The organism is Pseudomonas sp. PDM13, assembly GCF_025685765.1.
Classification (GTDB): domain Bacteria; phylum Pseudomonadota; class Gammaproteobacteria; order Pseudomonadales; family Pseudomonadaceae; genus Metapseudomonas; species Metapseudomonas solani.
In genome coordinates, this window is record NZ_JAOTQU010000031.1 from 1 (window position 1) to 55,727 (window position 55,727).

The 55,727-nt window shown below is 67.2% G+C and carries 50 protein-coding genes and 2 pseudogenes (1 of these 52 running past the window's edge); 22 read left to right on the plus strand and 30 right to left on the minus strand.

What is annotated here, in order from left to right; translation table 11 throughout:
* Positions 1-272, plus strand: a pseudogene (locus OEJ36_RS25990) (hypothetical protein); the annotation flags it as partial.
* 136 nt (positions 273-408) lie between these two features.
* Here the strand turns inward: OEJ36_RS25990 and OEJ36_RS25995 are convergent.
* Entirely contained in the window at positions 409-867 is a 459-nt protein-coding gene (locus tag OEJ36_RS25995; protein ID WP_043244780.1) for an Lrp/AsnC family transcriptional regulator, read from the minus strand.
* Positions 868-998: 131 nt separating this feature from the next.
* Between OEJ36_RS25995 and OEJ36_RS26000 the strand changes: the two genes are divergently transcribed.
* Positions 999-1,637, plus strand: a complete 639-nt coding sequence (locus tag OEJ36_RS26000; RefSeq protein WP_263403976.1) for a LysE family translocator — start codon at positions 999-1,001, stop codon at positions 1,635-1,637.
* Between the two features lie 49 nt (positions 1,638-1,686).
* Here the strand turns inward: OEJ36_RS26000 and OEJ36_RS26005 are convergent, their stop codons facing one another.
* The 3 genes from OEJ36_RS26005 to OEJ36_RS26015 are packed head-to-tail and all read right to left on the minus strand — an operon-like array spanning position 1,687 to position 6,608.
* Positions 1,687-2,811 (minus strand): ABC transporter permease, encoded by a 1,125-nt coding sequence (locus OEJ36_RS26005; protein ID WP_263403977.1) that lies wholly within the window; start codon positions 2,809-2,811, stop codon positions 1,687-1,689.
* A 3-nt stretch (positions 2,812-2,814) separates the two neighbouring features.
* Positions 2,815-5,538, minus strand: a complete 2,724-nt coding sequence (gene rbbA / locus OEJ36_RS26010) for a ribosome-associated ATPase/putative transporter RbbA (RefSeq protein WP_263403978.1) — start codon at positions 5,536-5,538, stop codon at positions 2,815-2,817.
* Positions 5,538-6,608 carry an HlyD family secretion protein gene (locus OEJ36_RS26015; RefSeq protein ID WP_263403979.1) on the minus strand — a complete coding sequence of 357 codons (1,071 nt, stop codon included), beginning with the start codon at positions 6,606-6,608 and terminating at the stop codon, positions 5,538-5,540. Before OEJ36_RS26015 ends, rbbA begins: the two co-directional genes overlap by 1 nt.
* A 233-nt stretch (positions 6,609-6,841) precedes the next feature.
* On the opposite strand from OEJ36_RS26015, the gene OEJ36_RS26020 reads away from it, so the two are divergent.
* A complete protein-coding gene (locus OEJ36_RS26020) occupies positions 6,842-7,030 on the plus strand; it encodes a hypothetical protein (protein ID WP_263403980.1) in 189 nt (62 codons plus the stop codon).
* 62 nt (positions 7,031-7,092) lie between these two features.
* Here OEJ36_RS26020 and OEJ36_RS26025 read toward each other — a convergent pair whose 3' ends face one another.
* Complete coding sequence (locus tag OEJ36_RS26025; protein ID WP_184489109.1) at positions 7,093-7,389, minus strand: hypothetical protein; 297 nt, start codon at positions 7,387-7,389, stop codon at positions 7,093-7,095.
* A 189-nt stretch (positions 7,390-7,578) separates the two neighbouring features.
* Positions 7,579-8,022: a bleomycin resistance protein gene (locus OEJ36_RS26030; protein WP_263403981.1), complete on the minus strand. Its 444-nt coding sequence runs from the start codon at positions 8,020-8,022 to the stop codon at positions 7,579-7,581.
* Between the two features lie 131 nt (positions 8,023-8,153).
* On the opposite strand from OEJ36_RS26030, the gene OEJ36_RS26035 reads away from it, so the two are divergent.
* Complete coding sequence (locus OEJ36_RS26035; protein ID WP_263403982.1) at positions 8,154-8,384, plus strand: DUF2789 domain-containing protein; 231 nt, start codon at positions 8,154-8,156, stop codon at positions 8,382-8,384.
* Between the two features lie 259 nt (positions 8,385-8,643).
* On the opposite strand, the gene OEJ36_RS26040 is transcribed toward OEJ36_RS26035, so the two are convergent.
* On the minus strand, positions 8,644-9,387 hold the full coding sequence (locus OEJ36_RS26040) for an SDR family oxidoreductase (RefSeq protein WP_021217302.1): 744 nt from the start codon (positions 9,385-9,387) through the stop codon (positions 8,644-8,646).
* 139 nt (positions 9,388-9,526) lie between these two features.
* Here OEJ36_RS26040 and OEJ36_RS26045 point away from each other — a divergent pair, with 139 nt between their 5' ends.
* Positions 9,527-10,441: a LysR family transcriptional regulator gene (locus OEJ36_RS26045; RefSeq protein ID WP_263403983.1), complete on the plus strand. Its 915-nt coding sequence runs from the start codon at positions 9,527-9,529 to the stop codon at positions 10,439-10,441.
* Positions 10,442-10,560: 119 nt separating this feature from the next.
* Here the strand turns inward: OEJ36_RS26045 and OEJ36_RS26050 are convergent, their stop codons facing one another.
* A complete protein-coding gene (locus tag OEJ36_RS26050) occupies positions 10,561-11,565 on the minus strand; it encodes a zinc-dependent alcohol dehydrogenase family protein (protein ID WP_263403984.1) in 1,005 nt (334 codons plus the stop codon).
* A 232-nt stretch (positions 11,566-11,797) separates the two neighbouring features.
* Between OEJ36_RS26050 and ptrC the strand changes: the two genes are divergently transcribed.
* Positions 11,798-11,989 carry a type III secretion system co-regulatory protein PtrC gene (ptrC, locus tag OEJ36_RS26055; protein ID WP_021217305.1) on the plus strand — a complete coding sequence of 64 codons (192 nt, stop codon included), beginning with the start codon at positions 11,798-11,800 and terminating at the stop codon, positions 11,987-11,989.
* 24 nt (positions 11,990-12,013) lie between these two features.
* On the opposite strand, the gene OEJ36_RS26060 is transcribed toward ptrC, so the two are convergent.
* The 4 genes from OEJ36_RS26060 to OEJ36_RS26075 all read right to left on the minus strand — a co-directional run bounded on the left by OEJ36_RS26060 (position 12,014) and on the right by OEJ36_RS26075 (position 17,072).
* The gene (locus OEJ36_RS26060; protein ID WP_263403985.1) at positions 12,014-14,251 is read right to left on the minus strand and encodes a xanthine dehydrogenase family protein molybdopterin-binding subunit; all 2,238 of its coding nucleotides are present in this window, start codon (positions 14,249-14,251) and stop codon (positions 12,014-12,016) included.
* Between the two features lie 11 nt (positions 14,252-14,262).
* Complete coding sequence (locus OEJ36_RS26065; protein ID WP_043244769.1) at positions 14,263-14,721, minus strand: (2Fe-2S)-binding protein; 459 nt, start codon at positions 14,719-14,721, stop codon at positions 14,263-14,265.
* 139 nt (positions 14,722-14,860) lie between these two features.
* Entirely contained in the window at positions 14,861-15,787 is a 927-nt protein-coding gene (locus tag OEJ36_RS26070; RefSeq protein WP_021217308.1) for an AraC family transcriptional regulator, read from the minus strand.
* A gap of 265 nt (positions 15,788-16,052) precedes the next feature.
* The gene (locus tag OEJ36_RS26075; protein WP_263403986.1) at positions 16,053-17,072 is read right to left on the minus strand and encodes a zinc-dependent alcohol dehydrogenase family protein; all 1,020 of its coding nucleotides are present in this window, start codon (positions 17,070-17,072) and stop codon (positions 16,053-16,055) included.
* A 166-nt stretch (positions 17,073-17,238) separates the two neighbouring features.
* On the opposite strand from OEJ36_RS26075, the gene OEJ36_RS26080 reads away from it, so the two are divergent.
* The 4 genes from OEJ36_RS26080 to OEJ36_RS26095 all read left to right on the plus strand — a co-directional run bounded on the left by OEJ36_RS26080 (position 17,239) and on the right by OEJ36_RS26095 (position 24,452).
* Positions 17,239-18,156, plus strand: a complete 918-nt coding sequence (locus OEJ36_RS26080; protein WP_031286975.1) for a LysR family transcriptional regulator — start codon at positions 17,239-17,241, stop codon at positions 18,154-18,156.
* A 463-nt stretch (positions 18,157-18,619) separates the two neighbouring features.
* Positions 18,620-19,861, plus strand: coding sequence for a multidrug efflux RND transporter periplasmic adaptor subunit MexE (mexE, locus tag OEJ36_RS26085; protein ID WP_021217311.1), 1,242 nt, complete (start codon positions 18,620-18,622; stop codon positions 19,859-19,861).
* A gap of 11 nt (positions 19,862-19,872) precedes the next feature.
* A complete protein-coding gene (locus OEJ36_RS26090; protein WP_263403987.1) occupies positions 19,873-23,061 on the plus strand; it encodes an efflux RND transporter permease subunit in 3,189 nt (1,062 codons plus the stop codon).
* The gene (locus OEJ36_RS26095; protein ID WP_263403988.1) at positions 23,058-24,452 is read left to right on the plus strand and encodes an efflux transporter outer membrane subunit; all 1,395 of its coding nucleotides are present in this window, start codon (positions 23,058-23,060) and stop codon (positions 24,450-24,452) included. The genes OEJ36_RS26090 and OEJ36_RS26095 overlap by 4 nt, the downstream gene beginning before the upstream one ends.
* Before the next feature lie 761 nt (positions 24,453-25,213).
* On the opposite strand, the gene OEJ36_RS26100 is transcribed toward OEJ36_RS26095, so the two are convergent.
* The 6 genes from OEJ36_RS26100 to OEJ36_RS26125 all read right to left on the minus strand — a co-directional run bounded on the left by OEJ36_RS26100 (position 25,214) and on the right by OEJ36_RS26125 (position 30,842).
* On the minus strand, positions 25,214-25,837 hold the full coding sequence (locus tag OEJ36_RS26100; RefSeq protein WP_263403989.1) for an NIPSNAP family protein: 624 nt from the start codon (positions 25,835-25,837) through the stop codon (positions 25,214-25,216).
* Between the two features lie 84 nt (positions 25,838-25,921).
* Positions 25,922-26,911 (minus strand): 3-hydroxybutyryl-CoA dehydrogenase, encoded by a 990-nt coding sequence (locus tag OEJ36_RS26105; RefSeq protein ID WP_411861055.1) that lies wholly within the window; start codon positions 26,909-26,911, stop codon positions 25,922-25,924.
* Entirely contained in the window at positions 26,911-28,017 is a 1,107-nt protein-coding gene (locus tag OEJ36_RS26110) for an NAD/NADP-dependent octopine/nopaline dehydrogenase family protein (RefSeq protein ID WP_263403990.1), read from the minus strand. The genes OEJ36_RS26105 and OEJ36_RS26110 overlap by 1 nt, the downstream gene beginning before the upstream one ends.
* Before the next feature lie 399 nt (positions 28,018-28,416).
* On the minus strand, positions 28,417-29,346 hold the full coding sequence (gene catA / locus OEJ36_RS26115; RefSeq protein ID WP_263403991.1) for a catechol 1,2-dioxygenase: 930 nt from the start codon (positions 29,344-29,346) through the stop codon (positions 28,417-28,419).
* A 55-nt stretch (positions 29,347-29,401) separates the two neighbouring features.
* Positions 29,402-29,692 (minus strand): muconolactone Delta-isomerase, encoded by a 291-nt coding sequence (gene catC / locus OEJ36_RS26120; RefSeq protein WP_021217318.1) that lies wholly within the window; start codon positions 29,690-29,692, stop codon positions 29,402-29,404.
* 28 nt (positions 29,693-29,720) lie between these two features.
* A complete protein-coding gene (locus OEJ36_RS26125) occupies positions 29,721-30,842 on the minus strand; it encodes a muconate cycloisomerase family protein (RefSeq protein ID WP_263403992.1) in 1,122 nt (373 codons plus the stop codon).
* A 125-nt stretch (positions 30,843-30,967) separates the two neighbouring features.
* Between OEJ36_RS26125 and OEJ36_RS26130 the strand changes: the two genes are divergently transcribed.
* A complete protein-coding gene (locus OEJ36_RS26130) occupies positions 30,968-31,849 on the plus strand; it encodes a LysR family transcriptional regulator (protein WP_184489121.1) in 882 nt (293 codons plus the stop codon).
* Positions 31,850-32,132: 283 nt separating this feature from the next.
* Here OEJ36_RS26130 and OEJ36_RS26135 read toward each other — a convergent pair whose 3' ends face one another.
* The 10 genes from OEJ36_RS26135 to OEJ36_RS26180 all read right to left on the minus strand — a co-directional run bounded on the left by OEJ36_RS26135 (position 32,133) and on the right by OEJ36_RS26180 (position 41,368).
* Positions 32,133-33,410 (minus strand): OprD family porin, encoded by a 1,278-nt coding sequence (locus OEJ36_RS26135; protein ID WP_263403993.1) that lies wholly within the window; start codon positions 33,408-33,410, stop codon positions 32,133-32,135.
* A gap of 280 nt (positions 33,411-33,690) precedes the next feature.
* The gene (locus OEJ36_RS26140) at positions 33,691-34,191 is read right to left on the minus strand and encodes a flavin reductase (RefSeq protein ID WP_031286976.1); all 501 of its coding nucleotides are present in this window, start codon (positions 34,189-34,191) and stop codon (positions 33,691-33,693) included.
* An 18-nt stretch (positions 34,192-34,209) separates the two neighbouring features.
* On the minus strand, positions 34,210-35,166 hold the full coding sequence (locus OEJ36_RS26145; protein ID WP_263403994.1) for a PDR/VanB family oxidoreductase: 957 nt from the start codon (positions 35,164-35,166) through the stop codon (positions 34,210-34,212).
* A 76-nt stretch (positions 35,167-35,242) separates the two neighbouring features.
* Positions 35,243-35,983, minus strand: a complete 741-nt coding sequence (locus tag OEJ36_RS26150) for an SDR family NAD(P)-dependent oxidoreductase (RefSeq protein ID WP_263403995.1) — start codon at positions 35,981-35,983, stop codon at positions 35,243-35,245.
* 153 nt (positions 35,984-36,136) lie between these two features.
* Positions 36,137-36,613, minus strand: a complete 477-nt coding sequence (locus OEJ36_RS26155; protein ID WP_043244749.1) for an aromatic-ring-hydroxylating dioxygenase subunit beta — start codon at positions 36,611-36,613, stop codon at positions 36,137-36,139.
* Positions 36,614-36,728: 115 nt separating this feature from the next.
* Complete coding sequence (locus OEJ36_RS26160; protein ID WP_263403996.1) at positions 36,729-38,003, minus strand: aromatic ring-hydroxylating oxygenase subunit alpha; 1,275 nt, start codon at positions 38,001-38,003, stop codon at positions 36,729-36,731.
* Between the two features lie 137 nt (positions 38,004-38,140).
* Positions 38,141-38,662 carry a nuclear transport factor 2 family protein gene (locus OEJ36_RS26165; RefSeq protein ID WP_184489126.1) on the minus strand — a complete coding sequence of 174 codons (522 nt, stop codon included), beginning with the start codon at positions 38,660-38,662 and terminating at the stop codon, positions 38,141-38,143.
* 5 nt (positions 38,663-38,667) lie between these two features.
* Positions 38,668-39,030, minus strand: coding sequence for a hypothetical protein (locus tag OEJ36_RS26170; RefSeq protein WP_021217328.1), 363 nt, complete (start codon positions 39,028-39,030; stop codon positions 38,668-38,670).
* A 27-nt stretch (positions 39,031-39,057) separates the two neighbouring features.
* A complete protein-coding gene (locus OEJ36_RS26175) occupies positions 39,058-40,230 on the minus strand; it encodes an acyl-CoA dehydrogenase family protein (protein ID WP_263403997.1) in 1,173 nt (390 codons plus the stop codon).
* Positions 40,231-40,255: 25 nt separating this feature from the next.
* Complete coding sequence (locus OEJ36_RS26180) at positions 40,256-41,368, minus strand: amidase (protein WP_263403998.1); 1,113 nt, start codon at positions 41,366-41,368, stop codon at positions 40,256-40,258.
* Positions 41,369-42,153: 785 nt separating this feature from the next.
* Here OEJ36_RS26180 and OEJ36_RS26185 point away from each other — a divergent pair.
* From OEJ36_RS26185 to OEJ36_RS26215, 8 genes and pseudogenes are all read left to right on the plus strand, one after another.
* Positions 42,154-43,305, plus strand: coding sequence for an ABC transporter substrate-binding protein (locus OEJ36_RS26185; protein WP_263403999.1), 1,152 nt, complete (start codon positions 42,154-42,156; stop codon positions 43,303-43,305).
* A gap of 116 nt (positions 43,306-43,421) precedes the next feature.
* Entirely contained in the window at positions 43,422-44,459 is a 1,038-nt protein-coding gene (locus tag OEJ36_RS26190; protein ID WP_263404000.1) for a branched-chain amino acid ABC transporter permease, read from the plus strand.
* Positions 44,456-46,258: an ABC transporter permease subunit gene (locus OEJ36_RS26195; RefSeq protein ID WP_263404001.1), complete on the plus strand. Its 1,803-nt coding sequence runs from the start codon at positions 44,456-44,458 to the stop codon at positions 46,256-46,258. Before OEJ36_RS26190 ends, OEJ36_RS26195 begins: the two co-directional genes overlap by 4 nt.
* A gap of 5 nt (positions 46,259-46,263) precedes the next feature.
* Complete coding sequence (locus tag OEJ36_RS26200) at positions 46,264-47,049, plus strand: ABC transporter ATP-binding protein (RefSeq protein WP_411861056.1); 786 nt, start codon at positions 46,264-46,266, stop codon at positions 47,047-47,049.
* 48 nt (positions 47,050-47,097) lie between these two features.
* Entirely contained in the window at positions 47,098-48,084 is a 987-nt protein-coding gene (locus OEJ36_RS26205; RefSeq protein ID WP_263404003.1) for a ketopantoate reductase family protein, read from the plus strand.
* Positions 48,085-48,100: 16 nt separating this feature from the next.
* Positions 48,101-48,865 carry a class II aldolase/adducin family protein gene (locus tag OEJ36_RS26210; protein ID WP_263404004.1) on the plus strand — a complete coding sequence of 255 codons (765 nt, stop codon included), beginning with the start codon at positions 48,101-48,103 and terminating at the stop codon, positions 48,863-48,865.
* 2 nt (positions 48,866-48,867) lie between these two features.
* Positions 48,868-49,194 (plus strand): annotated as a pseudogene (locus OEJ36_RS30740) (PAS domain-containing protein); the annotation flags it as partial.
* On the plus strand, positions 49,177-50,421 hold the full coding sequence (locus OEJ36_RS26215; RefSeq protein WP_411861057.1) for a methyl-accepting chemotaxis protein: 1,245 nt from the start codon (positions 49,177-49,179) through the stop codon (positions 50,419-50,421). The pseudogene OEJ36_RS30740 and the gene OEJ36_RS26215, both read left to right, overlap by 18 nt.
* Before the next feature lie 256 nt (positions 50,422-50,677).
* On the opposite strand, the gene OEJ36_RS26220 is transcribed toward OEJ36_RS26215, so the two are convergent.
* On the minus strand, positions 50,678-51,661 hold the full coding sequence (locus OEJ36_RS26220; RefSeq protein WP_021217338.1) for a helix-turn-helix domain-containing protein: 984 nt from the start codon (positions 51,659-51,661) through the stop codon (positions 50,678-50,680).
* A gap of 324 nt (positions 51,662-51,985) precedes the next feature.
* Here OEJ36_RS26220 and OEJ36_RS26225 point away from each other — a divergent pair, with 324 nt between their 5' ends.
* From OEJ36_RS26225 to OEJ36_RS26235, 3 genes are all read left to right on the plus strand, one after another.
* Positions 51,986-53,329, plus strand: coding sequence for a spinster family MFS transporter (locus tag OEJ36_RS26225; RefSeq protein WP_263404006.1), 1,344 nt, complete (start codon positions 51,986-51,988; stop codon positions 53,327-53,329).
* Between the two features lie 176 nt (positions 53,330-53,505).
* Complete coding sequence (locus OEJ36_RS26230) at positions 53,506-53,982, plus strand: MarR family winged helix-turn-helix transcriptional regulator (protein WP_021217341.1); 477 nt, start codon at positions 53,506-53,508, stop codon at positions 53,980-53,982.
* 121 nt (positions 53,983-54,103) lie between these two features.
* On the plus strand, positions 54,104-54,910 hold the full coding sequence (locus OEJ36_RS26235) for a hypothetical protein (RefSeq protein ID WP_263404007.1): 807 nt from the start codon (positions 54,104-54,106) through the stop codon (positions 54,908-54,910).
* Between the two features lie 268 nt (positions 54,911-55,178).
* Here OEJ36_RS26235 and OEJ36_RS26240 read toward each other — a convergent pair whose 3' ends face one another.
* On the minus strand, positions 55,179-55,727 hold the 3' portion of the coding sequence (locus OEJ36_RS26240) for an acylase (protein ID WP_317891604.1). Its footprint extends 1,707 nt past the window's final position; the window shows 549 of its 2,256 coding nt (coding positions 1,708-2,256); its start codon lies beyond the right edge, outside the window — the gene reads right to left on this strand; its stop codon occupies positions 55,179-55,181.

Here is a 55,727-nt window from a genome sequence, read left to right on the forward strand (position 1 = left end):
ACGGTTCCGATCGCACTCCGGGCTTCCGTGTTGCTGAAGACGGCTCCGACCGCACCCCTGGCTTCCGTGTCGCTGAAGATGGCTCCGACCGCACTCCCGGCTTCCGTGTCGCTGAAGACGGCTCCGATCGCACTCCTGGTTTCCGCGTAGCCGAAGACGGTTCCGATCGCACTCCGGGCTTCCGTGTTGCTGAAGACGGCTCCGACCGCACTCCCGGCTTCCGCGTTGCTGAAGACGGTTCCGACCGCACCCCCGGCTTCCGCGTCTCCTGATAGGCCGTTGCACAGCTTGCAACCCGACCCAGGAACCACGCGCGAGGTCTGAGCGATGTACCCAGCCCGTAAATGCTGAAGGCGCCAATAAGGCGCCTTCAGTGCATCTACCCTTCCCTCTTTCTCTATCCCGCGTTCATTCCTGCCCGACGCCTTCCGGCGATTGCAGTGGGCGCAGCGGAATCGGCTGCGACATGACGATGGATGTGCGCGTCTCGCCGAAGTGATTGATGCTGCCGACGAAGCGCTCCAGGTGGCGGATATTGCGCGTCACCACCCGCAGCACGAACGAGTCCTGCCCCGTGACATGGAGGCATTCCAGCACCTCGGGCATCTGTTGCAGCAAGGCGACCAGCCGCGCCTTGTCCGGCTGGGGCGTGGTCATGCCGATCAGCGCCATCACCTCGTAGCCCGCCTGCTCGGCGGAGACGCAGGCGCGATAGCCCTCGATCACCCCGGCCTCTTCCAGCCGCTTGAGCCGCTCCGAGGTGGCCGGCAAGGACAGCGCCACCCGGTTGGCCAGCTCGGTGAGGGAAATCCGCCCCTCGGCCTGCACGGCCTGGAGGATTTTCCAGGATTTGGCATCAAGCTCCATGATTAAGGTCCTCACGGGTAAATACGAGAGCATTTAAGGCAAAGCACGATAACTACCGTAGCTTCTGCATTCAAAGCCGCTTCAGTGGCCCGCAAAATAATGCCATCCCGCCCCCTGCCCGGTACCGCCCGATGGACTTAGCGCTGTTCTTCAAATCCGCCTTGATCGGCCTCTCCATCGCCGCGCCGGTGGGGCCTGTCGGCCTGCTCTGCATCCAGCGCAGCCTGCTTCATGGGGCACGCATCGGTTTTCTCAGCGGCCTCGGTGCCGCGTTGGCCGACGCCTGCTTCGGTGCTCTGGGCGCCTTCGGGGTGCAGGCGCTGATCCAGGGCTTCGTGGCGCTGGCCACGCCCTTGGCGTTTCTGGGCGCGGGCTACCTGGCGTGGATGGGCATCCGTCTGTTGCGTACCGCACCCGCACGGCAAGCCGCCAGCCTGGCGGAGCCCGGCAGTGGCTGGCGGGCGCTGGCCTCGGTCTTCGCGCTGACCCTGACCAACCCCATGACCATCCTCGCCTTCGTCGCGGTCTTCGCCGGCCTGGGTGCCGGCGCCGCGCCCGGTACGGCGAACGCGCTGCTGATGGTCGCCGGGGTGTTCTGCGGTTCGGCACTGTGGTGGCTGGCCCTGTCGCTGGGCGTCGCCGCCGTGCGCCACCGCCTGGACGGGCGCCTGCTGCGACGCATCGACCAGGTGGCGGGGCTGTTCCTGCTGGGGTTCGCTGCCTGGCAGCTATGGCGAGTGCTGGGCGTCTCGCTTCACAGCGTGGGCTGAAGCGGAGCGCCGCCCGGCCCACCCTACAAGGCGGGCCTCGGGGTGGCGCTTAGGCCATCTGGGTGATGGTGCGGCGGAAGCGCGTCAGGGCGGCGAGGAAGAAGGCACTGCCGATGCCGATGATGGCGAGGAACTGCGGCCAGACGATCTCCAGCCCCGCGCCGCGATAGAGGATGCCCTGGGCCAGGGCGACGAAGTGGGTGGTGGGCGCCGCCAGCATGATCTGCTGCACCAGCTCGGGCATGCTCTCCCGCGGCGTGGTACCGCCGGACAGGATCTGCAGCGGCATCAGCACGAGGATGGTCAGCAGCCCCAGTTGCGGCATGGAGCGCGCCACGGTGCCGAGGAAGATGCCCATGGAGGTGGTGGCGAACAGGTGCAGCGCCGCCGCCACCAGGAACAGCCCGAGGGAGCCCTCGATGGGCACCGCCAGCCAGCCGCGCACCACGAACACCAGGCTCAGCGCCGCGGCCACCAGCACCACCGTGCCCATGGACCAGACCTTGGCCAGCATGATTTCGAAGGCCGACAGCGGCATCACCAGCAGGTGTTCCACCGTGCCGTGCTCGCGCTCGCGGATCAGCGCCGCGCCGGTGAGGATGATCGACAGCATGGTGATCTGGTTGATCACCTCCATCACCCCGCCGAACCAGGCCTGGGTCAGATTGGGGTTGAACAGCGTGCGCACCGCCAGTTCCGCCGGCATGGCACTCGCACCCCGATAGCGGGCGACGAATTCGTTGACCTCGGTATTGACGATGTTCTGGATGTACCCCGCCCCGCTGAAGGCCTGGCCCATCTGCGTGGCGTCGACGTTGAGCTGCACCGCCGGGGTGCGCCCGGCGAGCACGTCGCGCTGGAAGTCCGGCGGGATGTCCAGGGTGAAGGTGTAGAGCCCGGTGTCCATGCCCCGGTCCATGCGCCCCTGGTCGATGAGTTCCGGGGTGCGGAAGTATGGCGGCTGGAAGGCGTTGACCAGCCGCGTGGAGAGCTGCGAGCGGTCCTCGTCGACCACGGCGATGGGCGCGTGGTGCAGGGTTTCCGGGATGCCGGTGGCGGAGCTGTACACCCCCAGGCTGAAGGCCCAGAGGATCAGCACCAGCATCGCGTAGTCGCGCTGCAGGCTGCGGAACTCCTTGAGCCCCAGGTGGAAGATATTGGCCAGGCTGCGCATGGGTCAGGCCTCCTGCTTCTTCAGCGAGAGCACGCTGAACAGGGTGAGCAAGGGAATGGTCAGCAGCAACGGGACGAAGTAGAAGGCCAGGTCGGAGAACCCCAGCGCCTTGGAGAACACGCCCCGGCTGATGATCAGGAAATGGGTGGCGGGATAGGCCTGGCCGATCGCCGCTGCCGCCCCCTCCAGGGACGACACCGGGTGCACCAGCCCGGAGAACTGGATGGCCGGCACCATGGTGGCGATGGCCACGCCGAACACCGCGGCGATCTGGCTGCGCATAAAGGTGGAGAGGAACAGGCCGAGCCCGGTGGCGGCCGTGACGTAGCACAGCGCCGCCAGCACCAGGGTGGCGAAGCTGCCCTTGAGCGGCACGCCGAACACGAACACCGCCAGGGCCACCATCAACAGGAAGCTGACCATGCCCATGGCCACGTACGGCAGTTGCTTGCCCAGCAGGAACTCCAGCCGCGTGACCGGTGTGACATAGAGGTTGGTGATCGAGCCCAGCTCCTTCTCGCGCACCACGCCGAGGGCGGTGAGCATCGCCGGGATCATGATCAGCAGCAGCGGGATCACCGCCGGCACCATGGCCTTGAGGCTCTCCACGTCCGGGTTGTAGCGGTAGCGCACCTCCACGCTGGCGGCGGCCTGTGCGCCGCCCTCCGGGGATTGCCGGGCCAGCTCGGCGAGGTAGCCCAGGTGCATGCCCTGGACGTAACCGGCCACGGTGTTGGCGCGGGTGGGCATGGAGCCGTCGATCCACACACCCACGGCGGGGCTGGCGCCACGCTTGAGGTCGCGGCCGTAGCCCGGCGGAATCTCGATGGCCAGGCTCAGCTCGCCGCTGCGCATGCGCCGGTCCAGCTCGGCGTAGTCGTGGATGGGCGCCCGCTCGATGAAGTAGCGCGAACCGGACAGGTTCAAGGTGTAGGCCTGGCTGGTGGTGGTCTGGTCGCGGTCGAGCACCGCATAGGAAAGGTCCTCCACATCCATGCTGATGCCGTAGCCGATGATGAACATCAGCAGCACGGTGCCGAGCAGCGCCAGGGTCAGGCGGATCGGGTCGCGACGCAGCTCCATGGCCTCGCGCCGCGCATAGCTGAACAGCCGCTGCGGGCTGAAGCGCTGGTCACGCGGGGCTTCGGCCTGGGCGGTGACGCTCGGTGCGCTGGCGGGTGCCGAGGCGATGCCGGCGGCCTCCTCCAGGTAGGCGATGAAGGTGGCTTCCAGGCTCGGCAGGCCGCGCTCGGCCACCAGCGCCGCCGGGGTGTCGCTGGCCAGCACGCGGCCGGCATGCATCAGCGAGATGCGGTCGCAGCGCTCGGCCTCGTTCATGAAGTGGGTGGAGATGAAGATGGTCACGCCGTCGTTGCGCGACAGGTCGATCATCAGCTCCCAGAAGCCGTCGCGGGCCACCGGGTCGACGCCCGAGGTGGGCTCGTCGAGGATGAGGATCTCCGGCTGGTGGATCACCGCCACCGCCAGGGACAGGCGCTGGCGGATGCCCAGCGGCAGCGCGTCGGGCAGCTCGTCGGCCACGCCGGCCAGGTCGAAGCGCTGGAGCATCTCCGCCACCCGCGCCTCGATGCGCTCGGCTGGCAGGTGGAACAGCTGCGCATGCAGCACCAGGTTCTGCCGCACGCTCAGCTCGCGGTACAGGGAGAACGCCTGGGACATGTAGCCCACCCGCCGCCGCGTGGCCATGTCGCCGGCATCCACCGGCTGGCCGAACAGCGCGCAACTGCCTTCGCTGGCGGGCAGCAGGCCGGTGAGCATCTTCATGGTGGTGGATTTGCCGCAACCGTTGGAGCCGAGGAAGCCGAAGATCTCCCCGCGCTCGATACGGAAGCTGACGCGGTCCACGGCGACGAAATCGCCAAAGCGGCAGGTCAACCCGTCCGCCTCGATGGCCACCGCGCGCTCGCCGGCGGGCAGTGGTGGGATGACCAGGCGACGGTGGTCGCGGCGCTTTTCTTCCGGCAACAGGGCGATGAAGGCCGCTTCCAGGCTGTCGGTGCCGGTCTGCTGGCGTATCTCGGCCGGGCTGCCGGTGGCCAGCACGCGCCCGGCGTCCATCGCCACCAGGCTGTCGAAGTGTTCGGCTTCCTCCATGTAGGCGGTGGCCACCAGCACGCTCATGCCGGGGCGGCCCTGGCGGATACGGCCGATCAGCTCCCAGAACTGGTTGCGCGACAGCGGGTCGACGCCGGTGGTGGGCTCGTCGAGGATCAGCAGGTCCGGGTCGTGGATCAGCGCGCAGCACAGGCCGAGCTTCTGCTTCATGCCGCCGGAGAGCTTGCCCGCCGGGCGCTCGCGGAAGGGATCGAGGCCGGTGCTGCGCAGCAGGTCGTCGATGCGACGCTCGCGTTCGGCGCGGTCGTGGCCGAACAGGCGGCCGAAGAAATCGACGTTCTCGAACACCGTCAGCGTCGGGTAGAGGTTCTTGCCCAGGCCCTGGGGCATGTAGGCGACGCGCTGGCAGATGGCGCGGCGATGGCGGGCAGAGCGCATGTCGCCGCCCAGCACCTCGATCTCGCCCTGCTGCATCTTCCGCGCCCCGGCCAGCAAGGCCAGCAGGCTGGATTTGCCGACGCCGTCCGGGCCGATCAGCCCGACCATGCGGTTGGCCGGGATCGCCAGGTCGACCTCGCGCAGGGCGAAGGTCTCGCCGTAGCCCAGGCTGACCCCGGCCAGGCGCGCGACGTTGCCGTTTGAGGCGTTCATCAGGGCACCTTGACCTGCAGCTGCTGCGGCCATTCCTGCTCAGCGTCCAGGCGCAGGTAGGCCATGCCGGGCACGCCGGTCTTCACTGCGGTCATGTGCTGCTTGAGCAGCGCCGGGTCGATGCGTGCCTTGACGCGGAACATCAGCTTCTCGCGCTCGCTGGCGGTTTCCACCGTCTTCGGCGTGAACTGGGCGACGCTGGCCACGTAGGAAACCTTGGCGGGGATCACGTACTGCGGCACCGCATCGATGATCAGCCGCACCTCGTCGCCCAGGTGCACGCGGCCGGCCTGGCCGGCGGGCAGGAAGAAGGTCATGTAGACGTCGCCCAGGTCCACCAGGTTGAGCAGCTTGCCGCCGGCCGGCAGCACTTCGCCCGGCTGCGCCACGCGGTATTGCACGCGGCCGGCGCGGGGCGCCTTGAGCAGGCTGTCGTCGATGTCCGCCTGCAGGCGGGCGACGCTGGCATTGGCCGCCTCGATGGCCGACTGCGCCTCGATCACCTGGGACTTGGCCGCCTCGATGCCGGCCTGGGCGGAAATCACCTGGGAGCGCGAGGCCGCCAGCGCCGCCTGGGCGCTCTGCATCACCGCGCGGTCATCGTCCAGTTGCTGCTGGGGCATGGCATTGCGCTTGACCAGGGTTTCGGTGCGGGCGAAGCGCTTCTGGGTCGCCACCAACTCCGCCTCGCGCTGGCTGACCACCGCCTTGGCCGTGGCCTGCTCGCTTTCGCGCTGGGCCACCAGGGCCTGGGCGGTCAACCGGGCGTTCTCGGCCTGGCGCACCTGGGCCTGGGCCTGGGCCAGCTGCGCCTTCAGCACCTGGGTGTCCATCTGCGCCACGACCTGGCCGGGGGTGAGGAAGTCGCCCTCGTCGACCATGATCTCGGCGACGCGGCCGGCCAGCTTGGTGGCCACATCCACTTCGGTGGCCTCGATGCGGCCGTTGCCGCTGGCGAAGCCCTCGCCGAGGCCGGCGGGCCGCAACACCCACCAGGCGCCGGCGGCGACCGCCACGGCGGCCAGCACCGCCACCGCCCAGGTCAGTTTCTGCTTGCTTGGCTGCTTCATCTTGGTGTCCCGAATGGCTGGATTTCGATGGAAGAAATCATCCGCCAATCGGCAATGAGTCACTTTGACTCATGTCAGGTCAGGACTTTTCAGGGCCCTTTTCGGCCGCCTTGGGAACCCGGAAATCCATCGGGCCGAAGCCACGGCAGGCGAAATCGAGTTGATGTATGATTGCGCGCCTCAATCACGGCCAACCACAAGCGAACCGGCGCCCAGGCGCCCCCGGACCGACCATGAACACCAACGAACCCACCAGCCCCGAGCAACAGCCCCAAGCCGAAGGCAGCACCGAGGCTGCGACCCCCGCCAAGGCCGTGAAGAAACAGAACGTGCCCTGGTACCAGACCCTCAAGGGCCACGACCGCGGCCAGCGCCCCGGCGCGGCACCGCGCGGCTCGCGCCGCTCCATGGGCAAGCGCTGATCCGGCGCCCGGGCACAAAAAAAGCCAGCTGATGCTGGCTTTTTTGTGGGCGCTCGGCGGGGTTACTGACTGTTCTTCACCAGGCTCATGCGCTTCTCGGTGAACACGCAGATCACGCCCGCGTTGTTGTACATCACCTCGTGGTTGAAGTTGCAGTAGGCCGCGGCGACGCTCAGCGGCAGTTGCTCGTTGTTCCATTGGGTGGGTTTGAACCAGGACAGCTCGCCTTCCTTGCACTGGCGCGCCTCGGCGTCGGAGCTGTAGGTGCAGAGGGACGATTGATCGATCTCGCCCTTGAAGCAACCGGCGAGGGGAAGGAAGCAGAGACCTGCCAACAGAAGTTTGGTGTGCACGCGCATGACAGCTCCGGGAATCGGCATGTGAGGGGGAATCCGTGCCGATTTGAACCAGCGCAGCGGCGCGGGTTCCGTGGCATCGGCAAAGAATTCCCGCCACGCGACGCCACACACACCCGCCGCCAACCGTAGGAGCGAGCTCTGCTCGCGAAGCCCTTGATCCTGGAGCCGCAACCCAGCTCAAGGCCCTCGTCACCCCTGCTCCGGCAGAACCCCACTGAACGCCCGCATGCCCAGGCTCTGGTGGAAACGCAACAGGTAGCCGTCCGGGTCCTGCAGCAGGAAGTTGCACTCGCCGTGCTCCTGTTCGTCCTGGCGGTACCAGCGTTCCAGCGCCCCACGCCGCAAGGGCACGCCGGCCGCCTCGATGCGTGCGATCAGGGCGAGCGCATCGGCACAGCGAATGGACAGGTTGAGCCCACGCCCGAACGGCGCCTCCAGCGGTTCGACACGCCATTCCGAGGCCTCGCCGTCATCCTCTTCCAGCATCAGCTGGGCTTCACCCAGGCGCAGGTAGGCGAAGCGATGCTCGGGCCGCTGGTAGGCGACCTCGAAGCCCAGCACGCGGCAGTAGAAATCCAGGCTATGGGCGAAGTCCCGCACCAGCAGCTCCGGCACCAGGGCATTGAAATGCATGGGTTCCCTTCTCCATCACCCGCCCTCCATGGGCGGGGCGCGCCACCTTAGCGCAGCTTCCGGTGGCACCGAAAGTGGCTGGCACGGGTCTATAGTCCTTGCACCTTTCCCACCCGTACCGGAGCCCATCCATGGATACGACCCCGCACAACCTCGCCACCCTGTTCGAGCAGCTCGGCCTGGAGTCCGACCACCGCCAGATCGAAGCCTTCATCGCCGACCACCACCTCGCCGACGGCCAGAAGATCCAGGACGCGCCCTTCTGGAACGAGGCCCAGAGCGCCTTCCTGCGCAACGCCCTGGTCCAGGACGCCGACTGGGCGGTGGAAGTGGATGAGCTGGCGGTGCGCCTGTCGAAGTGAGCCGGCGAACAGCCAGAGAAGCTCGTGGCTCAGATGTAGGGTGTGCTGCGCGCACCTGGGACTCGCTGGAAGCACCGAGCGGAGGTGCGCACGGCACACCCTACGGCACGAGTTCATTCTGCAGGACTCTCAATTCAAATTGTCACAGGCAGAGCCGATGGCGCAGGCCACACGCCAAGGACGTTATGCCTGAAGCCCGAATGAAAAAACGGCCCCGTCAGGGGCCGTTTCGTTTTGCTGCGCAGGTGCACCCGCTCGATCAGAAGTCCTGCACGGTCGGGCGCAGCACCACTTCGCTGATGTCCACCTCGGCCGGCTGCTCCACCGCGTAGGCGATGGCGCGGGCAACGGATTCGGCGGGGATCGCCAGCTTGTAGAACTCGCCCAGGGCCTGGCGGCTTTCCTCGTGGGAGCTGCCGAGCTTCAGTTCCGAATCCACCGCCCCGGGGGAGATGACGGTGACGCGGATGTCGCCGCCCACTTCATGGCGCAGGCCGTCGCTAATGGCGCGCACGGCGAACTTGGTGCCGCTGTACACGGTGCCGCCCGGGCTGAACACCTTGTGCCCGGCCACCGAGGCGACGTTGATGAACTGGCCGCTGCGCTGCTGCTGGAACACCGGCAGCGCGGCTGCGATGCCGTAGAGCACGCCCTTGATGTTGATGTCGATCATGCGGTCCCACTCCTCCACCGGGGTTTCGGCGAGCGGCGCGATGGCCATCAGGCCGGCGTTGTTGACCAGCACGTCGATGCGGCCGAAGGCGTCGATGCCGCCCTGCACCAGGGCGCGGACCTGGGCCGCATCGGTGACGTCGGTGGCGAAAGCCACGGCCTTGCCGCCGGCGGCGGTGATTTCGCTGACCAGCGCGTCGAGACGGTCGACGCGGCGGGCGCCGAGTACCACCGAGGCGCCCAGGGCGGCCAGGTGGCGGGCGGTGGCTTCGCCGAGGCCGCTGCTGGCGCCGGTGATGACGATGACTTTGCCGTTGATATTGGTGCTCATGTCGGGTTCCTCAGGTTGGCTGCTGGCAGGAGGTGTTCCTGCTGTTGGGGGCCAGTATGGGAAGCCGATGACGACCAGGGAATGGAAGTATTAGGATTGCGGAATTCCATGAATCGGAACAATCCAAAGGTCATCCGCCATGCTCAATCGAATGGAGATGCTGCGCATCTTCTGCATCGCCGCCGAGTCCGCCAGCTTCCGCGAGGCAGCCACGCGCCTGAGCGCGTCCCCGCAGACCGTGACCCGGGCCATCAAGGAGCTGGAGCAACTGGTGGGCGAGCCGCTGTTCCACCGCAGCACGCGGCAGGTGCAGATCACCGCCTACGGCGAGCAGCTGGCGACCCAGGCGCGGGAGACCCTGGGCAGCTTCGACCAGCTGTTCCAGCGCCACGCACGCCAGGGCCAGGACGGCATGGCCGGGCGCGTGGGCATCACCGCGCCCCGCTCCATCGGCCGCCGCTACGTGCTGCCGCTGCTGGCAGAGCTGCAGCGCGAACACCCGGAAATCGTCCTGGACATGCGCCTGTCGGACCAGATGACCGACTCCGTCGACGAGCAGATCGATATCGGTGTGCGCATGGGCTTCATCCGTGACCGCCGCTACATCGCCCGCGCCACGGCGCGCGTGCCGCTCTATGTGGTGGGGTCGCCGAAGCTGCTGGAGCGCGTCGGCGCGCCCGAGGACATCGAAGCGCTGAACCGTGTGCCGACCACCGCGCTGATCGATGGCAACACCGGGCGCCTGTGGCCCTGGACCTTCGCCGAGGGCCGGCAGATGCAGCCACAACGCGCCGCCTTCACCACCGACGACCAGGAATGCGAGTGCGCAGCGGTGCTGGCCGGCACCGGCTTCGGCCAGTTGCCCAGCTACCTGGTGACGCCGCATATCCGCAGCGGCCAGTTGGTGAGGGTGCTCAGCGACAACGAGTCGCCGGCCTGGGAGATGTTCGCCTACCGCCCCCAGCGCGGCCCGGTATCACCCCGGGTGCGGCTGGTGTTCGATCGGCTGGTGGAGCGGCTTTCCGATCCGGCCTGGGTTCCGCTGGAGCCCTGAATTCCCGATAAGCCGTGGGCGGGAAATCGCGGGTTGCACCCGCCCTACGGGCTAACCTCCCGGCACCCGTAGGATGGGTTTCGCTGCGCTCTACCCATCCTACGGCTGCAACTGCGGGCTCACTCGGCGATATCGATAACGACCTTGCCGAAGGCGGTGCCCTGCTCCACCGCATCGTGGGCATCATGGGCGGTCGCCAGGGTGAAATGACGCGGGTCGAGCACCGGCTTGAGCTTGCCGGCTTCCACCAGGCGCGTGGCATCGGCGAGGACTTCGCCATGGTGGGCACGGCCCTCGCCGGTGAGCATGGGCAGCAGCACGAAGATGCCGTTCAGGGTCGCCGCACGCAGGGACGACGGCGCCAGGCTGTGGTTGCCGAACGCCGCGCAGCTGACCACGTGACCACGGATGCGCACCGACTCCAGGGCGTCGTCCAGGGAGCTGCCGCCCACGGTGTCGTAGACCACATCGAAGCCCTTGCCACCGGTGAAGGCCGCCACGTAATCGGCCGCCTTGGTGGTGTGGTAATCGATGGGCGTGGCACCCAGGCCGCGCACCATTTCGTGCTTGGCCGGCGAGGCGGTGGCGAACACTTCGGCGCCGAAGGCCTTGGCGATCTGCACGGCGATATGGCCGACGCCGCCGGAGCCACCGGTCACCAGTACCGTCTGCCCGGAATGCAGGCGCGCGCTGTCCACCAGGCCTTCCCAGGCGGTGAGGAACACCAGCGGCAGCGCCGCGGCTTCACGCATGCTCAGGTTCTTCGGTTTCAGCGCCAGCAGGCGCCAGTCCGCCGCGACGAACTCCGCCAGGGTGCCCTGCAGGCCGCGCACGCCGCCGACCAGGCCATAGACCTCGTCACCGGCCTTGAAGCGCGTCACGCCCACGCCCACCGCCTCCACCACGCCGGCCAGTTCGGTGCCCAGCACCGCCGGCAGCGCCGGGTCGGCGTAGGGCGCACGGCCGGTGCGGATCTTGTAGTCGATGGGGTTCACCCCGCTGGCCTTGATGCGCACCAGCACCTGGCCTTCGCCGGCGACCGGGCGAGCGATCTCCTGCTGGGTGAAGCGGCCGCTCTGGTAATCCTCGAGTACGAGGGCGCGCATGGTGACGGGGTTCGACATGGGATTCACTCCTTGGCAATCAGCTTCGCCGGGGCCTGGCCCGGCATCCGGCGCCCACTATAGAGCCGCCGCGAGGGCGAGGAAACAGGGACGCTGCCGCACCAGGCGTCAGCGCAACGGCAAGCATCGACACCGCTGATACTGACCATCAGCCCCTTTCAATTCTCCGATTGCCAGCGGACCGGCAAGATTCGCTCATCGGCCTTGTGCCCCATGAACCGAGACGACCGCCATGACCGCTCACTCGAAATTCGTCGACAGCAGCTACCTGGTCACCCACGTGACCCTGGATGAGTTCCACCTGCACTTCGAGACCGAAGTCGCCATCTGCCAGGAAGACGGCACCTTCGAGATGCTCCAGGCCCCGACGCCCATCGCCGAACGCCGCGCCCTGCGCCAGCTGATCCGCAACCAGGCCGCCTGATAACGGCGGCCCGGTCGCGCCGCCTCAGGCCTTGACCTGGGCGGGGAACGGCAGGGTCCGCAGGCGCACACCTACAGCCGCGTGCAGGGCATTGGCCAACGCCGGTGCCAGGGGCGGCACACCGGGCTCACCCACGCCCGTGGGCTGCTCGGTGGACGGCAAGATGTGCACCTCCACCGCCGGCATTTCGTTCATCCGCAGCACCTGGAAGTCGTGGAAGTTGGATTGCTCCACGGCACCATCCTTCAGCGTCACAGCACTGTGCAGCGCCGCCGCCAGGCCGAAGCCGATGCCGCCCTCCATCTGCGCACGGATCACGTCGGGGTTGATCGGCACGCCGCAATCCACGGCGCAGACCACACGATCCACCTTGTAGCTGCCGTCGGCCTTCACCGTCACTTCCACCACCTGGGCCACGTAGCTGCCGAAGGACTCGTGTACGGCAATACCACGGCCGCGCTTCTCGCCCTCCCCGCCGGCCTTGAGCGGCTGCTTCCAGCCGGCCTTGTCGGCCACCAGCTCCAGCACGCCCCGGTGGCGCGGGTGTTTCTCCAGCAGCGCGTGGCGGTAGTCGTAGGGGTCCTTGCCGGCCGTGGTGGCGGCTTCGTCGATCAGCACTTCGGCGGCGAAGCCGGTGTGGGTGTGGCCCACCGAGCGCCACCATTGCACCGGCACCAGGATGTCATCAGGGGTGGCCAGCTCCACCTGCAGGTTGGGCACGGCGTAGGAAAGGTTCGCCAGCCCTTCTACCGAGGTGTTGTCGATGCCGTCCTTGACCAGGAAGGCTTCCATGCCGGTGCCCTTGACGATGGATTGACCGACGATGCGGTGGTGCCAGGCCAGCAGCTTGCCCTCGGCGTCCAGCGCCAGGCGCGCACGGTGCAGGTAGGCCGGGCGGTAGTAGCCGCCACGGGTGTCGTCTTCGCGGGTCCAGACCAGTTTCACCGGCGCCTTGATGCCCTGGTCCCGTGCGGCCTTGGCCACGGCCACGGCTTCCAGCGGGTAGTCCGACACCGGGTTGGCGCGGCGGCCGAAACTGCCACCGGCGTAGAGCTGGGTGATGGCGACCTTGTCCACCGGGATGCCCAGGTACTTGGCCACGGCCACCTGATCGCCGGTCTGCCACTGCTCGCCGTTCCAGATCTCGCAGGCGCCGTCGCCGAGCTTGACCAGGCAGTTCATCGGCTCCATCGCTGCGTGGGCCAGGTAGGGGAATTCGAACTCCGCCTCGATCAGCTTCGCCGGCTTGGCCAGCGCGGCGTCCACATCGCCGGTGCGCGTGGCCATCAGCCCGGGCTTGCCGGCGCTCTCGCGGTACTTGGCGAAGATCTCGGTGCTGCCCAGCTTGAAGGCCTTGCTCTCGTCCCATTCGATGACCAGCGCATCGCGGCCCTGGCGCGCGGCCCAGGTGTTCTTCGCCAACACGGCGACCCCGGCGCGGCCATGGGGCAGGTCACGGAATTCGACCACGCCCACCACGTTGGCGATGGCCTTGGCCTTGCTCGCGTCCACCTTCCCGGGCACGCCACCGAAGCGCGGCGGGTAGGCGACCACGGCCACCAGCATGTCCGGCAGCTTGAAGTCCTGGGTGAACACGGCGGTGCCGTTGGTCTTGTCGTGGCTGTCCTTGCGCTTGGCGGTCAGTTGGCCGATGAGCTTGAAGTCCTTCGGTTGCTTGAGCTTCACCTCGGTGGGCACCGCTTCCTGCGCGGCCGCCTCGGCCAGGTCGCCGAAGCCCGCCTTGTTGCCGGAGGCGGCATGGGCGACCACGCCCTCGCTGACAGTGATGGCCTCGGCCGGCACCTTCCATTGCTTCGCGGCGGCGGCCACCAGCATGGCCCGGGCGCTGGCCCCGGCCTTGCGCATCTGCTCGAAGGAGTTGGCCATGGCGCTGCTGCCACCGGTGCCCTGCAGGGTGCCGAAGGCCAGGTTGTTGTAGACGGCAGCGTTGGCCGGCGCGCCTTCGACCACCACGCGGCTCCAGTCGGCGTCCAGTTCCTCGGCCACCAGGGTGGCGAGGCCGGTGTAGGCGCCCTGGCCCATTTCCACGTGCTTGGCGACCACGGTCACGGTGCCGTCGCGGGCGATGCGCACGAAGGCGTTGGGTTCGAAGCGCGCGTCGGCGGCGAACATCTCGGCGGCGTCCAGCAGCGGCGCGAAGAGCACGCCCAGGGCCAGCCCGCCGCTGCCCTGGAGGAAGGTGCGGCGGCTGATGTTGAGGATGCCGTTGCCCGGCGCGGTCTGGGTTTCGATCTTGCCCATGTCGGTGCTCCTCAGGCCAGTTGGCCGGCTGCTTCGTGGATGGCCGCGCGGATGCGCACGTAGGTGGCGCAGCGGCAGATATTGCCGCTCATGGCCGCATCGATATCGGCATCGCTGGGTTTGCGGTTGCCCGCCAGCAGCGCGGTGGCCGCCATGATCTGCCCCGACTGGCAGTAGCCGCACTGGACCACGTCGAGCTTGCGCCAGGCCTCCTGCACCACCTTGCCCACCGCGTCATCGCCCACCGCCTCGATGGTGGTGATCTTCTTGCCCACCAGCATCGACACCGGGGTGATGCAGGCCCGCGTCGGCTGCCCGTCCACGTGCACGGTGCAGGCCCCGCACAGGGCCATGCCGCAACCGTACTTGGTGCCGGTCATTTCGGCGACGTCGCGCAATGCCCAGAGCAACGGCATATCGGGGGCGATATCGAGTTCCTTGTCTTGGCCATTCAGGTTCAGGGTGATCATCGGCTTCTCCACCTCTACGGGTATGGATTCATGGTTCACCGGCCACGGGAGGGCCGGTTCAGGGCACGGTTGTTTCAGGGTAGAAGCTCCCTGGCCGTCCCAGCGTCGTTGCGGCGGCGGGACGACCAGCGGAGCGGTATCAGGCGCTCTGGCGCAGGCGCGCGATGTCGCGCTGCGGCGGCTCGCCGAACAGGCGGCTGTATTCGCGGCTGAATTGCGAGGGGCTCTCGTAGCCCACACGGCTGCCGGCGGTGGCGGCGTCCAGCGCCTCGGCGAGCATCAAGCGGCGCGCCTCCTGCAGGCGCAGCTGCTTCTGGAACTGCAGCGGGCTCATGGCGGTGACCGACTTGAAGTGGTGGTGCAGCGCCGAGGTGCTCATGTTCACCTCGCCGGCCAGGGAGCCGATCTGCAGCGGCCGGTGGTAGTTGTTCTTCAGCCAGCTCACGGCCTTGGCGATGCGCTGGGTGTGGCTGCCGACGCAGGCGATCTGGCGCAGCTGCGCGCTGCGCTCGCCCAGCAGCAGGCGGTAGAGGATTTCGCGTTCCACCAGGGGCGCCAGCACGGCGATGTCGTCGGGGGTGTCGAGCAGGCTCACCAGGCGGATCACCGCGTCCTGCAGGGGCTCGTCCAGGCTGCACACCGAGATGCCGCGCGCGGAGCTGGTCACCGCCGGCGGCCTGTCCATTTCCAGCAGCAGCTCGCTGATGCGCGCCGGGTCCAGGTCCAGGCGCATGCTGAGGAAGGGCACTTCGGGGGTGGCGTCCAGCACCTGGCCGATCACCGGCAGGTCGAGGGACACGATCAGGTACTGGGACTGGCCGTAGATGTAGGTCTCGTCATTGAGCATCGCCTGCTTGCAGCCCTGCACGACGATGCCCAGGGCGGGCTCGTAGAGGCAGTGGATGGGCTCGGTGGCAGCGGTGGCGCGGAACAGCGACAGGCGTGGGATGGGCGTGTGGTTGACGCCCTCTTCCCGGGCGAATCGTTCAATCAGGCGCGCGAGCCTGGCTTGCGGCCCCAGGGGTGCGCTGCGCCCCTGTTCTTCGAGGGTTGCGGGTGTGGTCATGGTTTCAGCCCCTCCGGATCAGGCGACAACTCTACTTGCGCGCGCGGGGCGCGTCTTGGGCGGGAAACCACTTAGGCAGGATCAGGCAAGAATCCTGCAGAATCCTGCTACCGAAGCGGCAACCCGGCATCACACACTGGCGCCCCTTCGAGCCTGGCCGATTCCGTGCGTCGATGAACGCCGTTGCGACGATCGGCACCCGGCCGGCGAAAACGAAAACCGGCGCACATGGCGCCGGATTCGGTGAAGCCCATTGCAACGCGGGTCAATCGGCGACGTGGATCACCACGCGGCCACCGGCCGGGCAGGTTTCCATGTAGCGGCTCGCTTCGACGAAGTCGGCGAACTCGAAGACCCGGTCGATGACCGGCTTGAGCAAACGGTCGCCGGTCATCTGGTTGATATGCGCGAGGGCTCGCTGCACGGCCGCGTCATCACGCTCCAGGCCGGTTTCCGGGTCACCGGTGAAATCCATCACGCAGTGGCGGAAGAACTGCAGGTGCTTCTTGAAGGCCGCGCAGGCCGGGAAGGCTGCATCGTTGCCACCGTTGATGCCATAGAGGATCAGCTTGCCGCGCGGGGACGCGACATCGCCCAGCAGCTTCATCTGCGGGCCGGCGCATTGGTCCAGCACCACTTCCACGCCCTTGCCGGCGGTGAAGCGCTCGACTTCCAGGACCAGGTCCTGCTCCTCGGTGACGATGACCTTGTCGGCGCCCAGCTCTTTAAGGAAGGGACGGCTTTCCGGGAAGCTGGTGGAGGCGATGACGATCGCACCCAGTGCCTTGGCCAGCTGCACCGACTGCGGCGCCAGGCAATGGCCGGCCTCGGTGATCAGCACATGCTGGCCGGGCTTGACCTTGGCCAGTTCGACCAGGGCGAAGTAACCCAGCAGCAGCGGCGTGTAGTGCACGGCGGCTTCGACCGGGGTCAGCACCTCGGGATAGCGGGTCAGGGCACGGCGCGGCATCAATACGATGTCGCCCCAGGCCGGATAGGTATTCGGGGTGGCGGACGGGAAGCTGGCCACGGCCATGCCGGGCTGCAGGTCATCGACACCTTCGCCAACGGCCTCTACCACGCCGGCCAGCTCGAAGCCGAGCCCGGCAGGCAGACGGGCCTGTTCGGAAGCCAGATTCTGCCGCCAGAGCACGTCTTTCCAACTGACGCCCAGCGCCTGGGTGCGCACCAGAACTTCGCCGAACCCCGGTTTTGGGGTGGGCAGCTCTTCCAGCTTGAGCACATCGGCCTCGCCGAATTGATGAAAACGGATCATGCGGGACATCACACACCTCGCCTGTGACTCTGTCATGGCCATGGACTCTATCCGGGCTTTATCCCTAAAACCACCCGCGCGCATCAATAGTTGTCATAAACACGGATGATGTGAGCCTTGACGACCGCGCTGCAGAGCCTCATTTTTCACACACTCATTTCGGAAGTAGCCCTGCATGAACAGGAACGACCTACGTAGAGTTGACCTCAATCTACTGATCGTGTTCGAGACGCTCATGCATGAGCGCAGCGTGACACGGGCGGCGGAGAAGCTCTTCCTCGGCCAGCCCGCCATCAGTGCCGCCCTGGCGCGGCTGCGTACCCTTTTCGACGACCCGCTGTTCGTGCGCACCGGCCGCAGCATGGAGCCTTCGGCGCGGGCGGTGGAAATCTTCGCCCTGCTCTCCCCGGCGCTGGACTCCATCTCCACCGCCGTCAGCCGTGCCGCCGACTTCGACCCGGCCACCAGCAACGCGGTATTCCGCATCGGCCTGTCCGATGACGTCGAGTTCGGCCTGCTGCCCGCCCTGCTCCGCCGCCTGCGCGCCGAGGCACCCGGCGTGGTGCTGGTGGTGCGCCGCACCAACTACCTGCTGATGCCCAACCTGCTGGCGTCCGGCGAAATCTCCGTGGGCGTCAGCTACACCGACGAGCTGCCGGCCAACGCCAAGCGCAAGACCATCCGCCGCTCCAAGTCCAAGCTGCTGCGCGCCGACGCGATACCCGGCGCGCTGAGCCTGGAGGATTACTGCGAACGCCCCCACGCCTTGGTGTCCTACGCGGGCGACCTCTCCGGCTTCGTTGACGAGGAACTGGAAAAGCTCGGCCGCAAGCGCCGCGTGGTGCTGGCCGTGCCCCAGTTCAACGGCCTTGGCGCGCTGCTCGCCGGCACCGACATCGTCGCCGTGGTGCCCGACTACACCGCCGCCGCCCTCACCGCCGCCGGCGGCCTGCGCGCGGAAGACCCGCCCTACGGCGGCCGTTCCTTCGAGCTGTCCATGGCCTGGCGCGGCGCCCAGGACAACGACCCGGCAGAACGCTGGCTGCGTTCGCGCATCCAGATGTACTGCGGTGACCCGGATAGCCTCGAGTAATCCACCCACGCACCGCCCAGCAGTGTTTGCTGCACAAAAGCTTCGCGAGCAGAGCTCGCTCCTACGGGTGCCCCCGTGCCTACAGGTGCGGTCCTGTTGGGGGCACGACTGTAGGGTGGGCTTCAGCCCACCGAATATTCACGGCACGGCGCTTCGCGAGCAGAGCTCGCTCCTACGAATGAGCGCCGGCCCGAATCGATGAAAAGCAACAGCCATTCGCTTCTATCGATAGAACCGCCCCGATTCGCCGTTGCAAGCAATCCCGTGAATGCCCTGAAACCATGCGGGGAGCCGCCAAAAGCCCCATTCCAGGGCGGTTTCGCAGGGCTAGCCACCTACTATCAATGGAAAAAAGTGATTTATCACTGACGGTGATATTTATCTTCGTGGCGTTCGATTCGTCCGCGAACGAGCCAGCCAGCAGACTCCGCCCCATCTACAAATCCAAATGGCGGAGCTACACATGGAACAGTCCACTCAATCCACCTGGCGTACCGGCCTCACCCTCGCATCCCTGCTGGTGCTGGTGGCGTGCGGTAAGGCCCCGGAAGCCACGCTTGCACCCGCTGCCGCCAAGGTCAGCGTGGCCGAGGTGCTGCAACAGCCGATCAACGAATGGGACGAATTCACCGGCCGCCTCGAAGCGCCTGAATCCGTCGAGATCCGTCCGCGCGTCTCCGGTTACATCGATCACGTGTCCTTCCGCGAAGGCAGCCTGATCAAGAAAGGCGACCTGCTGTTCCAGATCGACCCGCGCCCCTTCCAGGCCGAAGTGAAACGCCTCGAAGCCCAGCTGCAACAGGCCCGTGCCAGCCAGACCCGCGCCCTCAACGAGGCCCGTCGCGGTGATCGTCTGCGCCAGAGCAACGCCATCTCCGCCGAGCTGGCCGATGCCCGCAGCAGCGCCGCCCAGGAAGCCCAGGCCGCTGTCGCCGCCACCCAGGCCGAGCTGGACAACGCCAAGCTCAACCTCAGCTTCACCCGCGTCACCTCGCCCATCGATGGCCGTGTCAGCCGTGCCGAAATCACCGAAGGCAACCTGGTCAACGCTGGCCAGTCGCTGCTCACCTCCGTGGTCTCCACCGACAAGGTCTACGCCTACTTCGATGCCGACGAACGCGTCTTCCTCAAGTACGTCGAACTGGCCCGCAAGGCCGGCGGCGACGCCCGTGGCGCCAGCCCCGTGTACCTGGGCCTGACCAGCGAGACCGGCAACCCGCACCTGGGCCAGCTGGACTTCCTCGACAACCAGGTCAACCCACGCACCGGCACCATCCGTGGCCGCGCCGTGTTCGACAACAAGGACGGCCGCTTCACCCCCGGCCTCTATGCCCGCATCAAGCTGGTCGGCAGCGACACCTACCCCGCCGCGCTGATCAAGGACGATGCCATCGGCACCGACCTGGGCAAGAAGTTCGTCCTGGTCCTGGGCGAGAACAACACCGTGGCCTACCGCTCCATCGAGCTCGGCCCGAAGGTCCAGGGGCTGCGCATCATCCGCACCGGCCTGGCCAAGGGCGAGAAGATCGTGGTCAACGGCCTGCAGCACACCATGCCCGGCGCCACCGTCGACCCGCAGTCCGTGCCCATGGCCGACGAGAACACCCTCGCCGAGCTGGCCCGCCTGCGCCAGAGCGTGGAAGGCCGTGACGCACCGCGTGTCGCCGAACAGAACGCCAAACCTGCCGTCGCTCCGCGCGGTTGAGGTAGTACGACATGAATTTTTCCCAGTTCTTCATCCTGCGGCCGATCTTCGCCGCCGTGCTGTCGCTGCTGATCCTGATCGGCGGCGCCATCTCGCTGTTCCAGCTGCCCATCAGCGAATACCCCGAAGTGGTTCCGCCCACCGTGGTCGTGCGCGCCAACTTCCCCGGCGCCAACCCCAAGGTGATCGGTGAGACCGTGGCCTCGCCCCTGGAGCAGGCCATCGTCGGCGTGGAAGGCATGCTCTACATGTCGTCCCAGTCCACCAACGACGGCAAGCTGACCCTGACCATCACCTTCGCCCTGGGTACCGACCTGGACAACGCCCAGGTGCAGGTGCAGAACCGCGTCACCCGGACCATGCCCACCCTGCCCACCGAAGTGCAGCGGCTTGGCGTGACCGTGGACAAGGCCTCCCCGGACCTGACCATGGTGGTGCACCTGACCTCGCCGGATAACCGCTACGACATGCTCTACCTGTCCAACTACGCCGCGCTCAACGTGAAGGACGAGCTGGCGCGCCTGGACGGTGTGGGCGACGTACAGCTGTTCGGCATGGGCAACTACTCCCTGCGCGTCTGGCTGGACCCGAACAAGGTGGCCTCGCGCAACCTCACCGCCACAGACGTGGTCAACGCCATCCGCGAGCAGAACCGCCAGGTGGCGGCCGGTGCCCTGGGTGCGCCGCCGTCCGATGCGGGCAACAGCTTCCAGCTCTCGATCAACACCCAGGGCCGCCTGGTCACCGAGGAAGAGTTCGAGAACATCATCATCCGTGCCGGCGACGACGGCGAAATCACCCGCCTGCGTGACGTGGCGCGCATCGAACTGGGCTCCAGCCAGTACGCCCTGCGCTCGCTGCTGAACAACCAGCCGGCCGTGGCCATCCCGGTGTTCCAGCGCCCCGGCTCCAACGCCATCGAGATCTCCGACTCCGTGCGGGGCCGCATGGCCGAGCTGAAGAAGAGCTTCCCCCAGGGCATGGACTACGAAATCGTCTATGACCCGACCATCTTCGTGCGCGGCTCCATCGAGGCGGTGGTCCACACCCTGCTCGAAGCCATCGTGCTCGTGGTCCTGGTGGTGATCCTGTTCCTGCAGACCTGGCGCGCCTCGATCATCCCGCTGGTGGCCGTACCGGTCTCGCTGATCGGCACCTTCGCGGTCATGCACCTGTTCGGCTTCTCCCTCAACGCCCTGTCGCTGTTCGGCCTGGTGCTGGCCATCGGCATCGTGGTGGACGACGCCATCGTGGTGGTGGAGAACGTCGAGCGGAACATCGGCCTCGGCAAGTCACCGGTGGACGCCACCCGCCAGGCCATGAAGGAAGTGACCGGCCCCATCGTCGCCACCGCCCTCGTGCTCTGCGCCGTGTTCGTGCCCACCGCCTTCATCTCCGGCCTCACCGGGCAGTTCTACCAGCAGTTCGCGCTGACCATCGCCATCTCCACGGTGATCTCGGCCTTCAACTCGCTGACCCTGTCGCCGGCGCTGGCCGCCGTGCTGCTGAAGGACCACCACGCGCCCAAGGACCGCTTCTCGCGCATCCTCGACAAGCTCTTCGGTGGCTGGCTGTTCGGCCCGTTCAACCGCGTCTTCGAGCGTGCCGGCAACGGCTACGTCGGCACCGTACGCCGCGTGCTGCGTGGCAGCTCGGTGGCCCTGCTGGTCTACGGCGGCATCCTGGTGCTCGGCTACCTGGGCTTCTCCAGCACCCCGGCCGGCTTCGTACCGCAACAGGACAAGCAATACCTGGTGGCCTTCGCCCAACTGCCCGACGCCGCGACCCTGGATCGCACCGAAGCGGTGATCAAGCGCATGTCCGAGATCGCCTCCAAGCACCCGGGCGTGGAAAACACCGTGGCCTTCCCCGGCCTGTCCATCAACGGCTTCACTAACAGCCCCAACAGCGGCATCGTGTTCACCCCGCTCAAGCCCTTCGATGAGCGCAAGGACCCGTCCATGTCCGCCGGTGCCATCGCCGCCGAGCTGAACAAGGAGTTCGCCGGTATCCAGGACGCCTACATCGCCATCTTCCCGCCGCCGCCCGTACAAGGCCTCGGCACCATCGGCGGCTTCCGCCTACAGGTGGAGGATCGCGGCAACCTGGGCTACGAGGAGCTGTACAAGCAGACCCAGAACATCATCAACAAGGCGCGCCAGCTCCCCGAGCTGAACCCCATGTCGGTGTTCACCAGCTACCAGGTCAACGTCCCGCAGGTGGATGCCAACATCGACCGCGAAAAGGCCAAGACCCACGGCGTCGCCATCAGCGACATCTTCGACACCATGCAGGTCTACCTCGGCTCGCTGTATGCGAACGACTTCAACCGCTTCGGCCGTACCTACCAGGTCAACGTCCAGGCCGACCAGCCGTTCCGCCTCGAACCCGAGCAGATCGGCCAGCTGAAGGTGCGCAACAACCGTGGCGAGATGATCCCGCTGTCCACCTTCGTCAAGGTCGACAACGCCTCCGGCCCCGACCGCGTGATGCACTACAACGGCTTCATCACCGCCGAGATCAACGGCGCCGCCGCCCCGGGCTACAGCTCCGGCCAGGCCGAGGAAGCGATCGCCAAGCTGCTCAAGGAAGAACTGCCCAACGGCATGACCTACGAATGGACGGACCTGACCTACCAGCAGATCCTCGCCGGCAACACCGCGATCTTCATCTTCCCGCTCTGCGTACTGCTGGCCTTCCTGGTGCTGGCCGCCCAGTACGAAAGCTGGAGCCTGCCGCTGGCGGTGATCCTGATCGTGCCGACCGTGCTGTTCTCGGCCATCGTCGGGGTGATGCTCGCCGGTAGCGACAACAACATCTTCACCCAGATCGGCTTGATCGTCCTGGTGGGCCTGGCGTGCAAGAACGCCATCCTCATCGTCGAATTCGCCAAGGAGAAACAGGAAGAAGGCCTCGACCGCCTGGCCGCGGTACTGGAAGCCTGCCGCCTGCGTCTGCGCCCGATCCTGATGACCTCCATCGCCTTCATCATGGGCGTGGTACCCCTGGTGCTCTCCTCCGGCGCCGGCGCCGAAATGCGCCACGCCATGGGTGTAGCGGTGTTCAGCGGGATGATCGGCGTGACCTTCTTCGGCCTGCTGCTGACCCCGGTGTTCTATGTGCTGATCCGCGGCTTCGTCGAGAAAGGCGAAGCCCGCAAGGCGGCCAAGGCCCAGAAACTCAAGGAACTGCACGCATGATCAACAAGGCTTTCGCCCCTGCCCTGCTGGCCCTCGCTTTGAGCGCCTGCGCCGTGGGCCCGGACTACAAGGCCCCCGACAGCGAGCCCGCGCGGCTCGCTGCCGCGGACGCCGGCCACTACGACCGCGCCCGCTTCGAAACCCTCTGGTGGCAACAGTTCGACGACCCGACCCTGAACCAGCTGGTGCAGCAGTCCCTCGAACAGAACCGCGAGCTGCGCGTGGCCTTCGCCCGCCTGCGCGCCGCCCGTGCCATCCGTGACGACGTCGGCAACGACCAGCTGCCGACCATCACCAGCCGCGCCAGTGCCGAAGTCGGCAAGGGCCAGCAGCCCGGCCAGACCGAACAGCGCGTCAACGCCGAGCGCTACGACCTGGGCCTGGACATGGCCTGGGAGCTGGACCTGTTCGGCCGCATCCAGCGCCAGATCGAAGCCAGCGACGCCGAAATCGGCGTCGCCCAGGCCGAGCTGCAACAGCTGCAGGTCAGCCTGATCGCCGAGCTGGTGGACGCCTACGGCAACCTGCGTGGCGCCCAGCTGCGTGAACGCATCGCCCGCGAAAACCTGAAGAACCAGCAGGAATCCCGCGGCCTCACCGAGCAACTGCGTGACGCCGGTGTCGGCAGCGAGCTGGACGTGCTGCGCGCCGACGGCCGCCTGGCCGCCACCGAAGCCACCCTGCCGCAACTGCAGGCCATCGAGGCGCGTTCGCGCAACCGCATCGCCACCCTGCTCGGCCAGCGCCCGGAACAGCTGAGCGTCGATCTTTCGGCCAAGCCGCTGCCGGTGATCGCCAAGGAACTGCCCATCGGCGACCCCGCCGAGCTGCTACGCCGTCGCCCCGACGTCGCCGCCGCCGAACGCCAGCTGGCCGCCGCCACCGCCAATGTCGGCGTGGCCACCGCGGACCTGTTCCCCCGCGTCAGCCTCTCCGGCTTCCTCGGCTTCACCGCCGGGCGCGGCTCGCAGATCGGCTCCTCCGCCGCCCGTGCCTGGGGCGTGGCGCCGACCATCAGCTGGGCCGCCTTCGACCTCGGCAGTGTGCGGGCCCGCCTGCGCGGCGCCGAAGCCGAAGCCGACGGCGCCCTGGCCGGTTACGAGCAGCAGGTGCTGCTGGCCCTGGAAGAGTCCGAGAACGCCTTCAGCGACTACTCCAAGCGCCAGCAACGGCTGATCTCCCTGGTCCGCCAGTCGGAGGCCACCCGCGCCGCCGCCCAGCAGGCCGCCGTGCGCTACCGCGAAGGCACCGTGGACTTCCTCGTGCTTCTGGACGCCGAACGCGAGCGCCTGGCCGCCGAAGACGCCCAGGCCCAGGCCGAAGTGGAGCTCTACAGCGGCATCGTCGCCATCTACAAGGCCCTCGGCGGCGGCTGGCAGCCCCAGGCCTGAACCTCTCCTCCTGGCTCGGCCGCCCCCCGGCCGACCTCTCGCCCCGCGACGGTGCCCCTGTCGCGGGGCTTTTTTTGCCTGAAGGATTCCAGCCGGCGCGCTGCTCCATCGTGGGAGCGAATTCATTCGCGATGGAGCATCCGCCCATTCGCAGCCCGGTGCCGGCGGTAGGTCTTTCGCGGCTGAAGCCGCTCCCACAAGGAAGGCCCCGCAGCGAGGCCGTGCATCGCTGCGTTGGGCCTCGCTACGCTCGGCGCCAACCTACGCACCGTGCCGCTGTAGGTCGGGTGCAACCCGACATGCGCCGTGCGAGGACCTCGCGGGTTTCACCCGCCCTACGAATCCCGTCCAAGGTCCTGGCACGCCCCGTAGGAGCGAGCTCTGCTCGCGAAGCTGTTGCTGAACCCGTGGGAGCGAATTCATTCGCGATGGAGCATCCGACCACTCGCAGCCGAGTGCCGGCGGCGAATCTTTCGCGGCTGAAGCCGCTCCCACAGAGATTGCCCGCAGCGAGGCCGGACATCGTTGCGTTGGGCCTCGCTACGCTCGGCGCCAACCTACGCATCGTGCCGCTGTAGGTCGGGTGCAACCCGACATGTGCCGTACAAGGACCTCGCGGGTTTCACCCGCCCTACGGAGCTGACCGTTGTGTAGGGTGGATGACGCTCTTTTCATCCACCAGGCGATGTATCAACCCCACACCACAGCCCACCAGGTAGGGGCGAATTCATTCGCCCAGCGGTGCGCAGCACCGCCAACCCTCACCGCAACGGCGAGAAACGCGCCGGCAGGCACGCGGTGGAGTGCATGTCGCGCAGCTGCGGGCCGGAGTTTTCCGGCGGCCACACGCCATCGGCCACCGCGCGGGTGCGCACGTCGAGGCGTTGCTCCAGGCTGGCGTAGGGCCAGATGTGCAGGTAGCGCGGGGTGCGACCGTCGGTGGCGTAGAAGGCCGCGTAGACCTGGGAATAGCCCTCGCCGGTGCGCGGGCCGACGGCCTTCTTCCAGCCTTCCAGGGTCGGCGCCAGGCCGGAGGGGATCAGGTCGTACACCCGTAGCTCGTAGAAAGGCCCATGGGCGCCCGGCGCCAGGGGTTCGAGGAAGGGGAACAGCGTGTAGTTTTCCACCTTCATGTCGGTCATGAAGCATTCGATGCCGAAGGCGTCCCGCGCCAGCAGGTAGCGCTCGCGCTCGGCCTGGCGGGCCTGCTCGTCGGTGAAGCCGCGCAGCACGATGACCTGGTTCAACGGGCCGATCTCCGAGGCCCAGCAGCCCATCAGGGTGCAGCCGGGGCCGTTGCTGGCCAGGGTTTCTTCCAGGCGCGCCAGGGCATCGGCCGTGGTGCGCACGCGCAGGGTGAAGGTGATCAGTTCGAACAGGCGCATCGTTACCTCGTGGTCCGTGGTTCATCTAGATATGGCGGCGGGCACTGTGCCCGCCACCCTGCACCGGGGCCGCGAGGGACGTGCTCACGCCTGCCTCAAGGCCCCGTTGAAACGCGGGGCGAGCCCCATCAGGTCGAGCTTGCGGGTGAATTCGCCGAGGCGGCGCAGCTTGTAGGCCTCCACGTCCACGCCCGCGTAGTCATAGAAGCCTTGCCCCTCACGCAAACCGTTGCGGCCCTCGTGCATGTTGTCGGCGATCACCTGGGGCGAGGCGAAACGCGGGTCGATGGCCCCGGCCAGGTAGCGCGAGGCGTAATAGAGGATGTCGCCGCCGCCCCAGTCGATGAACTCCAGCAGGCCCAGCACCGAGAAGCGCAGACCGAAGCCGACGCGGATCGCGGTGTCGATGTCCTCGGCGCTGGCCACGCCCTCTTCCACCATGCGCGCGGCCTCGTTCATCGCCAGGGCCTGGATGCGCGGCACGATGTAGCCCGCCGCCGGGGCGCAGAGCACCGGCACCTTGCCCACCTGGCGCAGCAGCGCCAGCAGGCGCTCGACCACCTCGCCGCGGGTGGTTTCGCTGCGGCTCACCTCCACCAGCGGGATCAGGTAGGCCGGGTTGAGCCAGTGGGCGTTGACGAAGCGCCCGGGGTGGCTGACCAGCCCGGCCAGCTCGGTGACCAGGAAGGTGGAGGTGGTCGAGGCGATGATGCAGTCGCCGCTGCAATGCAGGCTCAGCCAGGCGAAACACTCGCGCTTCACCTCCAGCACCTCGGGCACCGCTTCGAACACCAGCTCGGCGCAGGCCAGGTCGGCCAGCGCCTGCTCGCGGTCGCACAGGCGCACGCGAGCCAAGGCTTCGTCCGCCTGCCCGGGTTCGAGCACGCCGAGGCGCACCAGGGTCTGCAGCTCGCCGGCGAGGCTGGCGCGCACCTTGTCGAAATACTCCCGCTGCTGCTTGTCATCGCGGGCCTTGATGTCGATGAGGGTCACCGGCAGCCCGGCGTGCATGAAGGCCAGGGCGATGCCTTCGCCCATGCGCCCGGCGCCGACCACGGCAATGCGCGCGGCCATCAGTGGATGCCCTCGCGCAGCAGTTCGACCATCTCGGCGCGGCTCAACCCGGCCAGGCCGAGGCGCTCCAGGGTGCGACCCTCGGCATAGAGATCGAAGCCGGCCACCGCCGAGGCGATGCTCAGCAGGCCCTGGGCGACGGGCATGGGCACGCCGGCCCAGCGTCCCACCGAAACCAGGAAGGACAGGCCCAGGCGGGTGTCCTCGAGCATGTAGCGGTGGCGCTGCAGGTCGATGTCCTCGCGCCAGTCGCCGCTGTCGGTGAGCTTGCCGTGGGCACCGCGGCCGTACATCCACTCATCGCCCTCGGTGGTGTTGTAGTGGTCGGCCAGGGGGAAATGCGGCGCCGGATAGCCCAGCGCCTCGCGCAGGGCCATGCGCTCGGCGTCCAGCGCAGTGGTGACGCGGCGAATGGCCGGCTGGGTACCTTCGTTGTGGATGTCCCAGGTCTCGAAGTGCTCCAGGGGGCCGGCGTTCATCATGATCAGCGGCGGGTGGATGATCGGCCCGGCGTTCATCAGCGCACCGCTGAGGCCATCCTCGATGGGCTCGACGCTCGGGTAGGCCTGACGCAGCAGGGCGAAGGCCGGCTCGGCCAGGCGGCTGGGGAACACGCCGGTGGGCAGGCGTGTGGCGTAGCCGCTGATCACCACATTGGCCGCACCGTGCTTGCGGGCCAGGTAGGGCAAGGTGCCGGTCTCGGCGAAGGCCACCTCGGCGCCATTGCCGGCCTCGTGCATGGCCTTGGCGAACAGGTAGCTGCCGAAGGTGCCTGGCGGCAGGAACAGCACCTGGCCGTCGCGCAGCAACGGCGCCATTTCCCGCGCCAGGCTTTCGTGGGTGGTGGACGGCAGCGGCACCACCAGTAGGTCGGCGAAGGCCACGGCTTCGGCCAGGTCGTCGCTCAGGCTGAGGCTGGCGCCCTCGCCGCCCACGGCCACCTGGCGGGTGCCGTGGTAGTCCTTGACGGTCAGGCTGCCGATGGCCGCCAGCTCCTTGAGCGCCGCGCCGTCACGGCGCCACAGGCACACGCGGTGCCCCTTCTCCGCCAGCTCGATGGCTGCCGCGTAGCAACCGTGTCCACCGCCGATAACGCTGATATTCATGGGCCAAGCTCCTCGTTCAAGAGCCTCGATCCTAGGGGCCCGCCCCGCACTCGGCTGCGCGGAATGCGCAACGAGGATTCGGAATGTGCAAGGGATTGCCTACCTCCCTCTGTGGGGGCGAATTCATTCGCCCAAGGGCCTCGCAGCGGCCCGCGTGCCCCCTCCCCGTGCAGGCCCGACATCGATGCCGAGCCATGCTCCGCTGGTGGATGAGAAGAGCGTCATCCACGGCCCGGTGATCGTCGTTGATCTAAAAGGCACGGTGCTGCGGCGCTCTGTGGGAGCGGCTTCAGCCGCGAAAGGCCCATCGCCGGCACAAAAAAACCACGCCGGCATGACCACCGGCGTGGTTAAAAACAGCGGGGAAAATCGGGTGATTCCCCGCCGGGACTACGAACCTCAGGCTTCCAGGGCGCGGACGCGGTCGCGGCGCTCTTCTTCCTTGGGCTTGGCAGCGGCTTGCAGCTGGAAGTCGAAGTCGATCTCGGCGAAGCGGCCTTCGATGCCACGGGCGTCGGCGGCAGCGGCGTCTTCGATGAAGCGCACCTCGGCCACCAGGCCTTCACGGGTGGCGTAGGCGAAGTCGTCCCACAGGTACTGGTCGCCCGAGAGATTGATCTGGGTGGTCAGGTGGCGATGGCCGGGGGCGGAGATGAAGAAGTGGATGTGCGCCGGACGGTTACCGTGGCGGCCCAGGCTGTTGAGCAGCTCCTGGGTGGGGCCGTCCGGCGGGCAGCCGTAGCCGGAGGGCACGATGCTGCGGGCGCGGTAGCGGCCTTCGCTGTCGGTGACGATGCGCCGGCGCAGGTTGAACTCGGACTGGGTGCTGTCGAAGTAGGAATAGGTGCCGTTGGTGTTGGCGTGCCAGACGTCGACCGTGGCGCCGGCCAGCGGCTTGCCGTCGGTGTCCAGCACCTGGCCCTGGAGGAACATCACGGTGCCCGGGTCGGTGCCGTCGTCCATGCGTGCCTCGCCCTCGGACAGCGGCGCACCGGCCACGTAGAGCGGGCCCTCGATGGTGCGCGGGGTGCCGCCGCTGAAGCCGGCGGCTTCGTCCTGGGCGTCCAGCAGCAGGTCGAGGTAGTGCTCGACACCCAGGCCGGCGACCAGCAGGCCGGCCTCCTGGCGGCTGCCCAGGCGGTTGAGGTAATCCACCGCCTTCCAGAATTCCTCGGTGGTCACGTCCAGGTCCTCGATGATCTTCACGGTGTCGAGGAGGATGCGGTTCACCAGCGCCTTCATGCGCGGGCTGCCCTGGTCGTTGGTGAAGCCGCTGGCTTCCTTGAAGAACTGCTGGACGCTATCGGTCTGGGAGAGTTTGACAGTCATGGTTGGAACCTCATCTTGTAGTTATTGGCCGGGCTTAGCTGGGACGGTGCGGCGATCAGCGATCGTCCTGGTGGATCGACGAAGGGTGGCGGCAAAGCCCGTCGACCTCGATCTCCATGTACGGGAACAGCGGCAGCTGCATCAGCGTGTCGTGCAGCTCCTCGACGCTGGCCAGGTCGAACACGCTGTAGTTGGCGTAGTGGCCGGCGATGCGCCACAGGTGGCGCCACTTGCCCTCGCGCTGCAGGCGCTGGGCCAGTTCCTTCTCGTCGGCCTTGAGCTTGGCGGCCTTGTCCGGGTCCATGTCGAGCGGCAGCTTCACGGTCATCTTCACGTGGAACAGCATGGAAGCATCTCCTTCTTCAGGCGAGGGTTCAGGTACGGCGGAAGCGCGCCAGGCGCTCCTCGTCGAGGGTCAGGCCGAGGCCGGGCAGGCGCGGCACGTGCAGCTGGAAGTCCTGGTAATGCGGCGGCTCGGTGACGATCTCCTCGGTCAGCAGCAGCGGGCCGAACAGTTCGGTGTCCCAGGCCAGCTCGGCCAGGGTGATGAAGGCGTGGGCCGAGGCCAGGGTGCCGACGCTGCCTTCGAGCATGGTGCCGCCGTAGAGGCCGATACCGGCCGCCTCGGCGATGGCGGCGGTGCGCAGTACGGCGCGCGGGCCACCGTTCTTGGCAATCTTCAGGGCGAACACCGGGGCGGCGCCTTCGCGAGCCAGGTTGAAGGCGTCCTCGACGCATTCGATGGACTCGTCCGCCATGATCGGTGCCGGGCTGCGCAGGGCGAGGCGCGCCTGGCCGGCGCGGTTGTTGCGCGAGATGGGCTGCTCGATCAGGTCGATGCCGTTGTCGCCCAATACCTGGCAGGCACGCAGGGCCACGGCTTCGTCCCAGTACTGGTTGACGTCGACGCGCACGCTGGCGCGATCGCCCAGGGCCTTCTTGATGGCGATGACGTGGCGCAGGTCCTGGTTCACTTCATTGGCGCCGATCTTCAGCTTGAAGATGCGATGGCGGCGCACCTCCAGCATGTGCTCACCCTCGGCGATGTCGCGGGCGGTGTCGCCGCTGGCCAGGGTCCAGGCCACTTCCAGGCTGTCGCGCACACGGCCACCGAGCAGCTCGCTCACCGGCAGGCCCAGGCGCTTGCCCTGGGCGTCCAGCAGCGCGGTTTCCACCGCCGAGCGGGCGAAGGTGTTGCCCTTCACCACGCGGTCGATGCGCTGCATGGCGGCGTTGATGTTGCTGGCGTCCTGGCCGACCAGCAGCGGCGCGAAGTAGCGGTCGAGGTTGGTCTTGATGCTCTCGGGGCTTTCGTAGCCGTAGGCCAGGCCGCCGATGGTGGTGGCTTCGCCTATCCCCTCGATGCCGTCGGCGCAGCGGATGCGCAGGATCACCAGGGTCTGGTTCTGCATGGTGTGCATCGCCAGCTTGTGCGGGCGGATGGTCGGCAGGTCGACGATGATCGCTTCGAGGGACTCGATCGCGGTAGAAATCATTTCAATACCCATCAGGTTCTATTTTCACTGTTCCGCAGCGTAAATCTGCCAATCCCAGGCTTCCAATATTGAGTTTGTCTGGCACGATACCCACCAGGTATCAAACCAGGCACAGAGAGATTCCCATGGAGCTTCGCCACCTGCGCTACTTCCAGGCCCTTGCCGAAACCCTCAACTTCACCCGCGCCGCCGAGCGGCTGCACATCGCCCAGCCACCCTTGAGCCGGCAGATCCAGCAGCTCGAGGAAGAGCTCGGCGTCACCCTGCTGGAGCGCGGCCGGCCCCTGCGCCTGACCGAGGCCGGGCGCTTCTTCCACGAGCACTCCAGCGCCCTGCTGGAGCAATTGGCCAAGGTCTGCGACAACACCCGGCGCATCGGCCAGGGCGAGAAGACCTGGCTGGGCATCGGCTTCGCCCCCTCGACCCTCTACGGCGTGCTGCCGGAGCTGATCCGCCGCCTGCGCAGCGACGCCGAACTGGAGCTCGGGCTCAACGAAATGACCACCCTGCAGCAGGTGGAGGCGCTCAAGGCCGGGCGCATCGACATCGGCTTCGGCCGCATCCACATCGAGGATCCGGCCATCCACCAGCAGGTGCTGACCCTGGACCCGTTGGTCGCCGCCCTCCCCGCCGGCCACCCGCTGCTGGCCGCCCCGGCGAGCCTGGAAGCCCTGGCCCGCGAGCCCTTCGTGCTCTACCCGGGCAACCCGCGCCCGAGCTACGCCGACCATGTGCTCGCGCTGTTCGCCACCCACGGATTGCAAATCCGTGTCGTGCAGTGGACCAACGAACTGCAGACCGCCATCGGCCTGGTCGCCGCCGGCATCGGCATCACCCTGGTGCCCGCTTCGGTGCAGCTGCAGCACCGCGACGACATCGGCTACACGCGCCTGCTGGAAAGCAACGCCACCTCGCCGATCATCATCAGCCGCCGCGTGGGCGACACCTCCCCGGCATTGGCGGACTGCCTGGCGCTGATCGGGGAGCTGGTGGCGCAGGACGCCTGAACGCACAGGCGCATCGCAATAAAAAAGGCCCGCAAAGGAGTGGCCGGGCCGAGGTGAAAACAAAGGGGTGGGTACAGGACGCGGGCTCATCGCCCGCACGGTCCGTAGGAGCGAGCTCTGCTCGCGAAGCGCCTTCAAGGGGCTCATCACCCATGCTGTGTCGGGGCCGCTCCGCGACCCTTGGCGAATGAATTCGCCCCTACAGATTTGATCCGGCCCGGCAGTGCGCTTCCAGCTTTTGCAGGAAGCGGCAACACCGGGCCGGCCCTTCATGCCCTGCTGCTCAGAACTTGAAGGTGTAGGTGGTGATCAGGCGGTTCTCCTTGTAGTCCGCCCCCGAGGCCGCGCCGTTGCCGTAGCGGGTCTTGACGTCGATGTTGCGCCACTCGAAGCCGACACCCTTGAGCGGGCCGCTCTGCACCACGTAGCTGAGGAAGATGTTGCGCTCGCTCTCGACGTTCTCGTCCAGGGCGTTGTTGCCGCGATCGATGCCGGTGCCGCGCATGTAGCGGGTCATCAGCTTGAGGCCGGGCGCGCCGTAGCTGGCGAAGTCCAGGTCGTAGCGCAGCTGCCAGGAGCTTTCGTTGGGCTTGACGAAGGCCACGGTGGACCAGTTCACCAGGTACGGCTGCGGGGCGTAGCCGTTGAGCGTGGGGAAGGTGCTGTCGCCGAGCATGCGCTGGTAGCCGACGCCGATGGCGTGGGCGCCCTTGCGCAGGGTGGTCATGGCGCCGTAGGAGCGGTTGTCGATGTCGCCGTAGAGCGCCTTGCCGTCTTCCTTGTTGTCGAAGTAGCGCAGGTCGGTCTTCAGACCGAAGCCGCCCCCCAGGTCGGCGTTGTAGGTCAGGCCGCCGTATTGCTGCTCGTAGATGTCCTCCAGCTGACCGTAGAAGTAGGTGGCCGAGAGCGCCGGGCTGAAAGCGTAGGTGGCGCCGCCGAAGTTGAGGCCATCGCTGCGGCGTTTGATGTCCGGGCCGTTGAACAGGTACATCTTCTCCCGGTCGGAGGATTCGCGCCCGCTGATCTCGGTGAAGCGCCCGCCGGTGAGGGTGAGCTTGTCGATCTCGCGGGACTCGACCAGGAAGCCGTGGTAGGTGGTGACCAATTGCCGCGAGTCGTCCATGAAGGCCACCGGCAGCATCGGCCGGTGCTCGCCGATCTTCAGCTCGGTCTTGGAGTACTTGACCTTGGCGGTCAGCGCGGCGCGACCGTAGTCACGCACCTGCTCGCCCTTGCTGTCGTCGTAGGGAATGATGCTGTCCGGGCCACGGCCACCGCCGCCATCCAGGCGATAGGCATATTGCGCGGAAAGATCGAGGCCGAACTGGATGGGGCCTTCGGTGTAACCGGAAATGGCGCGGAAGTCGAAACCCTGGGTCCAACTGCCAATACGCGACTTCGGTGCATCGCTCTGTTTGTAATCACGGTCGATATAGAAGTTGCGCAAGCCGAGGCTCACTTGCCGATCATCGAGAAAGTCCGCCTGGGCGGTAATCGGCGCGAGCGCACCCATCAGGCTCGCGGCAGCAACGCCGCGGGCCAGCCAGCTTTTCTGAAACATGGGATGTTCCTTTAATACATGTGCAAGGCACTAGAGTGGGAGCAGATTAATTGGCAAATCAGCAAACGCAGGCAGTTAATCCGCAGTGTTGTTTTTATGACCACTTACTGCAAAAAGGCGAAACAGACCCATTACCCGAACGTCAGTAACGGGCACCCTCCTTTATTGTTATGTGTTTCATACAGCAGACTTTGCGCGGGAATGACTCGCAAAGTTTCCGGTGATAAACACCGAAACTTTCTACACCGGGACGTTGCTCTTCCCCGGCCTTGAAGCGTTATCAGCAGGCTGCCTTGGAGGCATCGCCGAGGCGGTGATAGGCGCGGTTGAAATACACCAGGCCTTCCTGGTTCTCGCCGTGGCGGATGCCCAGCACCTCGCAGTAGAAGATGGTGTGCGAGCCCACTTCATGGGCCTGGGCGATGCGGCAATCGAAGCTCACCAGGGCCTCGTCCAGCAGCGGCGCGCCGCTTTCCAGGGTGTGCCAGCTGGCGGCAGCGAAGCGCTGGTCGGAGTCCAGCTCGCGGTTGGCGAACACCGCCGAGATGTCCTTCAGCTCGGCGGTCAGCACGTTCACGCCGAGCACGCCGTTGCTCTTGAAATGCACGTTGGAATACGAGGAGCGGTTCATGCACACCAGCAGCGTGGGCGGCTGGTCGGTGACGCTGCACACCGCCGAGGCGGTGAAGCCGAAACGCCCGGCGGTGCCATTGGTGGTGATGACCGAAACGGCGCCGCCCAGCAGCGCCATTGCGTTACGAAATCCCGTGGTATCGACCATGGTAGTGCCCTCCGGTGTTCAGATATCCAGGACCAGCTTCGAGCTCTTGGCGCGCGAGCAACAGACCAGGATCTGGTCGTTGGCGGCCTTCTCGTCGTCGGTCAGGTAGACGTCGCGGTGATCCGGCTCGCCCTCCAGCACATCGCACAGGCAGGTGCCGCAGACGCCCTGCTCGCAGGAAATCTCGATCTTGATGCCCACGCCCGCCAGCGCGTCGAGGATGCTCTGGCCCTCGGCCACCTGCACCGTCTTGCCGCTGCGCGCGGCCACCACTTCGAAGCCCGCGCCGCTGGCGTCGACCTCGACCTGGAAGTACTCGCGGTGGATGTTGGCCTCGGCGTAGCCGGCGCTGCGCGCTTCGCCTATCACCCAGTCCATGAAGCCGGCCGGGCCGCAGACGTAGACGTGCACATCCGCCTGGGGCGCGCCCAGCACGCGGGGCAGGTCGAGTTTCTGTGCCGGCTCGTCGTCGAAATGGGTGCTGACGCGACCGGCGAAGGGCGCGGCGGCCAGCTCGTCGAGGAAGGCGGTGCGGCCACGCGAACGGCCGCAGTAGTGCAGCTCGAAGTCGCTGCCGGCGGCCTGCAGTGCATGGGCCATGGCGATCATCGGGGTGATGCCGATGCCGCCGCCGATCAGGATCGAACGCTTCGCATCGGCGGCCAGCGGGAACAGGTTGCGCGGCGCGCTGATCTCCACCTCGGCCCCTTCCAGCAGGCTGTCGTGCACGCCCAGGGAGCCGCCGCGGGAGGCCGGGTCCTTGAGCACGCCGAGGCGATAGAGGCTGGAGTCGGCGGGGTCGCTGCACAGCGAATACTGACGCACCAGGCCGGGGGCGACGTGGATGTCCACATGGGCGCCGGCTTCGAAGGCGGGAAGCGTCGCGCCGCCGACCGGCAGCAGATCGAGGACGACGACGCCGTCGCCCTGCAACTGGCGCTTGTGCACCACGACCTTGAGGAGTTGTTCTGTCATCTCGGGTTCACCCGCATTGCACGTCATGGAAAGAAGGCGGCCGTTCAGCGGCCGTCGCATCGTTGTTCGGTGTCGCTCAGCGCATGTACAGGCCGCCGTTCACATCCCAGGTGGCACCGGTGGTGAAATAGGCTTCCGGCCGCGTCAGCTGCACGATCAGGTCGCCGAGGAAGTCCGCATCGCCCAGGCGCTTGACCGGGATGTTGGCCAGCAGCCCCTCCATGCGCTCCGGCGGGATCGCCGCGCGCACCGCCGGGGACTCGATGGGCCCCGGGGCGATGGCGTTGACGGTGACGCCGCTGGCCGCCAGCTCCTTGGCGAAGACCTTGGTCAGGGTGACGATGGCGCCCTTGGAGGCCGCGTAATGCGCACCGGTGGCGGTGCCGCCGTTCTGCCCGGCCAGGGACGCCAGGTTGACGATGCGCCCGTAGCCGGCCGCCGCCATGTGCGCACCGAACACCTGGCAACCGACGAACACGCTGCGGGTGTTGAGGCTCAGCACCCGGTCGAACTCCTCGGGGCTGATCTGCATCACAGGCGTGGTCAGGGTCATGGCGGCGTTGTTGACCACCGCATGCAGCGCACCGAAGCGCTCCAGGGTCGCCGCCAGGGCGGCCTCGAAGTCGGCCTTGCTGGCCACGTCCAGTTTCAGCGCCAGGCTGCGCGCACCGCTCGGATCGAGACGGTCAGCAGCGGCCTGGGCACGCTCCAGCGACAGGTCGGTGATCACCACCGAATGCCCGGCGGCGAACAGCCGGCCGGCGATGGCGAAGCCCAAGCCCTGGGCGGCGCCGGTTACCAGTGCGATCTGGGTCATTTCAAGCTCCCCAGGGTCTGTTCATGAGCTCGCGAGCTAGAGCGAGACAAGGAAGAGAGGGCTGAGGGAGCGGAGTCTACGGGCTGTAGATGAGCATCCCGAAGCCCTTGATGACGCCGTATCGCCGACGCGCAGCAGCTCATGGGCAGACCCTCAGAGGATGTAGCCGATACCGGCAAGGGTATCGGTCGAGTTGATGAGTTGGATCAGCTTGCGCTGGATGCGGAAGCCCTCGCCTTCGCGCTGGAGCTCGAAGGTGATGTCGGCGGTGTAGTGCTTGAGCACGTCCTTGCGGAATTCCCGCAGGTTCTGCGCGCAGCGCACGGTGACCACGCCACCCTCCTCGCCCAGCACGCGGAAGCGCGACAGGGCACGCACAGTGCGGGCGCGCGGGCTGGTGGAGATGGACTCGCCACCGATCAGGCGCTTCACCCGCAACTGACGCATGTGGTGGTCGTCGTAGGCGTAGTTGAGGGTGTTCTCGAAATCGGTCTCGTTGGGGTCGATCGGGATGATGTAGGTGCCCTTATCGGCCCAGAGGTCCAGCCAGGCGTCGAACTCGCCGTGGTCGAGCATGTCCGCTTCCTGCCAGATGAAGGCGCTGACGTGGTTGAGCAATTCAAGGTTCATGATCGGTCTCTCAAGTAGTGCGTCGAGCAGCGTAGGAGCGAGCTCTGCTCGCGAAGCTTCTGTGGCACCTATGTTCGCGAGCAGAGCTCGCGCCCACAGGCACGTGCTGTCGGCCCTAGGCCGACATCATCTTTTTCCACTGCTGGTAGGCCGCGCGCATGCCGGTTTCGGCGCTCACGTCGCTGACCAGCCCGTCCTCGCTGGGCTTCTCGCCCGGCAGGCCGCGGTTGAGCATGATCCACAGGTCGCTGCCGGCCTGGGCGCCCTTCTGCACGCGCTCCCAGGCTTCGGAGTCGTCCGGGGTGCCGAAGCCCATGGGGCCCTGGAAGTGCTCGTGCAGGCGCAGGCGGTAGCGGTTGGCCACGGCCGGGCCGCCGTCCATGGTGATCACCGCGTGGTGGATCTCGGTCTCGTTCACCGAGATCGGCTGCAGCACGCGGAAAAAGGCCATGGAGCAGGCAACGTTGGGGAACAGGTTGAGGTTGAAGCCCGAGCCGCCCACGGCACGGACGATACGGCGCACCTGCTGCTCGTCGATGCCTTCGCCGCGCAGCTCCTCGGCCAGGGCCTCGAAGCGCTCGGGGATGGGCTTGTCGAGATCGGCTTCGAGGTCGATCAGGTCGGGGATCATCACCATCACGCTGTGGCCGTTGCCCAGGTCTTCGACATAGCCCGGGCCTTTCACGAAGTCGAAGAGTTCCAGGGTCTGTTCGTCCACCGAGGACAGGAACGACTTGTGCACCAGCGGGAAGTGGTAGGCGTCGGTGGTGTTCTCCAGCTGGATCTTCCAGTTGCCGGGGAAGCGGAAGCGATGCTCGCCAGACACCTTCACGCCGTAGCCGGCGCCCTGCTTCATGAACAGGTCGATCCATTTCTTCGCCGGGCCGAGGAAGTCCACCAGCGGCTCGATGTCGTCCTTGAAGGTGGCGAAGATCATGCCGTTGTACTGCTCGACGCGCAGGCTCACCAGGGGCAGCTCGCCCTTGTCCAGGCAATCGGCGTAGCTCTCCGGGTGCGGCACGCCGCGCAGGCTGCCGTCCAGGCCGTAGCTCCAGCCGTGGTAGGGGCAGACGAAGCTGTTGGCCTTGCCCTTCTTGTGCTCGCAGACGGTGGCGCCACGGTGGCGGCAGCGGTTGAGCAGCACGTGCACGTCCTTCTTGCGGTCACGTACTACGATCACCGGCTGCTTGCCGATATAGGTGCTCTTGTAGCTGCCGTTATCGGGGATCTCGCTGGCGTGGGCGACCCAGATCCAGGTGCTGTAGAACACCTTCTCCAGCTCGTCGTCGAAGATGCGCCCGTCGGTGTAGAGCGAGGTGTGCACGCGGTCGTGCTGCACCAGGTCGGCCGGGGTGGCGGCCAGGTTCACGGTTTCGATCAGGTTGGTCACGATCACTCCTCGTCGGCGCTGGGTGCCGACTTGATTTTTCTCGCCGTGCCCGTAAGTCGGAGCTTCCGGTCGGCGCGATCTTTGTAGGGTGGGCTTCAGCCCACGTCTGGCCCTTCTGTGGTGGGCTGAAGCCCACCCTACGTTTGTTGGTTCTTGCCCGGCACCGGCAGGTGCGCGGCGCTGTTCCAGGTATCCACCGGGCGGCTAAACAGGTTCTCGGTCTGGAAGTGCGCCATGCGCCAGGCGCCCTCCTCCTCGCGGAACTCCACCGTCAGGCGCGCCGCATTGAGGTGCGAGGCGCCGCTGGCGAAGGTGGAGGTCTGCAACATCACCCAGCTGCCGATCGCTACGCCGCCCTCCACGCGGATCAGTTCCGAACAGAGGAAGTGCACGTTCAGGGCGAAGTGCGCCGGCTCCACCATGTAGGTGGCGAACATGGCGGCGATGGCCTCGCGCCCGCGGTAGCCGCCGAAGCTCTTGGCGTACTTGGCGCCCTTGCCCTCCCACAGCGCATCGTGGGTGAACAGCCCGGCCAGCTCGTCGAGCGGGGTGCGGGCGTCCAGCGCGTCGCACAGCACCATGTAGCGGTTCATGCAGGCGCGTATGGCGTTCTCGCTTTCCAGCCGGTGCAGGCGCGCCTCGAGCGCTTCGGTCGACATGGCGGTCACGCGCGCTGGATGATCAGTTCGCGGCCGGTGCGGGCCTCGACCTTGCAATAGCGCCACAGCTTGTAGGGGCCGGTGCCCACGGCGGTGGTGCGGAACAGGTTGCAGGCGGCGTGCACCGTTTCGATGTCCGGCACGTCGGCCAGCAGGTAGGTGGTCCAGGGGTAGCCGGTAGACGGGCCGACCATGCTCTGGTCGTCGTCCATGTTGCCGAACACGGTCACGCCGGGCAGGTCATGGATGCCGTTCCACATGGCGCTGAACGCGGCCCAGACTTCCAGCTGCTCTTCGCGTGGGGCGTCGAAGAAGTTCTGGTTGATTCCCATGCAGAACAACACACGCAGGGCTTTTTTCTCGCTCATCACAATCACCGATCAGTCAGTTGGAATTCACAGGTAGCCGGGCAGCGGCTTGTTGCCGAAGAAGATCGCGCCGGCGTTCTGGTAGGTCATGTCACCCATGAAGGCGTGCTGGGTGATCACCAGGGTGTCGTTGACGAAGCGCGACAGCGGGTTCTCGCGGTACACGCCGCTCATGCCGGAAAGCATCTGCGCGCTGCGCGCCACGTCGGCGGAAACACGGGTCGCGTGGGTCGAGGACAGGCGCAGCAGGTTGGTCTGCTCCACCGACACCGCGTCGCCGGCGAGGATGCTGGCCCAGGCGCTTTCCATCGCCTCGTAGAACCAGGCGCGGGCGGCACGCAGCTCGGCTTCGGCCTTGGCCACCTGCATCTGCGCCAGGGGGCGGTCGGAGAGCGCCGGGGCGCCGGTCACCGAGAAACGGCCGCTGGCCATGCCGCTGAGGTAGTCCAGCGCGGCGCGGGCGACGCCCAGCCCGACCACGGACAGCACCTGGGTGGCGAAGGACAGCGACGGGTAGCGGAACATCGGCTCATCGAGGTTGGCCGGGCCGCCGCGGACGAAGGTCCAGTCCTCGGGCACCACCACGCCGTCGATCACCACGTCGTGGCTGCCGGTGCCGATCAGGCCCACCACGTCCCAGGTTTCCTCGATCTTCACTTTTTCTCGCGGCATCACCGCCAGGCGCGGCAGGCCGAGCATCTCGCCGTTCTTCGGGGCAATGCCGACGCCGATCAGCGAGGCGCCCATGCAGCCGCTGGAGAACTTCCAGCGGCCGTTCACTTCAAGCCCGCCCTCGACGAAGGTGGCCGGTTGCGGCGGGAAGATGCCGCCGGCGAAGACCACGTCCGGGCCGTTGGCGTAGACCTTTTCCAGGGTCGCCAGGGGCAGCGAGGCCAGGTACACCGGGTTCATGCCGAAGCTCGCCACCCAGCCGGCGGAGCCGTCGGCGATGGAGATGTCTTCGATCATCTGGCAGAACTCGATGGGCGAGCGCTCATCGCCACCGAAGCGCTTGGGCACCAGGGCGCGGTACACGCCCAACGCCTTGAAGCGCTCGATGATGTCCTGGGAGATGTATTTCTGCCGGTCGAATTCCTCGCTCCGGGCGCGCTCGCGGATCTCGGCGAGCAGCGCCTGGAACGCGTCGTTGGCGGTGATCGACACGGGGCGCTGGTAGTCCAGCTCGCTTAGCGCAGACATGGTGTGCTCCAGGGTTGGCATGGGGTTAAGGCTCCAGGCGTCGCACCAGTTCGCGGGCGACTGCGCAAAGCAGTTCGTCCGCGCCCTTGGCGGCGATCAGTTGCAGGCCCACCGGCAGCTTCGAGGCACCCACCAGGGGGATGCTCAGTGCCGGGTGGCCGGTGAGATTGAAGGGCCGCACGAAGGCGGTCATGCCGATCACCGCGCGGGTGTCGGCGGCATCCGCCGTCAGCAGCGGGTAGTCGGGCATGGTCGGCATGGCGAGAATCGGGCACTGCGCCAGGGCCGCGTCCACCTCGGCGGTAAAGGCCACGCGGCAGGCTTCGGCTGCGGCCAGCGCCTCGTCGGTGGTGGCGCCGGCGGCTTCCAGGCGGCCGGCGATATCGGCGCCGACCTTGCCGCTGGCCAGCAGGTGCTGGCAGGCGTTCCAGGTCTCGCGGTTGATCACCGTGAGGCCGGCGTCATAGGCGGCGCGCATGCCCGGCAAGGGCAGCGTCTGCAGGGGGAAATCCGCGGCGGCCAGGGCCGCATCGACGGCGAACTGCACCTCGTCCAGCGCCTGCACCGGCACCACGCCGATGCGCACGCCCTCTATAGAGGGCAGCGGGCCGAAGTCGGGGGCGATCAGGCCCATGGCCTCGATCAGCATGTCCATGTCACGGGCGAAGGGGCCCACGCAATCCAGCGACGACTGCGCCGGCATCACCCCGTGGCGGCTCACACGACCGAACGTGGGCTTGAGGCCGAACACGCCGCAGCAAGCAGCGGGGATGCGCACCGAGCCGCCGGTGTCGGTGCCCAGGGAGAAGTCGCAGAGCCCACCGGCCACCGCCGTGGCGGAGCCGCTGGAGGAACCGCCGGGGATGCGCCCGGGGTAAAGCGGGTTGTCCGGCGTGCCGGTCCAGGCATTGATGCCGGTGGTGCCGAAGGCCAGTTCATGGAGGCTGGTCTTGCCGGTGATGCGGCAGCCGCCATCGAGCAGCGCCTGGACCACATCGGCATGGCGGCTGGCGTCGGGCGCCTCTTCCAGCGCACGGCTGGAAGCGCGGGTCGGGTAGCCGGCGATATCGATGGTGTCCTTCACCATCACGGCCCTGCCGGACCCTCCAAGCTGCAGTTTCTCGACGACTGTCGCCATGCCTTCACCTGTATTCGAGTTGTTCGCGCTGTGCGCTTTCAGGGAAGCCTTCTGCCTGCCTGAGCAGGTGAACGCTTAAATCTAAAATCGGAATATTTACGTGAAATGTCAATTGATTTTTGGCAAATAAATCCGTGTGTAGATTCGGTGCATTTCTCTCTGCTTCGCACCCTTTCCGTGCATTTCGGTAACAGGCATAAAAATGGATATTTCACCTATGAATCTTATTTTTATCGTTTATTTTCAATAATTTATATATCTAATGAGAAACACAATCATTCAATAAAGTGTTCCCGCGCCCTGCCCAAAGACCCTGCACAAACCCCTTGGAAAAAGAATTTTCAGCCCCTGAAAACAGGCCAAAAATGCCATCAAAAAACAGGTATTTTTTAGCCTGAAAAATCGAGTTTTTTGGGTCAGGAAATCGGCTTTACAGAAGCCGTATTGATCCAGATCAATGCCTTGTCGCCTGCGGGATCGGAGCGCATCGGCAGCGGTGCGCGAGTGGCCACGGGAACCCCGGCGCCATCCCCTCGCCCAGCCCCCACAGACGACGTGCCGAAACGCCCCCTGTCCGACGGCGCCGCAACGGGGTAACGATTTTTCCTGGCATGCAACCTGCTATCGCCCTACACGCCACTCGGCCCTCCATGGGCTCGACGGCGCCGCCCTGCCCTCGGCAGCGTGCAGCGCACGGGCATCACAACAAGAAGGACCACGGGCCCGCCACGCGGCACCCGTCGGACAACCGCCCCGTATCGCCTTGCAACTCTTCGGAGAAAGTCATGCTCTTCAAGAAAGCTGTGTCCACGTTGCTCCTGAGCGCCGCCTGCGCCTCCCTTGCGCAGGCCGAAGTCAAAGTCGGCGTCATCACCTCCTCCACCGGCCCCATCGCCCTGGTGGGCCTGCCGCAGAAGAACAGCGTGCCGCTGCTGCCGACCCAGGCGGGCGACCAGCAGGTGAAGTACATCGCCCTGGATGACGGCAGCGACCCGACCGCTACGGTCAAGGCGCTGAAGAAGCTGATCAGCGAGGAGAACGTCGACGCCATCATCGGCCCGAGCGGCTCGCCCAACGCCATGGGCGTGATCCAGTTCGCCGCCGAGGCCGGCGTACCGCTGCTGGCGCCGGTGGGCACCGCCGCCGTGGTGCTGCCGATGAACGAGCAGAAGAAATGGGTGTTCAAGACCACCCAGAACGACGACCTGATCGCCAAGGCCCTGGTGGACAACATGGTCGCCAAGGGCGTGAAAACCCTGGGCTTCATCGGCACCGCCGACCCCTATGGCGAGAACTGGTCCAAGGTGATGGGCGCGATGGCCGCCGAGCACGGCATCAAGGTGGTCGCCAACGAGCGCTTCCAGCGCCAGGACACCTCGGTCACCGGGCAGAGCCTCAAGGTGCTCTCCGCGCGCCCCGACGCGGTCCTGGTCGCCGCACCCGGCAGCTCCGCGGTGATGCCGCAGACCACCCTGTTCGACCAGGGCTACCGCGGGCAGATGTACCAGACCCACGGCGCCGCCCTGCCCGACTTCCTCAAGCTCGGCGGCAAGAAGGTCGAGGGCACCATCCTCGCCGCCAGCCTGATGCTGGTGCTGGACGAGGTGCCGGACAGCCACCCTTCGAAGAAGGTCGCCGCCGACTACATCGCCGCCTACGAGAAGCTCAACGGCAGCAAGCCGGCCACCTTCGGCGCCAACACCTTCGACGCCGGCCTGCTGCTGCAGCACGCCATCCCCACCGCCGCCGCCAAGGCCGCACCGGGCACGCCGGAGTTCCGCGCAGCGCTGCGTGACGCGCTGGAGCAGAGCCACGAGCTGGCCGCCACCCAGGGCGTCTACAACATGACCCCCGAGGACCACAGCGGCTTCGACGAGCGTGGCCGCGAGCTGATCCAGGTGAAGAACGGCAACTGGACGCTGCTGCGCGGCAACTGATCCCGGCACGACCGCATGAACGCGCCGTAGGGTGGGCTTCAGCCCACCGCCCGATGGTGGGCTGAAGCGCCACCCTACCGGCCCGTACGCCCCATACCGCAACAAGAGTTCCCACCATGAATTTCCAGATTGCCATGCTGCTCGGCCAGGACGGCATCACCAACGGCGCGATCTACGCGCTGCTGGCCCTGTCGATCCTGCTGGTCTTCACCGTCACGCGCATCCTGCTGATCCCCCAGGGCGAGTTCGTCACCTATGGCGCGCTGACCATGGCCACCCTGCAGGCCGGCCATCCCACCGCCCTGGTCTGGCTGCTGCTGGGCCTGACCCTGATCGACTGCGCGCTGGACCTGTACGACGCCGCGCGCTCCAGCCACGCCTTCCGCTTTCCCAAGCGCATCCTCGCCAAGCTGACCTACGCCCTGGCCATGGTCGCGGCCATCCGCCTGCTGCCACTGGCCGAGCTGCCCATGGCGGTGCAGGCGCTGCTGACCCTGGCCCTGGTGGTGCCCCTGGGCCCGCAGATCTACCGCCTGGTGTTCCAGCCCATCGCCTCGGCCAGCTCCCTGGTGCTGCTGATCGTCTCCATCGCCGTGCACGTGGCCATGGTCGGCATCGCCCTGCTGCTGTTCGGCCCGGAGGGCGCGCGCACCGAGCCCTTCTCCGAAGCCGGCCTGGAACTGGGCCCGGTGACCTTCAACAGCCAGACGCTGTGGGTGATAGCCGTGTCCCTGGGGCTGATCATCGGCCTGTTCCTGTTCTTCGAACGCAGCCTCTACGGCAAGGCCCTGCGGGCCACGGCGGTGAACCGCATGGGCGCGCGGCTCATGGGCATCTCGCCGACCCTGGCGGGCAAGGCCACCTTCCTCCTGGCCACCTTCATCGGCGCGCTGTCGGGCATCCTCATCGCGCCCATCACCACGCTCTACTTCGACTCCGGCTTCATCATCAGCCTCAAGGGCTTCGTCGGCGCCATCATCGGCGGCCTGGCGAGCTACCCGGTGGCCGCCCTCGGCGCGCTCTCGGTGGGGCTGATCGAAGCCTTCTCGATGTTCTGGGCCAGCACCTACAAAGAGATCATCGTGTTCACCCTGATCATCCCCTTCCTGCTCTGGCGCTCGTTCACCAGCCGTCACGTGGAGGAAGAAGAATGAAACCGCGCCACCTGCTCCTGCTCCTGGTCGCCGTGCTCGGTGTCGCACCGCTGGTGCTGCCGCCCTTCTACGTCACCCTGCTCAACTACATCGGCCTCTACACCCTGGTGGTGCTGGGCCTGGTCCTGCTCACCGGCGTCGGTGGCATGACCAGCTTCGGCCAGGCGGCCTTCGTCGGCCTCGGCGCCTACACCACCGCCTACCTGACCACCGCCGAGCAGCTGCCGGCCTGGCTCGCCTGGGCCAGCGCATCGCCGTGGCTGACGCTGCTGGTGGGTGTGGCCATCACCGCCCTGGTGGCCCTGCTGCTGGGCGCGCTGACGCTCAAGCTCTCGGGCCACTACCTGCCCCTGGGCACCATCGCCTGGGGCCTGTCGCTGTACTACCTGTTCGGCACGGTGGAATCCCTGGGCGGCCACACCGGCGTCAGCGGGTTGCCGTCGATCTCGCTGTTCGGCGTGCTGCTCGACAAGGGCGAGAAGGTCTTCTACCTGATCTGGGTGGTCCTGCTGCTGGCCATGCTGATCACCCAGAACCTGCTGGATTCCCGCGAGGGCCGCGCCATCCGCGCGCTCAAGGGCGGCCAGTTGATGGCCGAGTCCATGGGCGTCGACACCTTCCGCTCCAAGCTGGTGATCTTCCTCATCTCGGCGGTGTTCGCGGCGGTGTCCGGCTGGCTCTATGCGCACACCCAGCGCTTCGTCAACCCGACGCCCTTCGGCCTCAACATGGGCATCGACTACCTGTTCATGGCGCTGATCGGCGGCGTCGGCAGCGTCTGGGGCGCCCTGCTCGGCAGCGGCATCCTCACCCTGCTCAAGCAGTGGCTGCAGGACCTGCTGCCGCACCTGCTGGGCAGCACCGGCAACTACGAGACCATCGTCTTCGGCCTGCTCATCGTGCTGCTGATGCAGCGCGCGCCCGGTGGCCTGTGGCCGCTGCTGGTGCGCCTGGTGCCAGCCCGCCTGCGCACCCGCCACCGCCTGCCGGCGGCCGAGGCCCCGGCTCGTGAGCTGCCGCAGCGGGAACGCCCGGCCCACGGCGAGGTGATCCTCGAAGCGCGCCATGTCACCCGGCGCTTCGGCGGCCTGGTGGCCAACAACGACATGAGCCTGGACGTCCGCGCCGGGGAAATCCTCGCCCTGATCGGCCCCAACGGCGCCGGCAAGAGCACCCTGTTCAACCAGCTCTCCGGCGTCGACACCCCCAGCAGCGGCGACGTGCTGTTCATGGGCAAGCGCATCAACGGCCTGGCCTCGCGCCGCGTGGCCGGCATGGGCATGAGCCGCACCTTCCAGCACGTGAAACTGCTGCCGGGCATGAGCGTGCTGGAGAACGTCGCCATCGGCGCGCACCTGCGCGGCGGCAAGGGTGTGCTGGCCTCGGCCCTGCGCCTGGATCGTGCCGAGGAGGCCGACCTGCTCGCCGAAGCACGCCGCCAACTGGAGCGCGTCGGCCTCGGCGACTACCTGCATGAAGAGGCCGGCAGCCTCGCCCTCGGCCAGCAACGCATCCTCGAGATCGCCCGCGCGCTGTGCGCCGACCCTTGCCTGCTGCTGCTCGACGAGCCCGCCGCCGGCCTGCGCCACAAGGAGAAGGAGGCCCTCGGCCTGCTCCTCAGCCGCCTGCGCAGCGAAGGCATGGCCATCCTCCTGGTGGAGCACGACATGGACTTCGTCATGGGCCTGGTGGACCGCGTGGTGGTGATGGAGTTCGGCCAGCGCATCGCCCAGGGCCTGCCGGAAGAGGTGCAGAAGAACCCGGCCGTGCTGGAAGCCTATCTCGGAGGCGCAGAGTGATGAACATGCAGATCGAACCCCTCAAGCCCATGGAAAACCAGGTGACCGACGCCGTACTGGAGGTCAGCGACCTGTGCGTCGCCTACGGCAAGGTGGAGGCCCTGTCCAACGCCAGCCTGCGGGTTGGCCAGGGGCAGATCGTCACCGTCATCGGCCCCAACGGCGCCGGCAAGACCACCCTGCTCTCGGCCATCATGGGCGTGCTCCGCTCCCGTGGCCGGGTCGAGTTCGACGGCAGCCTGGAAGCGGTACCGGAGGTGGAAGTGCTGGTCTCCCGCGGCCTCGGCCTGGTGCCGGAGAAGCGCGAGCTGTTCACCAGCATGAGCGTGGCCGATAACCTGCTGCTCGGCGCCTTCCAGCGCCACCGCAGGGGCGACCGCAGCCACGCCGCCACCCTGGCCGAGGTCTATGAGCTGTTCCCACGGCTGTGGGAGCGCCGCGACCAGCTGGCCGCCACCCTCTCCGGCGGCGAGCGGCAGATGCTCGCCGTGGGCCGTGCGCTGATGGCCAAGCCCAAGCTGCTGATGCTCGACGAACCCAGCCTGGGCCTGGCGCCGCTGATCACCCGCGAGATCTTCCGCATCATCACCGCGCTGCGCCAGCAAGGGGTGTCCATCCTCCTGGTGGAGCAGAACGCCCGTGCAGCCTTGCGCGTGGCCGACTATGCCTACGTGCTGGAAACCGGGCAGATCGCCATGCAGGGCCCCGCCGCCCAGCTGGCCGACGACCCCCGCGTGATCGAGGCCTACCTGGGCCTCGCCAGCAAGCATCAGGACATGCTTGCCGGTTGACCCGAGCCAGCCCGGCGATCCCGGGCGGGCCACTCGATGGAGCGAACCATGAAGCAACCTCCCCTGCGTATCTGCATCGCCGGTGCCGGCGCCATCGGCTGCACCCTGGCCGCCCGTTTCGCCGCCAGCGACCAGGTGGTCAAGGTGCTGGCCCGGGGCAAGACCCTGGCAGCCATCCGCCGCGACGGCATCCGCCTGCACGACCTCGACGGCCCGCACCAGGTGCGGGTCGACGCCAGCGACGACGCCGCCGAACTGGGGCAGCAGGACCTGGTCTTCCTCTGCACCAAGGCCCCGGCCCTGGCCGCGCTGTTGCCGCAGATCCAGCCCCTGCTGGGCGACGAGACGATGGTGGTGCCGGTGGTCAACGGCGTGCCTTGGTGGTACTTCCACGGCCTGCCGGGGCGCTTCGCCGGGCGCCACGTGGAGGCGGTGGACCCGGACGGCGCGCTCAGCAACGGCCTCGACCTGGCCCGGGTGATCGGCTGCGTGGTGTTCATCACCGCGCAATGCCCGGCGCCGGGGGTGGCCGAGTCGAGCAACCCGCACCTGATGATCGTCGGCGAGCCGGACAACAGCCTGACCCCGCGCCTGGAACGCCTGCGCGCGGTGATCGCCGACGCCGGCATCGAGGCCCGCGCCAGCGAGCGCATCCGCGACCCGCTGTGGACCAAGGTCATCGCCAACCTCACCTCCAACCCCCTGTCGGTGGTCAGCGGCGCCACCCTGGAACAGCTCTACGGCCAGCCCGGCCTGCGCGAGCTGGCCCGCGCCACCCTGCACGAGGCGCTGCTGGTGGCCGCCGGCCATGGCGCGCGGGTGGACATCGACCCGCAGACCTTCCTCGAACTCGGCGCCGGCATGGGCGCCGTGCGCACCTCGATGCTGCAGGACCACGACAAGGGCCAGCCCCTGGAGCTGGCCGCCATCGGCGACGCCGTGCTGGAACTGGCCGAACTGCTCGACCTGCCCATGCCCATCACCCGCCACCTCATCGCCCTGGCGCGCTTTCGCGGCGCCCAGGCCAGCCATTGATTCTCAGGAGCTTTCCATGAACGCCATCGCCACCACCCAGCCCCAGCATTGCAGCGACGAGGAATGGGCCCTGCGCGTGCAGCTCGCCCACTGCTACCACCTGGTGGATTTCCTCGGCTGGACCGAAACCATCTTCAACCACATCTCCGCGCGCCTGCCGGGGCCAGCGCACCACTACCTGGTCAACCCCTTCGGCCTCAACTACCGCGAAGTGACCCCGGCCAACCTGCTCAAGGTGGACCTGAACGGCCACAAGCTGGAGGACTCGCCCTACGACGCCAACCCCGCCGGCTTCGCCCTGCACAGCGCGGTGCACGGCGCCCGCGACGACATCCATTGCCTGATCCACACCCACACCACGCCCATCTCCGCCGTGGTGCAGAAGAAGGCCGGCTTCGGCCACCACGACTTCTACGGCGCCCAGCTGTACGGGCGCATCGGCTACCACACCTTCGAGGGCATCACCCTGTTCGATGACGAGAAGGTACGGATGATCGACAGCCTCGGCGACAAGCACATCCTGGTGCTGCGCAACCACGGCATCGCGGTGGGTGAAAGCAGCATCGCCAAGGCCTTCTTCCTGCTCTGGACGGTGCAGCGCGCGGCGGAGATCCAGTGTGCGGCCGGCGCTCTCGGCGGCGAGGACAACCCGCTGCCGGAAGCCGTCAGCCAGAAATGCGCCGACCTCACCGCCATGCTGATCCGCGAGAGCGGCTTCGCGGTGAAGTTCTTCGACGCCATGGTGCGCAAGATGCAGGCCGAACGCGGCGCGGGCTGGTAAGCATGGGCACCTCGATCGCCGCCCTGCCCGCCTTCGTCGAGCCGCCCATTTCGCGCCTCGACCCGCAAGGCCGCCTGCTGGCCTGCAACGACGCCTACCTGGCGCTCTGCGGTTACCCGCGCGAAGAGCTGCTGAACCAGAGCTTCGAGCTGATCAACCATGCGCAGATGCCCGCCCAGGTCATCGCCCGCATGTGGCAGACGCTGCATGCCGGCACCCCCTGGAGCGGCCCGCTGATGGGGCGCAGCAAGAACGGCGGCAGCTTCTGGAGCCACCTCTACGTGGTGCCGTTGTTCGACGCCGGCAAGCTGGTGGCCCTGGGCACCGTCTACCACCCCATCGACGCCGCCCAGAGCCGTCGCGCCGCCCGCCTCTACAGCCGCCTGCGCCAGGGCCACGGCCCCAGGAGCCTGCCGCAGCGCCTGGGCCGGGCCCTGGCCGAGCAGGGCCTTCTCGGCCTGCTCGGTGCCACCCTGGTCGGCGCCACCCTGGGCGGCCTGGTCGCCCCGCTGCTCGGCCTGGTGCTGCTCGCCCTCCTGCTCGGTGCCGGCCTGCAGCAATGGGCGGGCCGGCGCCGTGAGCTGCACCGCGCCTTGGGCGGCCATGCCCAGGTCTACAGCGATGCGCTGCTGGCGCCGATCTACGGCAACAGCGGCGCCAGCGGCCTGTTCGAGATGGCGCTGAACAGCCAGAAGCTGCGCATGCGCACGGTGATGGCGCGCATCAGCATCAACGGCGAGATCCTCCGCAGCCGCAGCGAGGAGTCGGCGCAACTGGTGGCCAGCGGCGCCGAGCAGCTCGAACGCCAGCTGCAGGAAGCCGAGCAATCGGCAGCGGCCATCCACCAGATGAGCGCCACCATCCAGGAACTCTCGCGCAACCTGCAGGAAGCGGCCGAGGCCACCCAGGAAGTCGACCAGCTGGCCCGCGACGGCGAGCGCCTGGCCGAACAGAGCCAGGGTTCGATGCACGGCATGCGCGACACCGTGGCCGGTATCGATGCGGCGGTGGGCCGCCTGGCGGAATCCATCGAGTCCATCAGCGGCATCGCCACAGTGATCCAGAGCATCGCCGAGCAGACCAACCTGCTGGCCCTCAACGCCGCCATCGAAGCGGCGCGGGCGGGTGAATCGGGGCGTGGCTTCGCCGTGGTCGCCGACGAAGTACGCACCCTCGCCTCGCGCACCCGGGACTCCACCGGGCAGATCCAGCAATCCATCCAGCGCCTGCGTGACGGCAGCGCCGAGGCCCTGGCCGCCGCCCGCCGGGGCGAGCTGGCGGTGCAGCAGTCGGGGCAGGACGTCGAGCAGGTGCGCAAGGCCCTGCAATGCATCTGCGGCGCGGTCGGGCAGATCAGCGGCATGAGCCTGCAGATGGCCTCGGCCATCGAACAGCAGGGGCTGGTGGCCGAGGAAGTGAACCGGCAGATCGCGCAGATCGCCGGGTTGGCCGAATGCAGCGCCGGCCAGGCCCAGCGCAACAGCCAGATCGGCCAGGAGCTGCACCAGCTGGCCAACTCGCAGCTGGACCTGGCGCAGCGTTTTCTCGAGGGCTGAATCGTGCGTGTTGCTTCTGCCCTCTCAAGGGAGAGAAAGCCATGCAGCCATCCGGCGTTTCGCCCGTAGGGTGTGCTGCGCGCACCTGTGCCTCACCGGAAGCACCGAGCGGCGGTGCGCACGGCACACCCTACGGCACGAGGCCAGCTCTCGCACCGTAGCCCGGGAGTTGGCACGAAGGCGTTCCCGGGCTAAAGCCCGGGCTACCCGGCAGGGTTCGAACGGGGAGGCACGGATGCAGGGTGTGTGGCGCCGCTCAACGGCCGCCGCGCAGGGTCTCCGACGGCAGGCAGCCGTACTGGCGGCGGTAGTGGGTGGCGAAGTGGCCGAAGCTGCTGACGCCATGGCGCAGGAGGATGTCGGTAACGCTGTCCTGCGCTCGCGCCTGCTGCAGCGCCTCATGCACCAGCGCCAGGCGGCGGCTGCGCATGTAGTCGGTGGGGGTCTGCTTGAGGAAGTGGGCGAAGCCGTTCTGCAGGGTGCGGATGGAGACCCCGGAAAGCTCGGCCAGGGTGGCCAGGGCGATGGGCTCGTCGAGGTGGCTTTCGATGTAGTCGCGGGCCTTGCGCACATGGAAGGGCATGGGCTGGCGGCGGTCCTCGCGCAGCGCTTCGGAGTAATTGTGCGGCAATTGGGTGAGCAGCACCGAAAGCAGGTAGTCCGACAGCCCGCTGCCCAGGGTCGGCGCCAGGTCCTCGACCATCGGCCCCTGGTGCAGGCGGCAGATGTACTCCAGCGTCTCGCGCACCGCCGCCATCCCCGGGTGCCCCGCCGCCACCTGGATGTCGAACAGCAACGGCTGCTTCAGCGGCCGCTCCAGCAGGCGCTGCAACTGGCGCTCCAGGGCGTCGCGCTCCACCCGCAGGATCAGGTTGCGACACTCCTTGCCGATGCGGATCAGGCTGCGCTCGGAGGGCGAGGAAATGGTCAGGCTGCCCCGGCGCATGGCCGCGCTTTGCGCGCCCAGGGTCACGGTGCCGGTGCCCTGCAGGGTGATGCGGATCAGGTAGTAGCTGGCGATATCGCCGGCATCGATCTCCACCTCCGCGCCGTAGTGCAGGTCGAACAGCGCCGAGCTGCCGAAGAACACGCCATAGAGCGCCGAATGCAGGGCATCCGCACGGGGAAGGTTCATCCGGTGCGGCCACAGGTAGTGGCTGACCTTGTCGCGGACCTCGCCGATGCCGGCGGCGGGGTTCAGCAGGCAATGGCGCTGCAGGAGGGATGCATCGTCGAGCATGGTGGCGGCCCCGTGATCAGTGCGGCACGCCCACTGCATGCACCGCAGAATTAGTGGAAAAGGAAAGCAATTTCCACGCCACGCAAAGCAAATCTGCGCAGCCGGAACAGCGGCTGCGCCTGGCGCATAGAGCCCCGGGGGCCAAGGGCATAAAAAGATAGGGCGGGGCTCGCCGACAGCGGGTTCTGCCAGTTGGCGATGCATGAAAACAACAAAGGGCGCACCAGGGCGAGGCACATCGGTAACGCAGCCGTCACCGAACTACCCCGCCCCCTCCCACGCTGCCGCAGACCTCATCACCACCGCCTCGAGGGGCCGAACCGAATGACCAGCCAGACACCCACCGACCTCACCCGCAAACGCTACGCCTACGAGTGGTACGTGGTCGCCATCTGCATGGTGGCCTACATCTTCTCCTTCGTTGACCGGCAGATCCTCGCGCTGATGATCGAGCCGATCAAACACGACCTGCAGCTCTCCGACACCCAGTTCAGCCTGCTGCACGGGCTGGCCTTCTCGCTGTTCTACGCCTTCATGGGCATGCCCATCGCGCTGCTCGCCGACCGCTTCTCGCGGCCGAAGATCATCGCCATCGGCGTCGCCTTCTGGAGCCTGGCCACCGCCGTGTGCGGGCTGAGCAAGAACTTCACCCAGATGTTCCTCGCCCGCATCGGCGTCGGCATCGGCGAGGCGGCGCTGTCGCCGGCAACCTACTCGATGCTCAGCGACATGTTCCCCCGCGAGAAGCTCGGCCGTGCCGTGGCCATCTACTCCATCGGCTCCTTCATCGGCGGTGGCGTGGCCTTCCTCATCGGCGGCTACGTGATCGACCTGCTGAAGAACCTCGACAGCGTGACCCTGCCCCTGCTGGGCAGCATGCGCCCCTGGCAGGTGACCTTCTTCCTGGTCGGCCTGCCGGGGCTGCTGGTGGCCCTGCTGATCGCCGCCACCGTGCGCGACCCGGCGCGCAAGGGCCTGAAGCTGGATGCTAACGGCCAGGTGCACAAGCCCAGCCTGGGCCAGGCCTTCGCCTTCCTCGGCCGCCACCGGCAGACCTTCACCTGCCACTACCTGGGCTTCTCCTTCTACGCCATGACGCTGTTCTGCATGCTCAGCTGGACCCCGGCCTTCTACATGCGCAGCTTCGGCCTGGCGCCCAGCGAGGCCGGCTACATCCTCGGCCTGATCGTGCTGCTGGCCAACACCAGCGGCGTGCTCTGCGGCGGCTGGCTGATCGACTGGCTGGCCAAGCGCGGCTACAGCGACGCACCGATGCGCGCCGGGGTGATCGGCGCCATCGGCATGGCCCTGCCGGCGGTGCTGTTCACCCAGGTCGGCGAGCTGTGGCTGTCCCTGGCGCTGCTGGTGCCGGCGATGTTCTTCGCCTCCTTCCCCATGCCCGCCTCCACCGCGGCCATGCAGATCCTCCCGCCCAACCAGATGCGCGCCCAGGTCTCGGCGCTGTTCCTGCTCATCTCCAACCTCATCGGCCTGGGCCTCGGCACCACCCTGGTGGCGCTGCTCACCGACCGCCTGTTCCAGTCGCCAGCGCTGGTGGGCCACTCGGTCTCCCTGCTCAATGCCGGCGCCGTGCTGCTCACCCTGGGCCTGCTGATCAAGGGCTGCGGCCACTTCCGCCGCAGCCTGGAGCGTGAAAACCTCAGCTGAACCCTCACCGCCGCCCTGCCCCAACGGACGCGCCGACGCCGCCAGGCGTTGCGCGCCCGCATCCCGCGCCCTGCCGAAGCTGACTTGCATCAAGGCAATGACGACAGCCAGTCGACAGCCCGCGCCCAACCCCCTATAAATCACCCCCACATCTTTGCAACAGCACGCAGTTACCCATGACCACCCCGAAAAAACGCCAAAGCCGCTACAACCCCGCCAGCGACAACTTCAGAAAGGAAGACTTTCCCTTCTACTGGCTGGCACGGGTGCACGGCCGCTACTCCATGGCCATGGAGAAAGCGCTGAAGAAGATCGACATGGACATCCCGCGCTGGCGCATCCTGTTCATCCTCAAGGAGAACGGCGAGTCGAGCATCTCGGAAATCTCCGAACATGCCATCGCCAAGCTCTCCACCGTCACCAAGATCGTCTACCGCATGAAGGCCGACGGCCTGGTGGACACCAACCCCTGCAGCAACGATGGCCGCGTCACCCAGGTCTCCATCACCGAGGCGGGCCGCCGCACCGCCGAACAGATCCAGGTCACCACCGCGCACATCTTCACCAACAGCTTCAAGGACCTCAGCGAAGCGCAGATCACCAAGCTCAACGGCACGCTGGAGAAGATCTTCAACAACCTGCCGGAGGATTGAGGGGCGCGTCCCTCCCGCTCCGCTTGCGATCCACCCCACCCCTGCTGCACAGTCCGCCGACCATTCCGGCAAGCGCCCCCGGGCCGTTGTCTGCCGTCCACCAGGAAGGAGGATCGCTTCAATGGCCAAACGCATACTCTTCGTGCCCTTCATCATGCCCACCGCGGACAGCAACATCCGTGTCGGCCATATCATCCGCTCCGGCCAGCGCGCCGGGCTCGACTACTTCGACAAGAACAACAGCTGGATCACCAGCTACAAGGAGAAGCGGTCCGTGCAGGACGAGGGCGCCTTCCATGACATCGTCCAGCTCTGGTACCACAATCGTCCGACGTACAGCCCGCTGCTCAGGGGGCTTGGCGCGGCCGACCAGATCTACATCCGCGGGCACTCCCTGCCCGACACCGACGGTATCTTCGATAACTGCGAGCTCGGCGAAGGAGGCAGCACCCTGTCCCGTGGCTTCAACTGGGTGGGCGACAAACGCGAGCCGCTGAAGATCAGCTCGGTGGAGGCGAACAACAACGACTCCAAGCACTACGGACTCAAGGCCGAGGTGGTGGCCGAGCGGTTGATCTCCATGGGGCTGCAGGCGACGTTCAGCGGTGTGATCAAGTGCTACAACTGCCACAGCGCGGAAGGCCCCGGCAGCTTCGCCCAGGCCCTGGTGAACGAGCTTTACGACCGCGGCTACAGGAGCTGCACGGTCTATGGCTACCTGGGCGCCCTCAGCTCCATGTACGAGAGCCAGGGCAAGGACAAACCCGAGCACAAGGAAAGCTGGCACGAAAGCAAGACCACCCGTGCCAGCGCCAACCGCCGGAAGATGACCCCCAGCGCACTGGCCGCCAGCTCATCGAGTCCATCCAGCTCGTCGAGCGCATCCAGTTCATCCAGCGCACCGGGCGCCTCCAGCTCCGGGTCGTGAGCACGCACCCCAACGTGATCGAGCGCGCGCAACCTCATCGAACCCAAGGGTGGACCACGCTTCACCGGTCCACCTTCCGTGCTCGCCGGCCACTCCGCAGTGGTGGATGGAAAGAGCGCCATCCACCCTACGCCCCACCGATCACCGAGCTGCAAGGAACCCATGCTGTAGGGGCGAATTCATTCGCCAAGCAGCGTAACGCAGTGCCCCGGCACGGAGCCCCGGTGAACCCGGGCTGAAGCCCGGGCTACGGATCGGCGGAACCCGCTCACTTCACCTTCAGCACCTTGCGCTCCAGCGCCGGGTCGGCGTCGATCTCGGCGTTGGTGAAGGGCAGCTTCTGCCATTGCTGGCGGGCGAAGAGCTCGGTCTGGTCGCTGTGGTGCGGCGAGCCGGCTTCGCTGGACTGGGAGAAGGCCAGCAACCCACGGGCCTGGGGCCCGTTGTCGTCGAAGGTGACCAATTGCAGGTAGCTGGTGCCGCTGACCACTTCCAGGTGGTCGCCCTGCAGTTCGCTCTGCATGGCGTTGTAGACGCCGAAGTGGCCGTCGCCGCCGGGGATGCCGATGGCTCCCGAGCGCTGGATGTCGCCCCAGCGGGCCTGTTCGGGCACGCCGGCCTTGGCCACTTCCTCACCGGCGGCAACCAGCGCCTGGATCACCTTGTCCTTGGCCGCCGGGTTCAGCCCGCGCGGGGTGACGGTCGGGCGTTGCGGGTCGAAGGGCTCGCGCCAGCCGTCCTCGATCTCGGCGAAGCCCTTCATGAAGTGCTGGAAGTGCAGGAAGCCGATGCCGCTGTCGAGGTTGGCCTTGCCGTC

What these genes read in the sequence shown, in the direction of transcription:
- OEJ36_RS26170 (WP_021217328.1), bottom strand. Translation starts at nt 39,030, where the DNA reads ATGAGCGAGAAAAAAGCCCTGCGTGTGTTGTTCTGCATGGGAATCAAC.
- OEJ36_RS26145 (WP_263403994.1), bottom strand. Translation starts at nt 35,166, where the DNA reads ATGACAGAACAACTCCTCAAGGTCGTGGTGCACAAGCGCCAGTTGCAG.
- OEJ36_RS26045 (WP_263403983.1), top strand. Translation starts at nt 9,527, where the DNA reads ATGCTCAATCGAATGGAGATGCTGCGCATCTTCTGCATCGCCGCCGAG.
- OEJ36_RS26175 (WP_263403997.1), bottom strand. Translation starts at nt 40,230, where the DNA reads ATGTCTGCGCTAAGCGAGCTGGACTACCAGCGCCCCGTGTCGATCACC.
- OEJ36_RS26000 (WP_263403976.1), top strand. Translation starts at nt 999, where the DNA reads ATGGACTTAGCGCTGTTCTTCAAATCCGCCTTGATCGGCCTCTCCATC.
- OEJ36_RS26180 (WP_263403998.1), bottom strand. Translation starts at nt 41,368, where the DNA reads ATGGCGACAGTCGTCGAGAAACTGCAGCTTGGAGGGTCCGGCAGGGCC.
- OEJ36_RS26230 (WP_021217341.1), top strand. Translation starts at nt 53,506, where the DNA reads ATGACCACCCCGAAAAAACGCCAAAGCCGCTACAACCCCGCCAGCGAC.
- OEJ36_RS26060 (WP_263403985.1), bottom strand. Translation starts at nt 14,251, where the DNA reads ATGGGCAAGATCGAAACCCAGACCGCGCCGGGCAACGGCATCCTCAAC.
- OEJ36_RS26095 (WP_263403988.1), top strand. Translation starts at nt 23,058, where the DNA reads ATGATCAACAAGGCTTTCGCCCCTGCCCTGCTGGCCCTCGCTTTGAGC.
- rbbA (WP_263403978.1), bottom strand. Translation starts at nt 5,538, where the DNA reads ATGAACGCCTCAAACGGCAACGTCGCGCGCCTGGCCGGGGTCAGCCTG.
- OEJ36_RS26185 (WP_263403999.1), top strand. Translation starts at nt 42,154, where the DNA reads ATGCTCTTCAAGAAAGCTGTGTCCACGTTGCTCCTGAGCGCCGCCTGC.
- OEJ36_RS26125 (WP_263403992.1), bottom strand. Translation starts at nt 30,842, where the DNA reads ATGATTTCTACCGCGATCGAGTCCCTCGAAGCGATCATCGTCGACCTG.
- OEJ36_RS26075 (WP_263403986.1), bottom strand. Translation starts at nt 17,072, where the DNA reads ATGTCCCGCATGATCCGTTTTCATCAATTCGGCGAGGCCGATGTGCTC.
- OEJ36_RS26200 (WP_411861056.1), top strand. Translation starts at nt 46,264, where the DNA reads ATGCAGATCGAACCCCTCAAGCCCATGGAAAACCAGGTGACCGACGCC.
- catC (WP_021217318.1), bottom strand. Translation starts at nt 29,692, where the DNA reads ATGCTGTTCCACGTGAAGATGACCGTGAAGCTGCCGCTCGACATGGAC.
- OEJ36_RS25995 (WP_043244780.1), bottom strand. Translation starts at nt 867, where the DNA reads ATGGAGCTTGATGCCAAATCCTGGAAAATCCTCCAGGCCGTGCAGGCC.
- OEJ36_RS26220 (WP_021217338.1), bottom strand. Translation starts at nt 51,661, where the DNA reads ATGCTCGACGATGCATCCCTCCTGCAGCGCCATTGCCTGCTGAACCCC.
- mexE (WP_021217311.1), top strand. Translation starts at nt 18,620, where the DNA reads ATGGAACAGTCCACTCAATCCACCTGGCGTACCGGCCTCACCCTCGCA.
- OEJ36_RS26235 (WP_263404007.1), top strand. Translation starts at nt 54,104, where the DNA reads ATGGCCAAACGCATACTCTTCGTGCCCTTCATCATGCCCACCGCGGAC.
- OEJ36_RS26040 (WP_021217302.1), bottom strand. Translation starts at nt 9,387, where the DNA reads ATGAGCACCAATATCAACGGCAAAGTCATCGTCATCACCGGCGCCAGC.
- OEJ36_RS26005 (WP_263403977.1), bottom strand. Translation starts at nt 2,811, where the DNA reads ATGCGCAGCCTGGCCAATATCTTCCACCTGGGGCTCAAGGAGTTCCGC.
- OEJ36_RS26025 (WP_184489109.1), bottom strand. Translation starts at nt 7,389, where the DNA reads ATGCGCGTGCACACCAAACTTCTGTTGGCAGGTCTCTGCTTCCTTCCC.
- OEJ36_RS26100 (WP_263403989.1), bottom strand. Translation starts at nt 25,837, where the DNA reads ATGCGCCTGTTCGAACTGATCACCTTCACCCTGCGCGTGCGCACCACG.
- OEJ36_RS26140 (WP_031286976.1), bottom strand. Translation starts at nt 34,191, where the DNA reads ATGGTCGATACCACGGGATTTCGTAACGCAATGGCGCTGCTGGGCGGC.
- OEJ36_RS26050 (WP_263403984.1), bottom strand. Translation starts at nt 11,565, where the DNA reads ATGTCGAACCCCGTCACCATGCGCGCCCTCGTACTCGAGGATTACCAG.
- OEJ36_RS26155 (WP_043244749.1), bottom strand. Translation starts at nt 36,613, where the DNA reads ATGAACCTTGAATTGCTCAACCACGTCAGCGCCTTCATCTGGCAGGAA.
- OEJ36_RS26205 (WP_263404003.1), top strand. Translation starts at nt 47,098, where the DNA reads ATGAAGCAACCTCCCCTGCGTATCTGCATCGCCGGTGCCGGCGCCATC.
- OEJ36_RS26065 (WP_043244769.1), bottom strand. Translation starts at nt 14,721, where the DNA reads ATGATCACCCTGAACCTGAATGGCCAAGACAAGGAACTCGATATCGCC.
- OEJ36_RS26090 (WP_263403987.1), top strand. Translation starts at nt 19,873, where the DNA reads ATGAATTTTTCCCAGTTCTTCATCCTGCGGCCGATCTTCGCCGCCGTG.
- OEJ36_RS26210 (WP_263404004.1), top strand. Translation starts at nt 48,101, where the DNA reads ATGAACGCCATCGCCACCACCCAGCCCCAGCATTGCAGCGACGAGGAA.
- OEJ36_RS26070 (WP_021217308.1), bottom strand. Translation starts at nt 15,787, where the DNA reads ATGACCACACCCGCAACCCTCGAAGAACAGGGGCGCAGCGCACCCCTG.
- OEJ36_RS26030 (WP_263403981.1), bottom strand. Translation starts at nt 8,022, where the DNA reads ATGCATTTCAATGCCCTGGTGCCGGAGCTGCTGGTGCGGGACTTCGCC.
- catA (WP_263403991.1), bottom strand. Translation starts at nt 29,346, where the DNA reads ATGACTGTCAAACTCTCCCAGACCGATAGCGTCCAGCAGTTCTTCAAG.
- ptrC (WP_021217305.1), top strand. Translation starts at nt 11,798, where the DNA reads ATGACCGCTCACTCGAAATTCGTCGACAGCAGCTACCTGGTCACCCAC.
- OEJ36_RS26130 (WP_184489121.1), top strand. Translation starts at nt 30,968, where the DNA reads ATGGAGCTTCGCCACCTGCGCTACTTCCAGGCCCTTGCCGAAACCCTC.
- OEJ36_RS26020 (WP_263403980.1), top strand. Translation starts at nt 6,842, where the DNA reads ATGAACACCAACGAACCCACCAGCCCCGAGCAACAGCCCCAAGCCGAA.
- OEJ36_RS26225 (WP_263404006.1), top strand. Translation starts at nt 51,986, where the DNA reads ATGACCAGCCAGACACCCACCGACCTCACCCGCAAACGCTACGCCTAC.
- OEJ36_RS26105 (WP_411861055.1), bottom strand. Translation starts at nt 26,911, where the DNA reads ATGGCCGCGCGCATTGCCGTGGTCGGCGCCGGGCGCATGGGCGAAGGC.
- OEJ36_RS26110 (WP_263403990.1), bottom strand. Translation starts at nt 28,017, where the DNA reads ATGAATATCAGCGTTATCGGCGGTGGACACGGTTGCTACGCGGCAGCC.
- OEJ36_RS26165 (WP_184489126.1), bottom strand. Translation starts at nt 38,662, where the DNA reads ATGTCGACCGAAGCGCTCGAGGCGCGCCTGCACCGGCTGGAAAGCGAG.
- OEJ36_RS26035 (WP_263403982.1), top strand. Translation starts at nt 8,154, where the DNA reads ATGGATACGACCCCGCACAACCTCGCCACCCTGTTCGAGCAGCTCGGC.
- OEJ36_RS26190 (WP_263404000.1), top strand. Translation starts at nt 43,422, where the DNA reads ATGAATTTCCAGATTGCCATGCTGCTCGGCCAGGACGGCATCACCAAC.
- OEJ36_RS26135 (WP_263403993.1), bottom strand. Translation starts at nt 33,410, where the DNA reads ATGTTTCAGAAAAGCTGGCTGGCCCGCGGCGTTGCTGCCGCGAGCCTG.
- OEJ36_RS26195 (WP_263404001.1), top strand. Translation starts at nt 44,456, where the DNA reads ATGAAACCGCGCCACCTGCTCCTGCTCCTGGTCGCCGTGCTCGGTGTC.
- OEJ36_RS26015 (WP_263403979.1), bottom strand. Translation starts at nt 6,608, where the DNA reads ATGAAGCAGCCAAGCAAGCAGAAACTGACCTGGGCGGTGGCGGTGCTG.
- OEJ36_RS26150 (WP_263403995.1), bottom strand. Translation starts at nt 35,983, where the DNA reads ATGACCCAGATCGCACTGGTAACCGGCGCCGCCCAGGGCTTGGGCTTC.
- OEJ36_RS26080 (WP_031286975.1), top strand. Translation starts at nt 17,239, where the DNA reads ATGAACAGGAACGACCTACGTAGAGTTGACCTCAATCTACTGATCGTG.